The sequence below is a fragment of the Pseudonocardia sp. Ae717_Ps2 genome (genome assembly GCF_001932475.1).
GTDB lineage: Bacteria > Actinomycetota > Actinomycetes > Mycobacteriales > Pseudonocardiaceae > Pseudonocardia.
This window is the reverse complement of sequence record NZ_MCIS01000009.1, coordinates 1-57,671: the sequence shown is the minus strand read 5'-3', so window position 1 is coordinate 57,671 and position 57,671 is coordinate 1. Positions and strand designations below refer to the sequence as shown.

The window sequence follows — 57,671 nt, the reverse complement described above, 5'->3', positions numbered from 1 at the left end:
GCCGGAGCTGATGCTGGGGACTGGGCGGGTGAGATCGCCGGCAGAGTCATCTGCGGGACCGGTGTCATCTGCGGGACCGGTGCCGCCGCGGGCTCCAGGGCCTCACCGGTGACCGGGCTGTCGACCGCTGCGGTTCCGCCGCGCCCGGCGCGGCCGTGCTGGATCGCCCGGGCCCGTCGGCGGGTAGGGCGGAGCACAATCGCGATCAATTCCAAACTGACCGCGAACGCGACCGGCGGGAACAACGCCACCATCCACGCCGCCACCGCCGCCAACACCGACCCCGGCCGCACCCATTCACTCTCCGGGACAACAGAAGCGGCGTTCGCCAACAACGTGACGATCATGCCGAACGCGAACGCCGCCCACGGCCCGAACCCGACACGCTCACCCCGGGTGCGCCGTGACCACACCACCACCAGTGCGGCGGCGAGGAGCCCGTCCACCGACAACGGCAGCCAATACGCCAGAGCAGATCCGGGGTTGAACCGGGCCGCGACTTCCTGCAAATGCCAATACGACGCCACCGCCGCGGGCAGCCCCACAGAAGCAACCACGAGAACCGCGAGAACACGCGGCCACACCGACGCCCACAAACCTTGTGGCCCACCATCCGCAATATCGGCGAGCTCCGCGGCGTCCTCCGGACCAGACTGTTCCCGCCAGCCCCACAGTTCATCGCCAGAACCAGACAAGGTGCTGTCGGGCGAAGGACCGCCAGGCGTGGTGGCGTCAGATCCGGCGACACCACCGGTGGGCCTGAGTTCGTGAACAGTCATCCCCGCTCCCTCGTCCCGACTGCACGCGCAGTGGCCGCACTGACATTACACGACCCCATCCAGACGAGAATGCGCGACGACCCACGAGTAGGCGTATCGCTGCCGCAGCCGAAAGAAAAACCAGCCACAGGAGATCAGCTCCGGAAAGGTTCACCCCCCGGCGGCGCGGAGGGGGTGCGCGGAGGGGGTGCGCGGAGGGGGTGCGCGGAGGGGGTGCGCGGAGGGGGTGCGCGGAGGGGGTGCGCGGAGGGGGTGCGCGGAGGGGGTGCGCGGAGGGGGTGCGCGGAGGGGGTGCGCGGAGGGGGTGCGCGGGGGGGCGCGGAGGGGGTGCGCGGAGGGGGTGCGCGGAGGGGGTGCGCGGAGGGGGTGCGCGGAGGGGGTGCGCGGAGGGGGTGCGCGGAGGGGGTGCGCGGAGGGGGTGCGCGGAGGGGGTGCGCGGAGGGGGTGCGCGGAGGGGGTGCGCGGAGGGGGTGCGCGGAGGGGGTGCGCGGAGGGGGTGCGCGGAGGGGGGGGGGGGGGGGGGGGGGGGGGGGTGCGCGGAGGGGGTGCGCGGAGGGGGTGCGCGGAGGGGGTGCGCGGAGGGGGTGCGCGGAGGGGGTGCGCGGAGGGGGTGCGCGGAGGGGGTGCGCGGAGGGGGTGCGCGGAGGGGGTGCGCGGAGGGGGTGCGCGGAGGGGGTGCGCGGAGGGGGTGCGCGGAGGGGGTGCGCGGAGGGGGTGCGCGGAGGGGGTGCGCGGAGGGGGTGCGCGGAGGGGGTGCGCGGAGGGGGTGCGCGGAGGGGGTGCGCGGAGGGGGTGCGCGGGGGGGGGGGGGGTGCGCGGAGGGGGTGCGCGGAGGGGGTGCGCGGAGGGGGTGCGCGGAGGGGGTGCGCGGAGGGGGTGCGCGGAGGGGGTGCGCGGAGGGGGTGCGCGGAGGGGGTGCGCGGAGGGGGTGCGCGGAGGGGGTGCGCGGAGGGGGTGCGCGGAGGGGGTGCGCGGAGGGGGTGCGCGGAGGGGGTGCGCGGAGGGGGTGCGCGGAGGGGGTGCGCGGAGGGGGTGCGCGGAGGGGGTGCGCGGAGGGGGTGCGCGGAGGGGGTGCGCGGAGGGGGTGCGCGGAGGGGGTGCGCGGAGGGGGTGCGCGGAGGGGGTGCGCGGAGGGGGTGCGCGGAGGGGGTGCGCGGAGGGGGTGCGCGGAGGGGGTGCGCGGAGGGGGTGCGCGGGGGGGGGGGGGGGTGCGCGGAGGGGGTGCGCGGAGGGGGTGCGCGGAGGGGGTGCGCGGAGGGGGTGCGCGTCACGCTCTGTGCTTGTCCAGGAGGTAGACAAACCACTGGACAAAGACCCGACAAGCGGAAGGACCCTGCCGTCCTACGCGCGTGCGGGCCCGCACGCGCGTAGGACGCACGCCAGCACGCCCGGCCCGTTGTCCAGTTGGACAACGGGACAATCACGCACCGTCATGCCCACCGTCGCCGCCGGTGTCGCCCGACTCGCCGCGGCTCATCTCCCGAGCGAGGCTCTCGACGAACTCGACCGCCTGATCCCCACGCCAGCTGTGGCGCTGATAGGCGCGGAACCGGTCGATGTGCCGCTGAGTGCTCTCGGGGCCACTCTCAGGCGACTCCTTGAGCTCTGTATGTACGACCACGTCTTCCATTCCGCTCTGAGGGGCGAGGTGAATCGCAACGCTGGGTGCATCGTTAATGGAGAGTGGCCCACCGATCGGATAAACGTCAAGAGTTAGCCGATCTTGCTTGGCGAGAGAGCCGATCCAGATCAGTTGATCCACGAGGACTCTCTGATTTCCAGAAAGCCCCCTTAGGGCGCGCTCTGTCAATATCACTTCCAATCGTGATGACTGCTCATAGATGACTCGCTGGCGAGACACTTTTGCGAACATGCGGGCTGCAGTGCTCTGTTTTGAGTACTGCGACTCAATCTGAACCCCTTGGAGCATGTAGGAGGAGGACTGGAGCAGATCGGGAATTCCCGATCGGTGCCATACGAGGATTCTTTGGGCCTCGGATTCCAGGGCAGAGAGGTCTCCCTGGCGAGCGCCCCAGCCGCCAATTGGCGCTCCGCGCCATGAGATCTGCAAGGGGGCAGCCTTGCAGACTAAGGCGGAAATTTCTGCGCGGTCCTCGGTGGAGGCACCAGTTTCCCTCGCCCATCGCTGCGCCTCAGGGTCAGATATTTTTGTTTGGCCTGATTCAATTCTGCTTATCCGCGATTGATCGCACCCTAAAATTGCAGCAAGAGATCGCCCTGAAAGATTCGCAGACAGCCGGAGTTTCTGAAGTATCTCGCCAAGGTGGCGCTGAACATCGGCGCGGTCACCAGTCAAGCGTGCCGCCTCCTTGGTTGTTGGACGAGCAGTCACGGCCGGCGCCGGCACTTGCCTCTTGACGCCTCGCTGGCGCCGCCGCATACTCTGATGCTTAATGTTGGTATGTGCCACGTTAGACGTGGTGCTGGTGGTCGGGCCCCGGCGGACTGTTCCTCCGCCGAGGCCCTTTGTAGGCCACCCCGAGCATGAAGAGGTGACCCACGTGGTCGAGCGTAGTCCTGTCTTTGACGATGATCCGGGACCTGGGATCCCGGTCCCGGTGGTGTTGTCGTCGCATCCGGGTCGGCGCTGTGTCGGTGTTGATCCGGAGGTGTTCTTTCCGGTGTCAGAGCTGGGTGTGTTGCAGGCCCGGCTGGTGTGCACCGGCTGCCCGGTGCGTGTCGCGTGTCGTGAGTGGGCGACCGCGACGGGCCAGGACGGCATCTGGGGCGGCACTACCGATGCCGAGCGCGCGAGCCAGCGGCATGCGGATATCGCCGCCGCGGCTGGTGTTGGGGCGGTGGCGGCGTGATACCAGCAGCGGTGACTGCTCAGCCAGAGCGCGGGGGCCCGCGTGCTCGGCGTGCGTATGCGCTGTTGCGGCGCGGTAAGGCCCGGAAGGAAGTGTTCGTGTCGGCCTACGGTCAGGCGTCCACACCGGCCGAACGGCTGGTCGTAGCGTTCGCCGCGGTGCGTGCGACGTTGCCGAAGCCCGAGGCGGTAGCACCGGAGACCGCGCGCCGCGTCGACCGTATCGCCGATGACCTCGCGGACCTGTTCGCCGAACTCCACGCCGGGCAGGAACGTGCGGCGGCGTCCGCGATCCGGGCGAAGCAGCGCACCGCCGCTCGCAGCCAGGCCCGCCGCGAGCAGCGCCCCGCCACCGCCGCAGGTGGTGAGTCGTGATGGATGTCCGCGCCCGTTGTGTGTTCTGTGGTCGGTCATTCGAGATGCCACGTGATGGTGGCACGCCGCCGCGGGCCTGCGGCCGGTGCCGTCACCGGCACCCCCGGAAGGGAGGTGGTCGTCGTGTCGCAGCCGATCTCTGACCACCAGCAGCAGGAAGAGTCGGCGGTGGAGAGCGCGGGCCGACCGGGTCTCTACGTCGTCGACCCGGCCGCTCCCGGCGGGTCGAACCCGGCCAGTCCTGGGGCCGCCGCCGAGCCGGCCGCCGCGGTGGTGACGCCGTTGGCGCCGTGGGACCAGCGCCTCATCGACGTAGTCCGCGACCTGATCGAGGCCCGGCCCCGGTGGAACCAGACTCCGCCGTCATACGCCCAGACCTGGGCGTACTCGCGGTCCGGGGACTGGACCACATCGCAGAACCCGCTGGTGAGAGCCGTGCACTCGGTCCTGACGCTGGCCGCCCTGGCCGTGGTGTTCCCGCTGGACTGGCTGTGCAACGTGATCCGGGACAAACCGTCCGGGTTCATGATCACCGTTGTCGTTATCGCACTGCTCGTGCTGTCGCTGTCGGGCGGTGGGTGATGTCGTGGTCGATGTTCATCCCGTCCTCCATGCCTGCCCTCGGCGCCCTCGCACTCGTCCTCGCGGTACTGCTGGTCTTCCTGGATGTTCCCGGTAAAGGCGTGGACTGGGAGAAAGTCGCCGCCGTGTTGGCGGTGGTCGGCGGGTTCGGCGTCGGCGGCGCGTCCGCGGGCTGGTTCGGCGTCCTGTTCCAGAATCTGTCGGGTGGGGCCCTGTCCGGTGCTGGGCAGGTCACCGCCCAGCTCGTCGGAGTCAGCGCGGTGGGTGCGGTCGCGGCCGCCGCGGCCCTGTGGGCTTACTCGCGGCTGCGTGGGTCGGGGATCACCGCAGCGACGAGGTCGAAGTCGCTGCTGGTGGTCGCCGCCCTGGCCCTGGTCGGGACCGTCCTGGCCGGTGTCCCGCGTCTGTACCCGGCCGCGGATGCGTTCATCGCCGCCCTCGCCGCATCCCTCACCTGATGACACCGCAAGTTCTAGCTGTGTGCCGATACAGCGCTAGAAAAGGAAGGAGTGGCTGGTGGAAGCGTTCTTCCTGACCTGTGTCGTCGTCGCGTTCTTCGTGACGAAAGGCCGTACCGACACCGCCGCCTACAGCAACGGCAAAGAACCACCCGGCCTCGCGCGGGCGCGGATGCGCCACGAGAACGCCGGCGGGGCCCGCACCAGCTCGGGGCGCCCGACCGGGCGGGGCGCGTTCGGACTACTCGTCGCCTCCCGCTGGGCGAACGCCTGCCAGGCCGCTCAGCAGCGCGGCGAACACCGCGCCGCCCGTCGGCGGGCGTGGTACGACGCGACCGCCCCGGGTCGGGATGAGCGCTGGCGTGCCGCCCAGCAGCGGCGCCTGGAGCGGGCGGACCGGGCGCGGGCTCGGTGGGCGCACGCCCGTGGCCTCACCGCAACCAGCACCGACAGCCCTGGCACTGGTGCCGGCGCTGGTGGCGGTGTGTTGGAGCTGTGGGGCCGCCGCCGCGACACCCGCACCAGCGCCGGCCCCGTGACGGGGTCGGCGGGGGGTGCGGTCGTGGCGACCGATGATCCCGGCCTGCCCAGCCGCGTACCGGCCGCTGACGGGCAGGTTCCCGCGGCCCGCCCGACCCCGGACGGGAACGGGGACGGGGAAGCCGTGGATCCGGACGTGCCCGCGCCGGCGACGGAGTCCCCGCCGTCCACCAGCACGACCACGTCTACTACGTCTACTTCTTGTGGAGGTCCAGGAATGTATGAGGCCGCTGTCACCCGACTGGCCGCCGCGGCGGACGCGTGTGGCGTCTACCGCACCCAGCTGTCCGGGTTCACCGACCGGCTCGCCGGGCAAGGCTGGGGTGAGCAGGTCACCGGCCCACTGTCGGATTCGCTGACGGTGCTGGCCGACGCCGAGAGCGCCTACCGGGACCTCGCCAGTCAGATGCGCGCTCAGGGCGACCAGGGCCGGGACGCCTACGAGGCGGCGCCCTATGTGCCGGGCCCACACGCCGTCCTCTAACCCGCTGACAAGCGCACACGCCAGAAGGAACGGAGCAGAAGCCCATGACGGCAGTACTGGATGGTGACGGGAACCACGAATACATCGCGGCGGCGTTGCGGGACGCCGCCACCGATCTGGAACAACTCATCGCCGGCCACCGGGTGATCGCCGACGAGTTCGAATCCCACGGTTGGGTCGGCCTGGACGCCCTCGACGGCGTGGGGGGTCAGCTGGGCGGGGTGATCGACTCGTTGTCGCTGGTCGCGGAGCGGGTCGGGGTGGGTGGGCAGATCGTCGCCGACGCCCACACCTCCCACCACATGATCGGCCGCGCGTCGAAGGCGTCCCTGGGCCACGCCTGACCTGGTGGGTTCGGAGTCCCGCCCACACCCGAGTGGTGTGGGCGGGTGCTCCGACTCCATCACCACAGCACAGCGCCGACCACGCCGCTGACCAGGAGAAAAAGGAGGGAGAACAGTCATGACTCGGGTGAGGTCTGCATCGACGATCACGCGCAGGACGCGGTTCGAGCACGCCGCCCGGCTCGCCGCCGAGCGGGCAGCAGCCCGGGAGAAGGACCGCGGTGACGGCGCTAGTGAGACGGCGCCATCAGGTGCCCATGCGGCGGCGTTCTGGTCGCGGGTGAAGGCCGCCGTCGTCCCGACCGGTGACCGGGGCGCCCCGCTGGAGGTCGGTGGTGATGATCGGTGCGAGAACGCGCGGCGGGTGTTGGTCGCGGATCGGAACAGTCGTCGGCGCTGGCCCTGGATCCCGGCCGCCGCTGGTGGTGGTGTCGGGATGGGCGGGCACTGGATCGGCGCCGCCGCCGCCGCGCTCGGCGCCACGACAGACCCGGGAGTGTTCGCCGGCCCGGCTGCCGCGCTCCCGGTCGCTGCGGCCGTGCTGGGCGCAGCCCGTTACCGATCCCATGTCGGCCGGTGGTGGCCTGAGTTGTGTGTGAGTGGTGCGGGTGCATCAGTTCTGGCCCACGCACTCGCCACGACGGGCCCGTCGCCGCTACTCGGCGCCGCCGCAGTCCTCGGCACGACCGTGCTGGGCACCCGTTGGTGGCGGGCCCATCCGCTCGGCCCACAGGTCGCGCCGTTGACGTCATCCGAGCTGCCGGCGCTCGCCCCGCCGGACCCCGAACACGACCGGTACTGCCTGGCGTGGGCGCAGACCAACGGCTCCACGACCGGGAAGGTCCCCGGCTCCCGGCTGACGAACCGTGTCGACGGGCCCTACACGACGACGTTCGACGTCGTCCTGGCTCGTGGTGTGCACACCATCGCCGATCTGCTCACCCACCGGGTCCGCCTCGCCGGCGGGCTCGGAGAGCCCGCCGACCGAATCCTGTTCGCCCCAGCCGGGGCGGGACAGAGCGCGGCGCGGGCGCGGTTGACGGTCATCCACACCGACCCGGTCGCGCAGGTCCGCTATTTCACCGCGCCACGCGTGCACGACGGAACGATCCAGGGTGTGGGGCGGGCGGTCGACGGAACCGGCGAGGTCGACGTCGTCATGTGGAACGACTCCGGGACCGTGCCGACGATGATCGTCGGCTCCACCGGCGGCGGGAAGTCCGGCGCCACGAACATCCTGACCACCGCCGCACTGTCCACCGGCGTCCTCAACCTGCTCTATGCCGACCCGAAAGGAAACTCCTCCACCGCCCTCGCCGCCCGCGCCCGGATCGCGGTCATCGGCAAACACAACGTCCTCGCCCTGCCGAGGCTGATCGGCGCGATCCTGGAAGCACGCGCCCAGATCGCCGCGCAGGCCGGCTCGGACCTGATCTTCCCCAGTGTCGAGATGCCGGGGTGGATGTTCCTGCACGACGAGTACTCCTTCGTCGCCCACGACCCGACCACCGCCGCGTTGTGGACCGAGACCGTGAACACCGTCCGCGCGCTCGGCGTGTGGGTGGTCGGCTGCAACCAGTCCCAAGGACAAGCCGCCTGGGGCGGTGACCACGCCCGGTCGGCGTTCGCCTCCCAGGTCATCGCGTTCCGCACCAACTCCAAATCGTCCTCGGACCTCGTACCCGGGCTGGTGTGCGACCCGAACGAGCTCCCCCTCGACGACGCCCGGCCACGACGCCCGATCCCCGGGATGGCCGTCCACGCCCACCTGGACGCACCCGTCCGCTGGGACTGGCTACCCAGCGACGCTGACGCCACCCGGATGACCGCGACGGGCCGGCCGGCACCCGAGCTGACGGTGTCGACCGCGTTCGACCGGCACTTCGCCCAGCCCGAGCTGCATCCACTCGACGACGCCGCGATCACCACCGTCCTCGGACCCGCCATCAACGGGCGGTGGCAGATCGGCGGCCTCGGCGGCACCCACCACCTCACCGACGGCGGCGCTGCCGGAGCCGGAGCCGGGGCTGGGAGCGGGCGGGGCGGGCTTCGGCGCAGCCCGCAGCCGTCCTGGGGAACCCGCACCGCCACCGCCGACACCCCACCTACACCTGCATCTGCACTTGCGCCGGCGGGTGTGGTGTCGCCGGTGCAGGCCGAGGTCCTCGCCCTCATCGAGGGCGGCACGGTCGCGACCGGGGATCTGGTCGCGGCGGCGGCGGCGTCGAAGGCTGCGGTGCACGACGCCCTGGACACACTCATCGGGCAGGGGCGGATCGCCCGGGTCGCCCGCGGCCGCTACCAAACCGTCGCGACCGCCGCCCCGACTGCACCCGCCGAGACGGGCTCGACATCATGAACCGGATGAACCCGACACACGGACGACAACCGGGACGCCACCCGGGGCTGCGGTCGGGGCGGTGGGCGGTCGGGGACCGCCGCGCGGCGACGCTGCTGATGACCGTGGCCGCGGTGGGCGTGTTCGTGCTGGTCGAGATCTGGGCACTCCAGCACGACACCGGCAACTCCGGCGACAACTCTGCCGCTGCCGGGTCAGCGGTAGCGGCTGGTCCGAACGGGGCCGGCCCGGTGGATGTGTCCGGGCTGCGGATCGCCCCGGACCGGCACGGTCGTGACTACCGCCGTGAGGCGTTCGGACCCGGATGGGCGCCCGCGGTCGGGCCGGGCTGCGACATCCGGGACTACGTCCTGGCCCGGGACCTGACCGACACCACCACCCGCAACACCTGCGATGTGACATCGGGCACACTTCAGGATCCGTACAGCGGGCAGACGGTCACCGGGCCGGCGAGACAGATCGACATCGACCATGTCATCCCGCTCGCTCTGGCCCACCGGTCCGGCGCGCACGCCTGGACCGACCGGCAGCGGGAGGTGTTCGCGAATGATCCGGACAACCTGCTCGCCGTGTCCGCGCAGGTCAACCGGTCGAAGTCCGACAAGGGACCGGAGCAGTGGATGCCGCCGGTCGATGCGTGTGTCTACGCCCACGACTTCGTCCGGGTCGCCACCCGCTACCAACTCACCGTCACCGCAGACCGGGCCGATGCGCTGCGTCGGGCCTGCACGTGAACACCACCGCGGGCCGGGCCGGTGGAACCTGCCGGTGCCGCAGATGAACCAGTCGACTACGGTCTGTCCCCAGACAACGACAAACGGCCCCCCCTGGCAAGGAAAAGGGCCGCGAGTCGTTCGACAAAAAAACCCAGCCGTGAGGCTGGAAAACCAGCCGTGAGGCTGAGATGGGAGAAGTCTAACCATGACCGGCCAGCCCCACCACCCCGGCCACCCCGACCACCCCGGCCGTGGGCCGTCTATGCCTGTCGACCTGGGCGTTGATGCCTCCGGCCGGGCGGATGACCGGTTCGTCTCGGTGGCCGGTGACTCCCCGGTCGATGCGGCGGTGCCGTTCTGGATCGCCGCGTGCGTGCGGCTTGCACCGCCGTGTCGTAGCGACGGGCGGGCCATCAGCACGGCCGCGGACAAGGTCCTGACCGCCGCGCAGGTGCTGCTGGCCGACCGGGTCCGCTCGACTGATCCGGAGCGGGTCGAGCTGGACCGCGCGAAACTCGCCCGCTGGTGCGGCTACGAGTCGGCGAACAAAGCCGGCTGGCTGTTCGACTACCTCTCCCAGATCGGGTTCCTGCGGATCGACCGGCACTACGTGCCCGGGCAGCGCGGCCGGGCGGCCGACACGTTCACGGTCTTCACCCAACCACCCATCGGGTATGTCGGACCGCGGACCTACTCCGAGCTCGACCGCGCCCTCTCCGATCCGACAACACCCACTCGCTTATTCGTCGCCCCGCCCCGCCCGCACCCACCCGGCCCCGGTGCCCAGATGGGCACGAAGATGGTGTCGGCCGCTATTTCCGCAGGTCAGGGTCTTGATGCCCATCTGGGCATCTTCTCTAGATCGATCGACTCCTCTCCGAGGAGTCGGAGAGGAGAGGAGTCGATGGAGCCCGTGCCGGGCGGTGCGGCGGAGCCGCCCGCCACGGGCCACCGCGAACCGGCCGGTTCGGCCGGTTCGGCCGGTGCTGTCGGCGCGGGGGCCTCCGCGGAGGCCGGTTCGGAGGTCGGCGCGGAGGTCGGGGCTCTGGTCGCGCGGTTGCCGTGGGTGGAGTGGGCGCAGACGGCCAAGCGGGCGTCGTCGTCGTGGCGGCCGACGGTCGACGATGTCGAGCGGGTCGGGTCGGCGATCCAGTCCGGTCTCGACGCTGGCATCACCCTCGTAGAGGCCTCTGAGATCGCCTGTGCGGCGATGAGAGACGCCACGGGTACTCAGCCGGTCACCTACGTGTCTCAGGCGTTCACGCGGCATCTGAGCCGGTGGTTGCGGATCATTCAAGTCGCGTCTCTCGACGAGAACCCGCTCCCGCTGGCACCCGCCTCGTCACCGTCTCGTGACGCCACCTGTGACACCACTCGTGACGTCAGCTGTGACACCTCACCTATCGCCGTCGGCTGCGAGACTGGTGCTGAGACCAGCCCTGACCAGCACGCGAACCCCGACCACGCCGATCGCGGCGATCGTGGCGGCCAGGATCGTGGCGGCCAGGATCGTGGCGGCGCCCTCTGCGACTCGGCTCTTGCCGACCCGGCACCCGGGCCCGCGACCCGCGCCGGCCGTGAGGCGGCGATGGCGATGATCCGTGCTCACCTCGAGACCACCACGGCCGGTCGCCGTCGGGCGGCCCGCCACCGGGGTGCGGTCGGCCTCGACCGGCCAGGGCTCGACCGAGCAGTGGCGGTGCCGGTGTGAACCTGCCGGAGTTGCTGACAGGTGCTGCCGCGCCGCTTCCGGTCCTCGCCGCCTGGGGGCGGCTGCGGTCCGGGTCGGCTTGCCCACGACCCGGTGGGCAGTGGTGTCGCGAGTGTCTGGGTGACCGACCCGGTGAGCGTTGATGGGTGCGGTGCCGGTCAGGATGGCGCGGTGAGCGACCCGTCAGGCACCTCCCCGTATCCGGGGGAAGCGGCGATGCCGGAGGTGGGGGTGGTGCCGTTGCCTCCGGAACCGGTCGCCGACGATCAGGTCCCTCCCGATCCTGTTGATCCTGCCGGTTCGGGTGCTGCCGGGCCGCTGCGCGCGGTGGATCCCTCCTCCCCGCGGCGGGCGACGACCCGGGCCTGGGGACGGTCAACATCGGGGGCTGCGGAGTCGTCGGGATTCGATCGTCAGCCGCCGCAGGACCTCACCGCCGAGCAGTCGGTGCTCGGCGGGATGCTGCTGAGCAAGGACGCGATCGCCGACGTGGTCGAGGTGCTGCGCCCGCCCGATTTCTACCGGCCGGCGCACCAGACGGTCTACGAGACGATCCTGGACCTCTACGGCCGCGGTGACCCCGCGGACGCGGTGACGGTGTCCGCGGAGCTGCAACGCCGCGGGGAGCTCGTGCGCCTCGGTGGCGCCCCGTACCTGCACACCCTCATCGCGACCGTGCCCACCGCGGCGAACGCCGCCTACTACGCCGAGATCGTCGGCGAGAAAGCGATCCTGCGGCGCCTGGTCGAGGCCGGCACCCGGATCGTGCAACTGGGCTACCACGGCAACGAGTCCGGCGAGGTCGAAGAGGTCGTCGACCGGGCCCAAGCCGCGGTCTACGAGGTCACCGACCGCACCACCACCGAGGACTACACCGTCCTCGAAGAGCTTCTCCAGCCCACGATGGACGCCATCGACGCGATCGGCTCCCAGGGCGGAGCGGCAGCGGGTGTCCCGACCGGGTTCACCGACCTCGACCGGGTCACCAACGGTCTGCACCCGGGGCAGATGGTCGTCGTCGCGGCCCGGCCGGGTCTGGGCAAATCGACCCTCGGTCTGGACTTCGCCCGCTCCTGCTCCATCGGCCACGGCATGACCAGCGCGTTCTTCTCGCTGGAGATGAGCAAGTCCGAGATCGTCATGCGTCTGCTGTCCGCGGAGGCGCGGATCCGGCTGGCCGACATGCGCGCCGGCCGGATGTCCGAGGACGACTGGACCCGCATGGCCTGCCGCATGTCGGAGATCTCCGAAGCGCCGCTGTTCATCGACGACTCCCCGAACCTGACGCTGATGGAGATCCGCGCCAAAGCCCGCCGGCTCAAGCAACGCCACGACCTGAAGCTGATCATCCTGGACTACCTGCAGCTGATGACCTCGGGCCGCAAGGTCGAGTCCCGCCAGCAGGAGGTCTCGGAGTTCTCCCGCCAGATCAAGCTCCTCGCGAAGGAACTCGAAGTCCCGGTGGTCGCGATGAGCCAGCTCAACCGGGGCCCCGAGCAGCGCACCGACAAACGCCCGATGCTGTCGGACCTGCGCGAGTCCGGCTCGATCGAGCAGGACGCCGACATGGTCATCCTGCTGCACCGACCCGACGCGTTCGAAAACGACGACCCCCGCGCCGGTGAGGCCGACCTGATCCTGGCCAAACACCGCAACGGCCCCACCGTCACCGTCACCGTCGCCCACCAACTGCACTACAGCCGCTTCGTCTCGCTGGGCGCCGAAGACCCCTTTCAGCAGCGCCCACCAGCGGCCTCGATCCGCCCCGCCGGGCCCCGCACCCTCCGCTCCCACCTATGAGCCTTTTCCAACCTGTTGTCCGTAGTTCAGCCCGGGCCCGGGCGCACCCGCTCCGCTGGTATTCGTCCACCTGACCTGCACAAGCAGGTCAGCGAAGGCTCATACACAATCATGTGAAATAGGTGATCGATAATGGCTGAGTCCGATTATGTTCGGAAGCTTGTAGGAAAGCATGGTGAGGTGTTCTCCTGGATCGTTGAGATGTCGGCGATGCCGAAATCTATGGTGTGGAACATGTGCGGCGGGCTGACCGGTGTGGAAATGGAGCAGCTGCTGCGCCGGTGGGAGAGAGCCGGGCTGGTCAAAACTGCCACGGTCGGTACCGTGCGGTGGGTGTGGTGTACCACGTACGGAAACGAGATCGCCGGTGCGGCTCCCTACCGGAACGAAATACCACCGACGGAAACCACGTGGCGGCACCTTCGAGCGGTCTGTCTGGTCCGTGCCGCGATCGAATCCATGGGCGGTGAATGGATGTCCGGCCGCTATCTACGCTGGGAATCCGAACACCGCGCTCCCGCCCCGACCCGACCGCGGACACCCACTCAGAAAACAGGTAGGACTCCCAACGGGGCGCCGCCCGGCCCGCTGACCTATCCCGATGGTCTGGCCTGGCTGGTTCCCCGCTCGACCGGCACGGGATGGCCGTGGCTGGTCCGCGTCAACCTGAACGCCAACCTGAACGCCAACCTGAACGCCAACCTGAACGCCAACCTGAACTCGTCCTCGTCGTCGGACCCGTCGTCGGACCCGTCATCGCATTCGGAGGCGACCCCGGGGTGGGATGAGGACTGGACAGCGCTGATTGCCACCGGTACAGCGCTGACCTCCAGCGAAAAGTTCTGTGTGCTCTACGTCGTCAGCGACAACTCCTACGGCCTCGCTGAGGCGGCGCTGGAAACACGCCCCGACCGAGACCGATTCCAACTCCAACGCCTGAGCGAGCTCGCTCCACTCGGCAAACAATGGTTCAGAACCCGAACATCCAGCACCAACTGGAATCCCCGAACCGGGACACGCCAACCAGATCGGTGAACGCGATGCTCGTCGCATGAAAACGAGAACGGATCACGATTTCACGTTGCTGGGGAAGGTGTGATTCGGTTACCAGCGGGAGGCGAGGCCGGTCATGACCCGGGCCCAGCGGCGGGCCTCAGCGGGGATGGTGGGGTCGGTGGGGTGGCGGGTGGCGGTGCAGGTGCGGTGGGCGGCGAGGATCTCTCCGATGCGTTGCGGGTCGCGGTCGTGGTGCAGGTCCTGGCTGTCGGCGGGGTCGTGGCCGGCCGCCTGATAGCGGCGAGCACCGCCGATACCGCCGCCGCCGCTGTCGGTGTCGATGGTGCCGATGCGTAGCCCGGTGTGGTGCTGGGTGCTGTGTGTTGGGTGCCGGGTGCGGAGGGCGGCGGGTGGGTGGTGGATCCAGTCGAGGCTGCCGGGGTCGAGGTGGTGTTGGGCGCGGGTGACCGCGACGTAGGCGAGGCGGGCGTAGTCGGGGTCGAGCTCGATGATCTTCTCCCCGGGGGTGTCGGGGTCGGGTTGGAGCGGGGGTGGGGGGAAGTCGCCGGCGATCCGCACGACGGGCCATTCACGGCCTTTGGCTTTGTGTGCGGTGGAGACCACGACCTCGGCGTCGGGTTCGGCCGACAGTTGCTCGAGGGTGGTGAGGACGGCGGGGACCCCACGCCGGTCGATGATGTCGACCAGGGGTTTGAGGTCGTGTCCGGCGGGGTCGTGCTCGGCGTAGTCACCGACGGCGTCCCAGCTGGTGAACAGCTGCAGTTCGGGGTGGTTGGTGGGACGCCCGGCTTGTAGGTCCCGCGCGGCCAGGGCCAAGGCGCGTAGTGGGCCGCAGCCGCCGCAGAGCGCGACCCGGCGGCCGGCGGCGAGCAGGGCCATGACCTCGCCCATCGCGCCGCCGTTGGTGCGGCACAACACCGCATCCGGCACATCCCCACCGGCCTCGTCGAGGGGGCCGATGGTGCTGGCGAGGTCGGGGTTACCGGTCAACCGGAGGGTTTGCCCGGTGTAGGGGAGCCAGCGGTTGGCTTCGTCGGCGATGGCGGCACCGAAGCGGAACGACCGCGACAGGGTCAATCCGACACCGTCGAAGTCGGTCATGACATCGCGGGCGCCGCGCCAGCCGTAGATCGCTTGGGCGGAGTCACCGACCATGACCAGCTGCGCGTGCCCGCGCTGGTCGCGGAAGATTTTCTCCAGGGCGGGGTTGGTGTCCTGGGCCTCGTCGAGGAGCAGGAACGCGCAGTCCAGACGGGGTCCGGTCAGCGCCCACATCTTGAAGTAGTGATCGTGGCTGAACGGGAACACGCCGGTGCCGCCATCGCCGTCGCCGGTGCCGTCGGGATGCTGGAGGTCGTTCCAGATGCGGCGGGCGTAGTCCACGACGATCCCGGCGAAGATCCGGTGGGCGCGACGGTCGGGCATCCCGGTCAGGTAGGGGACGTGCCGGCGGCTGATGGTGTCGTCGGCGGAGTGGCAGAAGTTCAGGACGGTCTTCTGCGCCGCAGCGCACTGCCCGGTCGGGGTCACCCTCCGTTCACCGAAGGTCAACGGGGTGTCGATCCCGAGAACAGGGGCGAGGTCGGTGCTCGGGATCCGGGGTGCGTTCAGGCGGGCCTGGTAGCGGTGCCCGAGGGCGGCGTAGGCGAGGGAATGGGAGGTCACCGCCTGCACCGACGGGGGGAACGAGGCCCCGGCTTCGGTGGCGATGGACTTGTTGAACGCCAGATACAGACCCCGCGCGGTCGTGGTCGCGGCCAGGGCACGCAGGGTGGAGGTCTTCCCGGCCCCGGCCCCGGCCTGGATGGTCAGGTCGTAGCCGGCGGTGAACGCCTCGACCGCGGCCCGCTGCTCACCGGTCAACGGCTTTCCCGGCGTCTTTTTCCTCGTCGTCTTCCCTGCTGCCCGGGGTCGCGGCGCCGCGGCGCGTTGCCGGGGCACCGACGGGGACCCGGTCGTGTCCGGTGCGGGCGTTGTCGGTGCGGGGGTGTCGCGGGCGAGGGTCGTGTCGGCGATCTGCGCCCGTTCCTGTGCTCGGGGTGGGTGTCGCAGGCCGATCCCGGCGGCGGTGAGGATCCCCAGGTCCAGCTCCCACGTCCGAGCCGAGCGCTGTTCCCAGGTCCGGATGGCCTCAGCGATATGCGCGACGGCCTGCTCCTCGGTCCAGCTGTTCACCGTGCACAGGTGTGTCAGGGCTTCCTCGGTGCGGCCCTGGACGTTCGCGTATCCGAAGTGGGTCACCAGGTGACAGCCTGAGCACAGGCACACCAGACGGCGCAACGTTTGCACCCCGGTCGCGTCGTCATAGGTCCAGCGTTCGTGGACATCGAGATAACGGGCGATGTCGGGCCGGCGGTCCTCGCCGCGGCCGCAGGCCTCGCAGCGATACCTGGTCCGTCTCAGGACCGGGCGGCGTAGCCGCTCCCAGTCGGCAGGGTCGACACACGAGCGGACGTTGGTGAACCAGCACGAGGACGGGACCAGATCCACGAACAGCCCGTCCCCGACCGTGCGGTCCTCCCCCGGCAGCACCTGGGGCACCTCCGGGCGGGCCGCCCACCGGGCCAGCGCCGCGGTCGGCGGGGCCGGATCGAACCACCGCCGTGCCCGAGCGTCCCAACGGGCCCCCGCCGCTTTCGCGACGTCCTTCTCCACGAACGGAACATCCAGCCAGCACCGGTCGGGGCTGCGATCGGGTCGGGCCACCATCACCTCTCCGAAGGTCCTCACACACCCAGTGCGTCGACCCAGCGTGTCGATGAACACTGTGAACACCGTCCAGGATCGCACATATCGGCCCTATCGGGTTCCTTCTCCGGGACAGCTCAGGAGAACAGTTCGGCGCGTAACCGGAGTTCGTCGCGGTCGGCCCAGGACACGCTCATCGCGTCCCCGGCGACGGAGGCGAGTAGTTCCGCGGCCTGCGCGGGGTCGAACTGGTCGGGTAGCGCGGCGATCGCTGCGCTGATCCCGGCACGGAGTGCCGCGATCCCGCCCTGCAGGCCCGGGTTGATGCTGGTGGCGATGACCTCGACCCGCACGACGAGGACGTCCCCACCCGTCTCGCCCGGGTCGAGGGGGCGCCCGGTGACTCGGTCGTGGTCGGGCCCGGCGTAGCTGTCGACGATCTGGCCGCGGCGACGGGCCCGTTCGAGATGGTTCCCCACGACCCGTGAGATCGCGACGAGGTTCTTCCCCGGCAACGGGAACTTCTGCGATACCGCGACCACCACATCACCCGGCCCCATCCGCGCCGCGATCCGTTTCTCGGCACTCACAGCCCGCTCCCGCCCCGAAGAACACGAACACGAACCAGGGTGGGTGTATCTGCGTCGCCGATCATTCCGGACGCACCGGTGAACCTCATTCGACCCAGGATAGTGCCGCCGGCCGCGCGCCGTTCGAGATGTCGAGCACCGGGCCGTAAGACGTGTGACCGCTGCGCTCAGTCGAGCGAGCCCGGCACCGGTCTGTCGCCTCCGCCGCCGGTGTCGAGGTCGAACAGGGTGGTCTGGAACGGCGGCGCCCGCCGCGCTGCGGCCCGGCTGCCGGCGAGGGCGCATTTACGGCAGTTCGCGGGATCGTCGGTGGCTGTCAGGTCATCGGCGGCGGCGAGCCCCGCCCACCCTACGCCCATGACTTCGTCCGGGGCGCTACCCGCTACCAACTCACCGTCACCACCGAGCGTGCCGATGCGCTGCGGCGGGCCTGCACGTGAACATCACCGCGGGTCGGGTCGGTGGAGCCTGCCGGTGCCGCAGGGCCAGTCGCGTCACCGGCCGCTTTTTTCACTCCGGAAAGAATCTGCTAAACGAGTCGCGCCTTCGACGAGATCGAGCATCTCCAGCAACAATCGTGCGTCATTCGAGTCGTGGGCGCGTGACACCACCACGCCCGCCGCTCGCGCCGCAGTAACGGGGTCATGATCCGCGCTGCTACCGGACCAGCGAGTCGAATACATGTAGCTCGGATCGCTCCCTCCTGGCATCGATTCGTCCCCTATTCCAGGAAATCTGTCGACGGTAGGGGCTCAACGAGACCCGCTGTCGGATCAGAATAATCCCCCACCTGCAGGCGACGCACCTGTGCTCGTTATTCGTTTCTCGGTGGTTTTCTTTTTAGCGGCCCGTCGTGCAGCGTTACGCGCAGCGATGACTTTCTGGAGTGAAACATACATGCCGCCGACATCGCCATACGGTTTAGCGGTTGGCGGTAACTCCCGGGCCAGCCGGTACTGCGTCCACGACCTGTATACCCCCGGAGCTAGCTGCTGTAACGACAAGGCCACTTCCCGGGACAACACCCGTCGCCGGCCCGCCATCACCACTGCCACATCAGCCAGTAATTCCCGAGGCTCCCCCGCCGCTGTGTCGTCAGTCTCGGGTTCCCTCGCCGCTCCAAGACTGTGAGTGGGAAAATCGGTCCCCGCCGTAATCGCGGGAACGGATGCAGAAACAGTGGAGGCAGAAGCGGGGACGTCAGGAGCAGTAAGAATGGCGGGGATGGAGGCTTCGATCCGGCCTGCGTCGATGAATGGCTTTAACGCCGTGAGGAGTCGTTCGTATTCGGTGTCGACCAGGTCGATCTCCACCCGCATCTGATCGATTTGCAACTCATGGTGGGCGACATCGTCGGACTCGACACCGGTGATGTCGCAGAACCGGACCGTGCGAACGCCCACGACCGGGTCAGCTGCCTGTCACGGCGGCATCAGCACCGGCAGCTGCGGGGTCTGCGGGGTCGTCTGCTGTGGTGGCTGCTTCGGCGGCGGCGCGCTGCACCGCTGCTAGTGTTGCGCCAGACAACGCTTTCGACGCGATGGAGTCGCCCACTTGTCGCGGTGTCATGAATCCTGACCCGCTGGGGGCGAGGTACTGCTGCCCGTCGGTGCCGACCCGGTACTCCAACGTTGAGGCGACGCGGCGGAACCGGGTCCGGCCCCCGGCCTGGGTGCCTTCCCACTTCTCCACTTTCACCGCCAATCGGCAACACCCGCACCGCAACCTGCGCAGCAACAGCCCGGTCTCGTCCACGCCGGTGAAGTGGATCCCTGCCTGCCGGATCGTCGGGAACAGGTGCCGGCCCCGTTCCCGGCAGGCCAACACCTCATCCGACACCCCATCGACATAGGCATCAACATCATCATCGGAGGCCCGCGGCCGCGCCCCACCGGTGTGGTCGGTCTGCTCACCCTGGATCGACCGCACCGCGCCCGCTGGCTGCGTTCCCGCCGCCGCGAAGTCCGGGAACGCAGCCATCTGTTCCATCGCCGTCATCCGTTCACCATGAATACGTCGTACTCGTCGTCACCGAATCCGACCCGTCGATCATCGGCGTCCACCCCAGCATCAGTAGCGTCGAAGTCGGCGTCGAAGTCGGTGGCGGTGTCCTCGATGCTCATCACAGCTCTCCCTGCTGCGCCTGGCCGAGTCAGTGGTTCTGGGCGTAGGCCTGCGCGACCTCTGCGGGGATCCGGCCGCGTTCTGACACCGCATACCCGTTGTTCCGCGCCCACGCCCGGACCCGCTGGTTCTGCGCCCGCACCTCATCGGTCGCTGCTCGTGCCGAGCGGCGCGCCGCCCGGGGCCCCACACCGACATCCCGGCGTGCCGCAGCCACGAAATCAGCGACCGCCGCCCGGAACAAGTCCACGTTCTCCGACTTCAGGTCGATCACATACGACTTGCCCTCCACCTGGAACCGGATCGTCTCATCCGCCGGGCCCCCCTCCAGGTCGTCCACCAACTCCACCCGAGTCACCTGAGCCATAGCTTCAACCCTACTTCTTCGACGCGCCCGATATCGGGCCTGTTCCACGATCGGTGTTCCCGGCCCGCCCCGCCGGGCTGCGTTCTGGCGGGATGGGCACTGTGAATGATGACATCGTATCTTGCGCGTCCGCGCAAGGGGCGCCGGCGGGAGAGCTTTTTCCGGAGGAGGCCGCGGCGGCGTCGCTGGCGACCGAGGAGAAGGCCCGTGGTCGAGCATCGAGGTGCTCTCGCTGGGCCTTTTTGACCTGTTTTCCTGGGTCAGGGCTTGGCGGTTCGTGGATCTGCGCCGTGACGGCAGCTCAGGAGACGGTGGGCGCGGCGGCGCCTCATTCACATGACCGCGCTCGGTGCTCGTTATATGCGGACGAAGGACCTCTCTCCTCACGGCGACCTGAAAGGGTGTCGTTGTGCGCGTTGAAGAGCGGAGAGCTGCTCACTGATAGTGAGGTGGAGGGGGCATGGCTTGGTTTCGTTTGTTCTCGGTCGGGGTTGTGGTGTGGTTTTAGGGGTTGCTTTATCGGTGGCGCTGTTGGGGCTGGTGTGTCTTTGTTGATCTTGCTGTTGGGGTGGTGTGGGTCGACTTGGGTCGGGGCTTGTGAGGGTGAGGTCTGGGAGCGTCGGTGGTGTAGCCGAGGGGGTGATCGGCTTTGATGTGGCTGTGAAGCGGCTGGAAGCGCCTGGGAAGCGGCGTTGGTGTTTTTCTGTGGTTGGGTGGGCCTGTTTTTAGGCTGTGGCCTGCTGGTCTAGGGTGTCGGGCTGGGGGTCCGCCGCCCGACACCACCCCCAGCCTGCTTCGCTGACGGCCGGGGGTGGTGTCGGGCGGCGGCCCCCCAGCCCGACCGGGTCACGGAGGGACCCGATGTCACAGAATGTAATTCAATGCCTTTTTAAAAGCAAGGTCAAGGTCAACGGACTGTGGCTTCGGTGGTGGTCGGGTTGGTTTGGGTGTAGCTGTTTGTAGGTGGGGTTTGTTCGTCTCGCTACGCATCGGCGTAGTCAGTCCTTGATTTAGTTTGTCGAGGTGGTCGAGGGGGGGGTGATCTTTGTGTGGTGGTCGGGGTTGTTCGTCTCGCTATCGCTTCGGTGTAGTCCGGGGTTGTTGTTGGTGGAATGTGCTGGATGAGTGGCTGGGGAGGGTGGTTGTGGTGTTAGGGGAAGTTGGAGGTCGGGTGCGTGCGCGGCGTCGGGATGCGGGTTCGGTGGTGTTGACGGCTCGGGATGCGGCGTTATTGGAGATTGCTGCGCATCAGTATGGGTTTCCTTTGGATTTGTTGTCGGATGTGTTGGGGGTGTCGGCGCAGGCGGTGCATGCGGTGGTGGGTCGGTGGCGGCGTGCGGGGTGGGTGCGTACGGGGAAGGTGGATGCGGGGGCGATGTGGGTGTGGCCGTCTCGGACTTTGGCGCGGGAGTTGTTGGGGTGGGATGTTCCGGGGTGGATGCCGCGGCAGACGGTGTCGGGGCATGTGCGTGCGGTGGCTGCGGTGCGGTTTCATCGGGTTGGTTTGGATGTGGGTCGGTGGGTGTCGGAGCGGGAGTTGCAGCATCGGACGGGGTGGCGTCCTCGGGGTGCGCCGGTGCCGCATATGCCGGATGGGGTGGAGGTTTTCCCGGATGGGCGGCGGGTGTTGGTGGAGGTGGAGTTGTCGCGGAAGACGCGGTCGCGGTATTTGGAGCCGCTGCCGGGAGATGGGGGGGCGGATATGGTGAAGGGTTTGTTGTCGGTGGTGGTGGATCGTGCTCGGGAGTTGGATTGTGTGGGGGTGATGTATTGGTGTGCCCCGAATGTGTTGAAGCAGGTTCAGGATGTTGCGGGGGAGTTCGTGGATCGGGATCGCGCGCGGCGGGCTCGGGCTCGGGACCCGGAGGCGTGGGGTGCGGAGGTGCGGTGGGCGATCCGGGATATCAGCGAGGTTCCGTGTTGGGAGCCGGGGCCGCATCGGTCGGCGCGGTGAGAATCGATAGCGCGCCCTGAATCGGACCTATCCTGTACCGATGTTTCCCGAGGCTGTTCATCAAGCGTTCGCGGCGTGGCGGTCGCAGACCGCTCTTGACCTTGGGTGTGGTGTGGTGAGTGAGCCTTTTTCAACCTGACCGAGGACCCGCCGCGAAGCGGCGGCAGGGGCCCCGTCGGCAGCGGCCAGATCCCCGATGATGCAGGTCAGGCCGCCGCGCGGTCGCGGGTCGGGGAGGCCCACTCGACGGCTTGACCAGCACAAACGCCAGGTTGAAAAAGGCTCATTGTCGCTGGTGGCGGTCGCGAGCAGCATGGTTCTGCGGCCGGAGGTGGACGTGGTGGGCGACTGTTGCCGTGGCGATCAACGCGGTCATGGCGGCCGCGGCCGGTGCGGCGATCATGGCGACACCGGCGGTGAGGACACCAGCGGCGACCAGCAGACCGAGGACCCGTAGAACCAGGAGCCCGCCGGCGCCCGGGCCCGTGATGTCGGTGCGCCCCGCGGCCGGGCCCGGCGTGTCCGGGTGCGGCGTAGGTGGTGTCGCTTGGGCTGGTGTCGAGGCGGGTGGTGTGGTGAGTAGTTCGTAGGCGCTGGTCAGAGCGATGAAGCGGTCGGGGGTGCCGCCCTGGTCGGGGTGGGCGTGGCGGGCGGCGGCCCGCCACGCGGTGCGTAGTAGCTCAGGTGAGGCATCAACGGGGACGCCGAGTAGAGCTGCAGCTGCGGCTGCAGCCCGGGCCTGCTCATGGTGAGTGGGCGGGCTCATCGTGGGTCCTCATCGGTGGTGTCGTGGGTCCAGTCGTCCCCGCTCCAGTCCGGGGCCGGGGCGCCGTCGGCTTGGTCGTCGGCGCCGGTGTCGGGGCCGGTGTCGGGGCTGCGGCGGCGCCGGTTCACTGCGGCGGCTTGTCCGGCGGTGAGCTGGCGTCGGGTCAGGGCTGGTCCGTGGGTGGGTGCGGTGCGGCGGGTGGAGCCGGTGACCGCGGGCGAAGGTACGAGTGGGGCGACGACGCCGTAGATGACCTGGTCGGTGGTGGCGTAGGCGAGGTGATGGGGCGGGAGTTGGCGGAGCCGGTTCGGGTCGAGCAGGTAGGTGTGTTGACGCCGGATGGTGCCGACGCCGGTGGGTCGGCCGGCGTCGAGTTGGTAGCCGACTTCGTCGACCATCCGGGTCCCGAAACGCTCGGCGAGGGCTTCGGCGTTTGTTGTGCGGCCGAGTAGGGCGCCGCCGCCCATGGCGCCGAGGAGGCGTCGTCGTTCGTCGTCGGTGTCGGCGAGGCCTTCGTAGGACTGGGCGGAGACGATGACCGACCCGCCGAGAGATCGGAGGCGTTCGACGAGGTTGATGACGGTGCCGGCGGTGTCACCGGAGACGGCGGAGAACTCGTCGATGACGAACAGCACTTGACGGCGGCCGCCGTGGTGGGCGACGCCGAGTTCGTAGGTGAGTAGTTCGATGAGCACGGCGGTCTTCGTGGCGGCCACGACCTGGTCGGTGGCGCCGGGTACGGACACGTACAGGGCGTCGAAGTCCGACAGTGGTTGCCCGGCGTCGAAGTCGCCGCCGATGCTGCGGAACAGGTCGGCGAACAGCAGCAGATCGGTATCGAGCGACGAGGATCCCGCCCCGGCGGTCTTGGTCAGGGCGGTGATCGCGCGTTGTTCGACCGGGTGGTTCTTCCAGGCGGTGGTGAGCCAGGCGGGGTCGAGGCGTTGCAGGAACTGCGCTGAGGATGTCGGTGGGTGTTCGGTGGGTGCGTCGATGACCAGGTGCAGCAGGCCGCGTTGGAGGACGTCGTAGAAGCGGTGATCGGTCTTCGCGAGTTTGTGCAGGGCCGCGCGGAGCTGCGGGGCGGGCATGCGCCACATGTTCAGGCGGGTCTCGAACGGGAAGACCCCGACCCGGTCGGGGTGGAGGCCGATCTGGGTCATGGTCTCGGCCCACTCGCGGGCGTCGTCGTAGGCGTCGGGGCCGCCTTTCGCGGCGAGGAAGATCACCAACGGCCGTGCCCCGCCAGCCCCGCCGGACACGCCAGTCCTGCCGGCCGTGTTGTGGTGCTGGTTGTAGGCGGTCCAGGTGATCTCCATCCAGCATGCCGTGCAGCGTGTCAGCATCGTGGTTTTCCCGGCGCCGGTCTCGGCGACACAGGCCATGTGCAGCGCGATCCGCGGCATGGGGAGTTCCAGCCAGGGCGCCGGGCGGCGGGTCAGGGTGTCGGTGAGCAGGTCCGGGTGGGCTCGGACGGTGTCGTAGCGGGGCCCGAGGACCACCGAGGGTGTGCCGTCCCGGCTGTGGTGGGCCAGCGGGGTGTGTTCGCGGCGTGCGCGGCGGGTCGCGGTCGCGGCGCGGATGCGTAGTTGGCGCCGCACGTGGCGTTCCCCGGCGGCTTGGGTGACACCGGAACGCATCCGTTTGGTGTAGACGTGCCACCACCACCACGCCAGCACTGCGATCAGGGGGGCCGTCGCGGCGGCGGAGTCGATCCCCGCAGCCAGGTAGTGCCCGTCCCAGGTCTGACGCACCGCGTCGCCGACGATCTCGACACCCCACCAGGGGACCGCGCCGGTCAGCGGTCCTGCCAGCAGCGCAGCGGCCACGACCACGAGGGCGATGGTGCGGAGCCGGTGCGGTTCCCAGCCGCGGGCCCACGCCGAGAGCACCAGCACGTGCCCGACCACGGTCGCGGGAACCGCGACCGTCGTGGCCGCGAGGAACACCTGCCCGACCGTGACACCACCGAACAACGGGATGTCGGGAAGGTCCGGGGCGCGTGCGGCGGGGAGCTGGTCGGTCATCGCCGCTCCGGTGTCGTGGTGGTGAGGAATCGGTCGATGACGGTGCGCACTGTGTAGGGGTGTGTGATGGTCGGGGAATGTCCGGCTCCGGCGATGATGTGCACGTCACGTGCGCCGGGGAGGGTGTCGCGCATGTGTTGTTGCCGTTCGGGCGGAATGGACTGGTCGTGCTCGCCGCGTAGTACCAGCGCGGGGGCGGTGATCTGTGGTAGCTGGTCGGTGATGTCGTCGCGATGCAGGAGGCAGTCCACCGGCGGACCGAGAGGGATACCGCGGGTCTGCCAGGTGCGCGCCCATCGGCGCGCTGCGGGATGATCTCCAATGATTTGAGACGCTAGGGCGTTGGTTAGTTCCGCGGTCGGCCCGGATTCGAAGAATTCGGCGAACATGCGTTGATACGCGGAGAGTTCGACCGGGTCCAGTGCGGCGGCCTCGGTGTCGATCAGGATCAACGCGGTCACACGGTCCGGGGCCAACAACGCGGTCCGTAACGCGATGAAACCGCCTTGTGAGCACCCGCCGACGACTGCCTGGTCGATACCGAGCGCGTCCATGATGGCCAGCTGGTCCCGAGCGAGGTCCCAGAAGGAAAACGGGGCATCTCCGAGTGGGCTGTTCCCGTGACCAGGAGCGTCCCAGGTGATGAACCGGCATTGTGGAGGCAATGGCAGCGCACCATCGAACATCGAATGGTCCAGCGCGAAACCATGCGACAACATGACTGCGGGTCCGCGGCCACCGCTGTCGGCGACACCGACGGTCCGAGACCCGATGCTGACACTTCCAGTTTTCACTACCGAATCCTTCGGGAACGTTGACGATGATGGGGTCATCTCTGTGCTGTGCGCGGCGTGTCAGGTGGTCGAGGGAAAGAAGACCCCATCATGATCAAGTGGGGGGGGCGTTCATGTCGACGGCGAGGTAGAGCTGGAGCGGACTGGATGCTTCGGGCCATTTCAGTACTTGCGCACGGAGGTTCAGCACTGTGTGTGAATCGAGGTCGCGGACCAGCATTTCGGCTTTGTGGCGGCCGAGTGCGAGGTCACCGCTGTTCCACATCTCTCGGAACTCTGGTGACTGCGACAGTCGGTCGAGCAGGGTCTTGAACTGGTCACCTCCCAAGTGGTTGCGCACCATGAGTGCTCGTGTCCAGGCGACTGTCAGTAGTGCTTCTTGTTCCCATTCGACCATGATGCGGCGGCTGTCGGGGACGAAGAAGAACCAGAGTAGTACGTTCGCGATGTCGGGGTCGGTGATGTGTCGGTACACGCGTCGGTATTCGGCGTTCGCGTACAGCACGTTCCAGGCGTCGTCGACGAACCCGGCGAGCGCCGAGGTGAGGGTGTCGACATAGGCTCGGTTCTCGGTCGTGATCACGTGCGGGGGCACGACTCGGTCGCCTGCGCCGGGCTGGTACTCGCGTAGGTCGTGCAGGTGTTGGCGCTGGCACGGGGAGCATCCGAGCGCGTCGGCGAGGGCGTCGACCGCGGCCGTTGAGGGGGCCACCCGGTCGCCCTGTTCGAGCTTCGCGATGTAGCCGGCGCCGTGACCGGTCAGCGTGGCCAGTTCCATGCGGCTCATCCCGCCGCCGCGGCGGCACCCGTTCACCGACCGTTCCCGCAGCTGACGCAGGAATCTGCCCAGGGCCGGCAGTTCCACCGGCTGCTGCTCCGCGTGGGGTGCGCGGTCGTTGTCCGATCCGGCCACCGTGAGTAGGCCCCTCCGTCGTCGTCGACCACATGAGGCACATCGGATACCCGAATTGTTCCCGTGTGGGTGCGTGTGATGACACAACGTAGTGGAAGGGTGTTGTGTCGGGTGACTCCCGATACGCACCCAGGGCTGAAGCGTCTCCAGCAGCAGCGGAGCTGCCGGTCAGGTCAGGGAGGTGGTCTCAGTAGCGCCAGGGGAAGCCGGTCCAGTCCGGGTCGCGCTTCTGCAGGAACGCGTCGCGGCCTTCGATGGCTTCGTCGGTCATGTAGGCCAGCCGGGTCGCCTCGCCGGCGAAGAGCTGCTGTCCGACTAGGCCGTCGTCGGCGAGGTTGAAGGCGTACTTGAGCATCCGCTGGGCCTGCGGGGACTTGCCGTTGATCTCCGCGGCCCACAGCAGCGCTTCGGTTTCGATGTCGTCGTGGTCGATGACGGCGTTGACCGCGCCCATGTGGTGCATCTGCTCGGCGGTGTAGGTGCGGCCGAGGAAGAAGATCTCCCGGGCGAACTTCTGGCCGACCTGCCGCGCCAGGTAGGCCGAGCCGTAGCCGCCGTCGAAGGAGCCGACGTCGGCGTCGGTCTGCTTGAAGCGGGCGTGCTCGCGAGAGGCGATCGTGAGGTCGGCGACGGCGTGCAGCGAGTGCCCGCCCCCGGCGGCCCAGCCGTTGACCACGGCGATGACGACCTTCGGCATGAAGCGGATCAGCCGCTGGCACTCCAGGACGTGCAGCCGCCCGGCCCGGCCCTGCTCGACGGTGTCGGCGGTGTCGCCAGAGGCGTACTGGTAGCCGGTGCGGCCACGGATGCGCTGGTCGCCGCCGGAGCAGAAGGCGCGCTTGCCGTCCTTCGGGGAGGGGCCGTTCCCGGTCAGCAGTACCGCGCCCACGTCGGCGCTGGTCCGGGCGTGCTCCAGGGCGCGGTACAGCTCGTCGACAGTGCCCGGCCGGAACGCGTTGAGGACCTCGGGACGGTCGAACGCGATCCGCACCGCCCCCGTGGCGCGGGCCCGGTGATAGGTGATGTCACGGAAATCGAACCCGTCGACCAGCGTCCACGCATCCGGATCGAACGTCTCGGAAACAGAAGAAGTCACGACAACACCGTAACCCGAGTCAAACCCTCAACGTCAACCACGAAGGGGATCCCGCCCCGCCCGCACCTTTACCCGCGAACCCCGAGGCACCTGATGGCCGAGAGAGGCAGCGCAGACGATTCTCTGGGCGGCCCCTCTTCGTCTCCACGTGACTGCCGCCGCCACAGATTTTTGGTCACGATCAGGTCACACGGTTCGTCACTGAGAGTAGTCGATCGCAGAAGGGGCGATGAGTGCAATGGGGGGGGGCGACCTAGATCCGCTGGCCGCGGCACCCTTACCGAGGAGTAACGCAGAGTAGATGCTCAGATACGGAGAGCGAAAGTACCCCTGGCAGGGGTACCCCTGGCAGGGGTACCCCTGGCAGGGGTACTTGCGGAGCGGGGTCGGGTCAGGGTGAATGTTGCCGCGCCGGCGGCTCGTGACGGTGCGTTGTCCGTGCTGGATCACGACGATTCCGCAGGGATCGCTCCCCGGGACGTATTGACGCGGCCATGCGCCCCGCAGGGATCGCGCACTGTTCTGTGCACTGTTCATGGTTCCAGCTGAAAGGGTGAGGGTGATTGTGCGGCACTGGCTGATCTCGAACCCCTTTTTCCGTGACGATTCTCTGGGGTGGGGAAAGTGATGGCGCGGGTGAATTCCCCGAGCCTCGATGAGTCGATCTGGAGGTCCGCGCCCGGTCTCGGCGAGGCCTCCCCGCCGGACACCGTCACCGTTGCTGCCACGGTCACCGCGCTGCGGGCTCGGTCGGAGCGCTGCGGGCCGTCTGGGTCGCCTGTGGCAGCGGAGTCGGTGGGCGAGCCCGTGGCCGGCGTAGAGCTGGCGACGCCGCCGATCGACGTCAGCGCCGACGTCAGCGTCGACTCCAGTGCTGGCTCCAGTGCCGACGTCAGCGAGGAACCCGCGTGGCCGGTACCGCAGCTACAGCAGTCGCGGCCACTCGCCAGGCGTCGCCTGGAGTCGTCGTTTACGAGGTCGGTGCGGTCGTGGGAGCCGATCTCGGATGTGGAGGCGTCGTCGTTCGCCAGCCGGTTCGCGTGTGACTTCCAGTCCTTCGACGAGGACGTCCCGTGGCGGCGGGCGGAGGTGTTGCGTGAGGTCCTTGCGGATGCGCAGGCGTGTACGTGGGGCTGGTCGGGGGAGGGTCGGCAGCGGGCGGATTCCCCGTTGCCGGGGCGGATCTACCGACGGTCGGACACGGTGGTGTTCGTCGAGGTCGTGGTCCGTGTGACTCCGTATGTCCGCATTGGTGCTGCTGGGCCTGAGGTCCGTCCCGAGGTGGTGGATCCGCCGGGGATGATCGGCCGGTCCTGCGCGCCACCGGAGGCGGCCGCGGCATGGGCGGCGACCGAGGCACGTTGGGTGCGGATGACGGTGCCGGTCACCCGCGCCGGCGAGGACGGCCGACTGGTCGTCGACCCCGCTTTGCTGACCGGGCCCGCCGAGAAACAGGCGGGTGATCGTTGATGTCGTCGAGTGATCACGTGCCGTCGGCTGGAGCGCCGCTGGAGGCCGTGGAGAAAGCGCCGCCGTCGTGGTTGACCGGTGCTGCGGCGGCGTGGGCCGCTCCTGGTGCACCGGCGACGGCTGAGTCGGCGAGGTCCGGGTCGTCGGGGCCTGCTGCAGTCGCGCCCGAGGTGCCGGGCGGGCGACCGGTGTCGGGCGAGTCCCCGGAACAGCTGCTGTCCACCGGCCCGGCGCCGGCGCGGCCCGGTATCGAGCCGATCGAACCGGCGGCGCCTGCGGCCGCGTTCCGGCACCCCGACACCAGCACCGACACCAGCACCGCCGCCGGCGCCGGCGCCGACACAGGCGACGACGGTGGTCGGGATGTTCTGGACGCGGGTTTCTCTGATGGTGGTGTGTTCGCTGATGTGGTGCGGCCGAAGCTGGCGGCGCCGGCACACGGCTGGCGCGCCGCGGTCCACGCGCTGTCGGGCGGCCGCTGGAATCCGGGTTTGTCCGCTACCGAGCTGCGCCTGAAAGACCAGGTCCGGCGGGTCACGACACCACTGTCGGGGCCGTTCAGCGTCGCGGTCGGGTCGATCAAGGGTGGTGTCGGGAAGACGACGGTGACCTCGCTGCTCGGGTTGGCGATGGCCGAGTACCGCGGTGACCGCGTCATCGCCCTCGACGCCAACCCCGATGCCGGCACGCTCGGGGACCGCCTGGTCGGGGAGGCGCAGGCAGGGCGGCGGACGGTGCGGGACCTGCTCCACGATCTGGATCGGGTCCAGTCTTCGACGCAGTTGTCGGGTTACACCCACCTCGCCGGTCGCCTGCGTGTGCTGACCTCGGAGCAGGAGCCGGCGTTGTCGGAGATGTTCTCCGCCCGCGACTACGAGGCCGTACTGCGACTGTTGTCGGTCTATCACGAGTTGCTGCTCACCGACTGTGGCACCGGCCTGGTGCATTCGGCGATGCAAGGAACGCTGCGGCACGCTGATGCGCTGGTCGTGGTGGGCGCGCCGACCAAGGACGGGGCGTCACGCGCGGCGCGGACACTGCAGTGGCTGGCCACCTACCAGGACTCTTCCGGCGGGTTTCCGTATCGGGACCTGGTCGCTGACGCTGTCGTGGTCCTGTCCTGTGACCGGGCGTCGCGGTATGTCGATGACAGCGTCATCGTCGACTACTTCGCCTCGCGGGTGCGGGCGGTGGTGGAGCTTCCCGCCGACCCGCACTTGGCGACCGGGGACATCATCGACCTGGCCGCCCTCGCCCCGGCCACCCGCGATGCGGTTCTTGAACTGGCTGCGGTGGTCGCCGACGGCTTCCAGGCCCGGACCTCGGGTTTGGCGGCGCACGGCTTCCGCGACACCCACCCCCGCGACATCCACACCGGTCACGCCGATCCTCAGGCCGGTCTGCGGTGATCGGGCCCGGCCCGACCAGCGCCGCTGTCGCGGCGGTGACATCACTGGGCGTCGCGTTCGCTCCAGCCGCTCCCACACCGGCGGAGGCGCGGGTCGAGTGCGGATGGCGGATCACCGCGACCCATGTCCTGGCCGAACTCGACGGTGATGAGTCCGAGCGGGCGCAGGCGTGGCGGGCCGCGCTCACCGAGATCGGCGCCGGACGCCCCGGGTTCGTCCCCACCACCTGCTACACCACCCCGAGCCCCCGCGACACCCGCGACCGCAGCGACAGCGGCGACAGCGGGGCGTCCGGCGCCGCCGGTAACACCGGGAACCGGTCAAACGATCATGAAAACGGATCCAGTGCCGCCCCCGACACTGGATCGCCCGGACCGCCGACCGGGCCGACGTCCGGGACACCCGCATCAGGTGACACTGCTGGTGAGGTGTTCGGGTGGGGTGTCCCGGACGTCGTCGACGACTTCACCGGCACTACCCTGGGTGCGGGGTGGAATGCCTATGACGGCCCGGGTCATGCCGGGAACGGCACCCGCTCCCCCGCCGCGGCGACCATCGCCGACGGTGTGCTCACCATCGACGGCTCGGGGGACGGCACGACCGCCGGGCTGGCGTGGACCTCGCATGCGCAGAAGTACGGGCGCTGGGAAGTCCGGATGCGCGCCCCGACCGGCTCCCCGTCCTACAACGCCCTCGCACTGCTGTGGCCGACGCAGGAGAACTTCCCCGTCGGTGGGGAGATCGACTTCGCCGAGATCATGAACCCGGCCCGCGACACGATCGAACTCTTTCTGCACTACGGCGCGGACAACTCCCAGGTCCACGGCGAACTGACCATCGACGCCACCGCGTGGCACAACTACGCCCTCGAGTGGACCCCGCACGGTGTGACCGCGTTCGTGGACGGCCGCGAATGGTGGAAGACCACCGACACCTCCATCCTGCCGCCGGGTCCGATGCATCTGTGTCTGCAGCTGGACTGGTTCCCCCGCGGCGATGACGAGACCGGGCGGATGCAGGTCGACTGGGTCAAACAGTGGGGCCTCGCCGCCGGCGAGGGCCCATCGACCGACACCGCCGGCAGCGAAGGGTCGACCGACGCCGACTCCTCCACCACGGTCACCGACGAGATCAACAACAACACCGGTCGGTCCTAGACGCCGTTCCGCCGCCCGACCGACACCCGCGCTTGTTCTCGTCTGCTCCCTTGCTGACCTGGAGGTTTCCCCGCATGTCTCCGCTCCCCCGCCGCGGCGGTCGGCGTGCTGTGCGGCCGTCGTGGGCCGACCACGTCCCGCGCCGCCCTCTCCTGCCGGGCCGTCTGCCGGACGGGTCACCCGCCCGCCGCTCAGCGGTCGCGGTGCTGACCGCGACCGCGCTACTGGGCGTCGGGACCTGGACCACCGTCACCACAGCTGCCCGGGCCCCGGAGGCGCAGCCGGTGACGGTGCTCGGGCTGACCGCCGCCGGAACTTGCGATAATCGCACAGCCGCACGTCAACACGCCGCCGCGACCGAAACCCGCACCCAGGCACGCGCGCTGCTCACCGACCTCACGCTCTCCGACAACCCAGCCGACCACGCCCTCGCCGACCAGATCACCGAGCTCGGGTTCCGCCCCGCAACCCAGCCGCCCGGGTGGCGCCAGCACGCCGTGGACATCTCCGACCACCTCCACCACCTGGACAGTGCCGACCCACACAGTGCCGACCCACACAGTGCTGACCCGCAGCTCAGCGAGGTCGGGGTGCGCCTAGCCGCGGCCGGGCTCGGCCCCACACCCGCCGACCTGATCGACCCACCACCCGCAGCCGACCTCATCAACGACACCGCAGCCGGAGCCGATGCGGCTCTCGGTGCTGTCGACCAGGCCCTAGCCGCAGCCACAACTCCACCACCAGCAGCAGCAACGCCGCCGGTAGCCCGGCCGCGGTCTGCGGCGCCGCCGATCCCGGCGGCCTGCACCGACCACCACCCGGCCACGCCTACGGCGTCGCCGGAACAACCACCCGCGGAGGAAAAGACCGCGCCGGACTCCGGGCCGGCCGATGCCCCAGCGGACGCGACTTCTCCTGCTGCAGCACCCACCGCGACACCACCGCCGACCAGCACCACTCCGGAACCCAGCGGCGACAACAGCCAGACCACGACCGCGCCGACCCCGGCGGCCGGGCCCCGCACCGCGACACCACCCGCGCCCTCGGCATCGGAGCCCGCGGTGTCGGTGGACAACGTCGACGCCGACACCCAGACCGGCCCAAGCCGGGCGCCCTCGACCGCCGACGACGAGAAAGCGCGGGCGGCGATCGGCATGGTCACCGACCTGCTGTCCGCGCTCACCGCAGACGGAGACACCGACGCCACCCAGATCGGCACGACCCTCCTCGACACCCTCGGCCGTGACCGTCTCGCCGCGCTCGGCGCCGACCCCGACGACCTGGACACCCTCGACCACCTCCGCAGCCTCGGCAGCGGTCGGAGCGACGAGACCAGGACAGGCCCGAGGCTCACGGGCGGCGACCAGTCCTCGGCGGCGGGCACAGGATCGACACCGCCCCCGACACCGGCGCTGGAGCAGTTGTCGTCCGGCGAGTCCGAGGTCCGACCCGGCGAGGTGATCACCCGCACCCAGTCCACCCAACCCAGCCGAGCCACCACCGACACCGCATCCGGCGCCGCGAGCAGCGCTGGTCAGCACACCAGCACGAGCGCAACGCCCGAGACCTCGACCAGTAGGGCAGGTTCGGTGGCGGCGGGCATCGAGAAGCTGAGAGCGCAGGCCCGCGCCGCGGCCGAGGTCGACCCACTCGCTCAAGACCTGCTCGACGCCCTCGACCGCACCACCAGCACCGGTGTGGAGGACCGGACGGTCAGCGCCGGCGAGCGGCCCGGTCGACCTACCAGCGACAACGACCCGAACAAGGACAGCGACCCGGACAAGGACAGCGACACCGTCAGCGCCGACCTGACCGGCGGTGCCGGTGACCGAGCCGGGCACCAGCCCGACACACCGCGCCCCGCCACACTCACTTCGGGGTCCGCGGCGAAGAAGCCGGCGACCGGGTCGGGGGCCGAGCCGCCGCCGGCGACCGGAGATGCGGAAACGGGTCCGGCGGCGGACTCGACTTTCGACAACCTAGCTCAGTGCGAGTCCGGCGGGGACTGGGCGAGCGACACCGGTAACGGCTACCACGGTGGCCTGCAGTTCAGCCCGTCCACATGGCGGGCGTTCGGCGGGGAAGGCGCAGCACACGAGGCCAGTCGGGCTGAGCAGATCGAGGTCGCGAAACGCGTTCAGGCCGTGCAGGGCTGGGCGGCGTGGCCGGCCTGCTCACAGCGACTCGGGCTCCGATGATGGCCACCGCAGCAGAGTCCGTCGACGCGTCGCAGGCGGCCACACCCGGGTGGGTGGAGCGGCCGCGGTCGTTGCCGGGGATGTATCAGCTGCTCGGTACCGCCGCCCGCCGCGGCAGCGACACGGGCCTGGATGTCGGGGACGTGGAGATGATCGTGGACCTCGCCGCCGCTCATGCTGCCCGCGCGACGGTCACCGGTAGTCCTACCGATGCGGTCGAGATCGCCGAGCAGGCCGGTGCCGCCGTCACCGCAGTGGCCGACCGCGGTCGGCAGGTGTGGCCCACCCATGTCGGGGCCGCGGACTGGTCTGGCCACGGCGCGGTCATCCCGGTCTTGGCCGGCTCCCCCGGCGCGGGAGCGTCCACGGTGGCGGCGGCGATCGCTGATGTCGCTCACCAGGGGAAACGGTGTTGTCTGCTCGTCGATGCCGACGCCCCGGCTCGGTCCGGGCTGGCGCAGGCCGCCGGGGTTGAGGGGCCGTGGACCCGCCCGATCAGCGAGCAGGTCCAGGTCCGCTACTCCTGGCGCGGGCGGACCGGGAACGGTGTGCTGCTCGCCCGCCTCGACACCACCCTGCCCGGGATCACGCCGGGGATGGTCCCGGTCCCGCCGGACTGGCTGCCCGACCCGCCCCCGGCGCCGTTGCATGTCACCGTGGTCGATCTCGGGCACGGTGGATGGCGCGCCGCGGCGGCCCCGATCGCGGGGCCCGGTGGGTGGCTGCGCGCCGGGGCGCCGGCGCCGCGACCGGTGCTGGTGGTGCGGGCCACGCGGCCGTCGCTGCGCCGCGCCGAACAACTCCTGGCCCGCCACGAGAGCTGGGTGCAGGCCGGGGTCGCCGCGCCGGTGGCCCAGCTGGTCGTGAACGCCGCCAAACGCTGGCCGGGCGGGATCGACGGCACAGCAGGGCCGCACCTGGCCGGGTTGCTAGACGATGCGGTGTTCCTCCCGGCGGTGGGCGCGGTCGAGCTGGCCGGGGTCACCGCTGCGGTGTTGCCGTCCAAGATGCTCGACGCGCTACGCCCGCTGCTCGCCTCGTGGGGCGTCATCGACGTGTTGGCCGGATCCGCCGCGGCGCGACAGCCGCCGCGGCCGAACCGAGGACCGGTCCTGTGACCGGCACCGTTGGTGTCGGACCTGTCGTGGTGTCTGTGTTCGTCCTGCGAGGAGTTCCCCCGTGTTGAGAACTATTTCCGATGATGCTGTGTGGGTCCGTGTCGGTCACCCTGCCCAGCCGGCGCCGCCGGCGCCGCCGGGTGGGCAGGGCGGTCAGGAGTTGCCGCAGTTGCCGACGGTGGTGCCCAGGCCGTTGCCCGGCCGGTTCGGGGAGACCACCGAGTACATCGGGGGCGTGGTGATGTCTCTGGCGGGCTGGTCGGTGCCGCTGCTGTTGTTCCTGGGCGTGTTCACTATCGGCGCGGGCCGGTTCTGGAACAACCGGATGGCCGCGACCATCGGCGCCGGGATGGTCGGTACGGCGTTCCTGGCCGGGATCCTCTGGGCGTCGGGGCAGAACCTGATCAAGATGATCGCGACCGGTGAACTCGGATGAGCGCGTCCTCGTCCTCGTCGGCGGGGCGGGAGCCGAACCGGCGGCGCGGCTACGTGATCGCCGCCGGAGTCGGCGCGCTCGCGGTCCTGCTGGCCGCCGGCCTGGTCTACACGATCGCGGGCTGGCTCGGCGGCCGGGACGACGAGCCAGCGCCAGTCCCGGCGCCCCCGCCTGTAGCGGCGGGCGTGGAGACACGGGAGTGGGCCTCGGAACAGGAGCTGGCTGACGCGCCGATGCTGGCGTTACCTGACGCGGCCGGTCAGCCGCACACGTTGACCACCGAGACGGCCGGGCCGCCGATCACGCTCCCCGCACCGGGGCGGGTGGTGGGTGTGCCGTTTCCCGACAGCTTCCCGGCGACTCCGGAGGGCGCGATCGCGCAGCTCGTGGCGATGTCTGCGGCCGGGATGCTCGGTGGGGACCCGGCCGACTACGCCCGGGCGCACGACTCGATCACTGAGGCCGCTGACGCTCCGCGCGGCAACCGGGCGCTGTTCTCGGTGGTACTGACGAACTTCCGTAAGAACGCCGGGCTGCCGGCGCACGGCCCGAAGCCGGGCCTGTCGGTGAGCTGGGTCCCTCGTGCCGCGCAGATCAAGGGCACGGTCGGGGACCGGTTCGTGGTGGCCTGTGTCCTGGGGGAATTCGTCGCCGACTACTACGGGCGGGTCGCCTCTGCAGGGATGGGTGACTGTCAGTCCATGCGCCGAGTCCAGGTCGCAGATGGCAGCGAGCAGTGGCGGATCGCCCGCGCCATGCGTCCCGAACAAGCACCTTCACCATGGCCGGGCACTGCGGAAGCGGTCGCTGCCGGATACCGGGACCTGGCCCGATGAACACCGACATGATCGGGTCGGACCGGTGGGTGACGCAGCCGCCCGAACCGGGCCCTCCGCCGCCCGAGCCGGGCTTCTGGGAGCGTGCGCTGGGCATCGCCGCCGATCCGAGTGGTGCTGTCTCCACCGCGATCAGCGAGTATGTCAAGGCCGGTGTGGTGGGTGTGTTGGAGTCGGTGTGGGCGGCCGGGCTGGCGATGTTGCGTGACACGCTGGCCCTGGTCGATCACCTGACCCGGTTCGATCTGGTCGCGATCTTCTCCCCGGGCAGCGGGCTGGGGCAGGTGTGGCCGGCGTTGTGGTGGCTGGCGATCCTGGTCGCGACGTGTGTGTTCTTCTCCCAGATCGTGGCGGTCGTGGTCCGCGGCGGCTGGGGGGTGTCGCGGCTGCTGCTGGGGCCGCTGCATTTCGGGATCGCGTTGGCGTTCATCCTGTCGCTGTCGGCGGGCCTGGTCGCGGCGGCGGACGGGATCGCCCGGGGCCTGCTGGATCTGGGCCTCGGGTCGCCGGAGTTCGCCCGCGTGTTGGACCCGCCGCCGGCTGATCCGGGCGCGCCGGTGGATGCGCCGGTGACCGGGGTCGGGGCGGTCTTCGTCGACAACCCGGACCTCGGTACCGGGCTGACGGAGATGAGCCGGGCGATCATCATGGCGGTCGCCGGGGCGCTCGGCTCGGTCGCGGCGGTCGGGTTCGCGTTCGAGATGGTCGTGCGGCAGGCGATCATCGTCGTGTTGATCGCGGTGTCCCCGATCGCGGCGGCGGGTTTGTTGTCGGGGGCGACGTCGGCGTGGTGGTGGCGGAGCGTGCGGTGGCTGGCCGCGGCGATCCTCCTCGAACCGGCGTTGGCGTTGGTGCTGGTCATCGGGGTCGGGATGCTCGCGTCCGCGTCGGGTGTGTCGGGGCTGTTGGCGGGTGCGGCGGTGTTGCTGGCGGCGGTGTTCTGCCCGTGGGCGGTCTACAAACTCCTCGCGTTCGTTGATCCGGCGACCGGTGCGGGGATGGATGTGCGGGCGATCACCGCGCGCCGACCGGCCCCGGCGGGGGCGGCCCGGCCGGGTGCGGTCGCGGTGGAGGAGGCGCACGCGGTGCGGTTCGCCGATACCGCCCGCGCCCAAACCCGGGCAGGCGGGAGTGCTGCGGCGGCGGGGGTCCGGGCTGGGCGCTCGGTCGGTGGGGTGCTCGCGGCGGGCTATCACGGTGTGGCGGCGGTCGGGGAGTACGCGGCCGGTCGGCTCAACCAGCAGGCCGGGCAGACCGGTGTCGGGCACGGCGGCGGGTTCGTGCTGAACCGCACTCCGAGCCTCCGCCCGCCACCCGCACCGGCACCGTCTCGGGCGGCGCCGGCGGCCGGGGACGACCCACCTCCCGCCGTCCCGCCCGCTCCCGCTCCCGCCCGCACGACGGAGCGGGACGGGGTCGCCACCCGGGATCGCGCAGGAGACCCGCCACCGGCCCCCCGGAGCCTCACCGGGCAGGACACCACCACCCGCGACCAGCAGCAGCGGCAGGGGGAGCAGCGGGGTCGGGTGCCGCGCCCGGCACCGGAGACCGATCGCCGGCCGCCGAAGCCCCCGCCCAGCAGCGCAGCACCCAACACGGCACCGCCCAGCACGGCACCGCCGAGGCCGCGGCCGGGGCGTGAGACATGACCGCTGGTGGGCGGATGTATCGGGATCTGGGTCACCGTGAGGGCGCGGGCTGGCTGGCGGGGATGTCGACCGGGCAGGCGGTGACGGTCGGGGCGGGTTGTGTCCCGCCGGTCGTGGCGGTCGCGGCCGGGCGGTGGTCGACCGCGTTCGGGTGGGCGCTGGTCGCGGGCGTGGTGTGGGTGTTGACCACGGTCCCGATCCGGGGCCGGCCCGCGGTGTATTGGCTGGTCGACCTGGGCATGTTCACCACAGGAGTCCTCATGAACTGGTCCCGCTGGCAGTCGAGGGCCGCGGCCGGTCAGGCCGCCGACCCGGCGGTCGCTGATCTGCCCGGGGTGTTGTCGCGGTTCCGGTTCCACGACGGGCCACCCCTGGCCAACCACCGCCTGTGTGTGATCCAGGACACCGTTGATGGTCGGTGGGCGATCACCGGGCGGCTCACCCATTCCGGGGTGGCGATGGCCTCGCCCGCGGAGCGCGACGGGTTGGCCGAGCAGCTGGGGACGATGCTGATCGGTGTCGCGCACCGGGAGGTGATCGACCGGGTGTCGTTGCTGGTGCGCACGGTGCCTGATGACGGGACCGACTACCTGGTGTGGCGCGAACAGCACCAGGTCGACACCGCGCCGGAGTTGACGCGGCGGATCGCGGCGGAGATCGACCGTGATGTCGCCGCCGCGAGTGTGCGCACCGAGCTGTTCGTGACTGTGGCCGGGACGGAGCATTCGTTGCGGCGGGCGGCGAAAGCCGCCGGTGGCGGCGTCGCCGGGCGCTCCTACGCCCTCTACCGGGTGTTGGATGGTGTCGCCGACGCCCTGCGCGGGCTCGGGGTCACCGAGGTGACATGGTTGACCTCCGCCGCGGTCGCTGAAGCTGTGCGCACCGGTTTCAACCCGGCCGCGGCGGCCCATCTGCGCCACCAGCAGCTCACCCGCCCCGACCGGGCTGGTCGTCTGCCGTGGTCGATGGCCGGGCCGGTGCTGGCCCCGGCGCCGGCGGCACGTTCGTATGCCCATGACGGGTTCGCCACCGTCGCTTATGCGGTGCAGCCGCCGGTCGGTGGCACCGAGTTCGGGTCGTTGGGGCCGTTGCTGGCGGTGCGCCGTGCGGGGGAGCGGCGGTCGTTGCAGATCCACTACGAGGTCCTCGACCCGTCCCACGCCCGCCGGCACGTGTCACGCACGAGGTTCCGCGACACCCTGATCGCGGATCTGAAAGCGACCCGCGGGTTCGGTACGACCGTCGCCGACCAGCAGCGCCGTGCGGGTGGGCACGCCCACGAAGCCGCGGTCGCGGCCGGGCACGCCCTGGTCCGTTACACCATCGCCGCGGCGACGACGGTGCCGGCGGACTGGGCGGACTGGGGCGTCGAGGACGCCGCGGCCGGGATCGAGAACGACGCCTCGGGCCGTTTCGGGCTGCTGCGCCTGGAACTGGCCCAGGACGCCGCGTTCGTCGCGGCGTGTCTGCCGGTCGGCTACGGCCTGCCCGGCCTGCCCCAACGCAGGTGGCAACGATGACGATGTTCAGCAGGCGAGGCGGCGGGCGGGCAGCTCCGGTGTCGCGGAGCGCTGGCGAGTTGTTGACCGCGTTCACCGACCTCACGCCCGAACAGCTCACGGTGGCGGCGCCGCCGGAGGCCATCGGTGTCGACGCCGGCGTCGTCTGGAACGCCGACCCGCGGCGCGGGCACCGCGCCGGCGGGCGCGGCTGGGCCCCGGTCGACGCCGCCCGCCGGCTGCCGGTCTATCGGGCCACGACCGACCAGATCGGTGGGCTGTTCCCGCTGTTGGCTGCGCACGGGGTCCCGCCGGTCGGGGCGCGGATGGGCTTCGACGCCTCGACCGGCGGTTCCTTCTACGCCCATCCCAGCGAGTGGGTCGCCCCCGAGGCGGGTGGGGCGAAGCTGGTCACGAACCCGAACATGATCTTCTTCGGGGAACCCGGCCGGGGGAAGTCCTCCACGGTGTGTGCGTTCTGCCTGCGGATGATGCCGTTCGGGTTCAAGACGTTGATCTCCGGTGACCGCAAAGGCGAGTACACGCCGGTCCTGCGCGCGCTCGGTGTCGAACCGATCGTGCTCGGCGCCGGGTCGCCGCGGCGTTTGAACGCGCTGGACCTCGGGCCGGTCCGGACCCGGTGGGCGGCCTGGCCGCCCGAGCGCCGACGCCGGGAACTCGCGGTGATCCTGACCCGCTGGAACCGGCTGCTCGCCGCGCTGGCCGCCGCCCAGGGCTATGCACCGACCGTCACCGACGAACACGTCCTGCAGCTGGTGCTACGTCGTCTCGTCGGTGCCGACGACACCACCGATGACCTGCGCCCGGTCACGATCCCGCAGGTCACCGGGCTACTCACCGACCCCGACCAGCAGCTGTGGAACGACACCCGGTTCGCCTCCCGGCGGGCGTTCCTCGACACGATGCGCCCACTGACCGACGCGTTGTCCAACCTCGTGGTCGGCCCACTGGCCGGGCTGTTCGACACCGACACGAACTTCGACCTCGACTGGGACGCCCCCATCCAGTCCATGGACCTCTCACGCCTGGAACCGCTCGGCGAACAAGCCGTCAACGTCGCGTTGACCTGTCTGGGGGCGTGGTCGGCGATGCTCACCGATCTCCACGACACCGGCGCACCCCGGATCGTGATCCGTGACGAGGTCTGGCGACAACTCGGCCTGGGCCTGCCCGCGGTGAAAGCGATCAACGCCGACCTACGCCTGTCCCGCAGCGACCGCACCATCCAAATGCTGATCATGCACAAGCCGTCGGACCTGCGGGCGGTCGGCGCCGCGGGCTCCCACGAAGCCGCGATCGCCGCGGACCTGCTCGCCCTGTGCTCGACGAAAGTCCTCCTCGGCCAGTCCGAGGCGATCTCGACCGAACTCGCCGGGCTCCTCGGACTCTCCGAGGCCGAACAGGCCGCCGTCACCGGCTGGGCCATGCAAGCTCCCGGACGGGCGCTGTGGAAACTCGACAACCGGCCCGGCATGAGGATCCAAACCGTCCTGTCCACGACCGAAAAGTCGATCTTCGACACCGACGCCGGCATGCGCACCCGCCACCCCGCACCCGCCGACCCGGACGACGACACCAGTCACACACAGGACACCGGAGACCCACCCGGATCCGCTGGCGTCAACGGAACATTGACCGATGGCGCAGTGCCCGATGATGCGTTGACGGAGGAGAGGTAGATGGGCCGGCCGGTGCTGATCGCCGGAGCCCTCGGCGGGTCTGTGGTGCTGCTGGTGACCGCTGTGATCGGTGGTCTCGCCGTGGTTGCGGCGCTGGGGATCGCCGGGGGCCGGTTCGGGTGCGGGCCCGACGGCGGGCTCGGTGGTGGCGCGCAGACCGTGGACGGTGTCGAGTGGTCGGCCGAGCAGACCGATAACGCCGCCACGATCATCGCGCGGGTCGTGGAACGGGGGCTGCCGCGGCGGGCGGCGGTGATCGCCCTGTCGACGGTGATCGTCGAATCCGGGATCCGCAACATCGCCTACGGCGACCGCGACAGCCTCGGGCTCTACCAACAACGCCCGTCCCAGGGCTGGGGCCCACCCGCGACGGTGTTGAACCCGGTCGCAGCCACCGACACCTTCCTCAACCGCCTCGTCGCGCTACCCGGATGGCACACCATGGCGCCCGGCACCGCGGCCCAAGCGGTGCAACGCTCGGCGTTCCCCGACCGCTACGCACCACAAGAAGCACCGGCCGCAGCCCTGGTCGAACAACTCTGGCGCGGCCCCGACAACACCCCGGCCGTCGACAACCCAGCCGACAACCCTGTAGCGGTATCACCGGGCGCCGACAGTTCCCGCGCCGAGAACACCGCACCCGCCACGCAACTCGCCGCGAGCGTGTACGCGTGCCCGGACTCCGGCGGCGCCGGAGTCCCGGTCTCACCGGGGAACATTGACCCGAAGAAGCTCCCCGCCGGGTTCACCCCGCCCGCCGACCCCGTCGCCCGGGCCGCGGTCACGTTCGCCCTGGCCCAGCTGGGGAAACCGTACGTGTGGGGCGGGCAAGGCCCGGACGGGTTCGACTGCTCCGGACTCATGCTCGCCTCCTGGGCCACCGCCGGCGTCGCCCTGCCCGCCGGGACGGTCAGCCAGAAACACGCCGGACAGCCGGTACCCATCCACGACATCGCACCCGGAGACCTCGTCTTCATCCCCGGCTCACTCGGCAGCACCGACAACCCACGCCACAACGGCATGTACGTCGGGCACGGCATGATCGTCAACGCCTACGACACCACCCGAGGCGTCATCCTCCAACCACTCACCGACTGGGCCAATGACATCACCCACATCCGCCGGGTTCATGCGGCACCACCCGCGGGTGCGGTCGCTCCGGCCGGTGTACCGGCCTCTGCGGCAGGCACGTCATGATCCATGACATGCGCGGAGGCGACCGGCGGAAGGATGTGCGGCGGCCCTCAGTCGGTGAGGCCAGGCAGCAGCCATGCAGTCACGGTCGCGACGTCTTGGGCGTATGCGCCGGTGCCGCAGTGTGTGGCCAGCACCAGCTCGCTGGTGTCGTCATCGGGGAAGGTCATCTCCACGATCACCGCGGAACCGTCGGGAAGCCCGAGGCCGACGTGGTAGCCGCGGCAACAATCCCGGGTCAACCAGTAGGTCTGGGTGATCGAGCAGCGCTGCATCGTCAACGCCGTCCACACCACCCGCGCCACACCCGCACGCCCCGACAGATGCTCGACAGCGTCCTCAGCGGCCTGGCGCCCGCTCAGCCGGACTCGGTCGATCTGCTTGCTGCGTCGCTTCGCCAGCCGCGCCACCTTCCGTCGCTGCGACCGACTCTCCACGACTCCTCCACCCCTCCGAGACGAACCCGGAGCCACAGCGACACCCGCCGCGACACCCGCACCGCCGACCGTGTCATCGCTGGCGCTCTCACCAGAGGGGTCGTGGTAGCGGTAGTGATCGGCGCCGGCGCCAGCTACAGCATCACCGGCGACGACGTGCTCTGGACCGACACGATCGCCACGACCGCGGCAGCCACGTTCAGTACGGAACTGGAGACTACCGGTGACCTGGGCCTACCGGGAATCCCGGACAGCGCCACCCAGACCGACAGGTCAGCACCTTCGGTCTCGGTCAACGAACGGAGACTTGTTCACATGGTGACCGCCAGCAACACGATCGCTCAGGACGGACCGCTCTGGGTCGGCGGCAGCTATCGGTGCCCGACCTGCATCCGTGACCCGCGGGCGTTGATGTTCGGGGCGGTCGAGGCGGTCGTCTGTCATGACTGCGCGGCCTACTGGCTCACACCCACCAGTGACAAGGCCGACGCGGCGGCGGGGTGGGGCGGGGTAAATGCTGGTGGACCAGCGAGTTCCTGGGGCAGACGGTAGCGGGCGAACCCATCGGGACCCGACCCGCTACCGTCTGCATCCAAGTAATGACTGCGCCGCCGACTCCTCGGCAGGAAAAGCGGCGCGGTCACCCATCGAGTAGTCAGTTCCGGATCGACGTGGTCACTCGGACCGCGTATCGACCAGGCCGACTGCCCTGACCAAGCACTTCATGTGCTGGAAGGACTGTAGCGGTGACCTACAGAACCGTCGAGGCCCCCCTCGACCTCGATCTCGACCTCGACCTCGACCTCGACCTCGACCAGCTGTACTCGCGGGGGTCGGTGGCCGCCCCGTTTGTGCTCATTGACCTGGCCGCCTTCGTCTTGTTCGGGGGTGTGCGGTGAGCGTCGCGGTGATGGATGCGGTGTTCAAGTCTGATGTGGCGATGGCGTCGCGGCGGGCGGTGTTGCTGGCGATCGCTGACCACGCCAACGAGCGTGGGTTGTGTTTCCCGGCGGTGATGTCGGTGGCGCGGAAGACCGGGTTGTCGCGGGCGACGGTGTTCCGGTCGCTGAACGATCTGGAGCGTGAGGGTGTGCTGCGGCGTGCCCGGCGGCACCGTAGGAACGGGGCGTGGACCTCGAATGGTTACTGGATCCAGGTCGAGGTGCTCCAGGAGCGGAACCGGGCGAGGCTCCGGGCCCGGGTGGAGCTCGACACCCTCGAGGTGTTGTTCGGCATCACACCAGCCGCCGACACAGACGCCGAGCCGGACACCGGCTCGGCCCCCGGTTCGGTCCTCGACACGGGCGCCGGAATGGTCGACGGAGCGGTCGGTGCGGCGGTCGGCGCGGGGGCGGATCCGGCGGGTCTGAGGGGTCTGTCCGAGGCTCCTGGGGCGGGTCTCGGCGAGCACGTCGCCGGCCTGCCCGAACCGGTGTTTCCGCAGCTCCCCCCCCCGTCTCACGGTGAGACCCCCCCCGTCTCACCGTGCGACCCCACGGGGGTCTCACCGCGGGTTGCCTGGAACCGTCAGGTGACCGTCACGGGGGAGGCCACGCGCGCGAGCGCGCCCGCGACCGGCGCCGACCCGGTCCGGTCGGGCGGCGCTCGTCCGGACCCCGAGCGGGACACCCCGAGCAACGCCCCCCAGGAGTCCTCGACCCGAACACCCCGCCCGGAGGAAGCGGGACCGGCGGCGGCCGATCCGCTGGAGCAGCCCGCCCTGGCCGAGACCTCGGCGGCACTCGACGCGCTACGCCCGGAACCCGCCGCCGCACCGCCGGCCACCGTCCTGGCCGCCCTGGCCGACCAGGGCCCACCGGCCGCCGCTACTTCGGTCGTGTCTGACCTGGTCACCACCGCCGCGGCGCAAGCCCACACCCCGCCCACACCGGCAGCACCGGCGGTGCTGGTGCCGGACCCGGCGCGGCGGGAGACCTGGCGTTGCTCACGTCACCTCGCCCACCCCGACCCCCACGACCGGCCCTGTGGCGGCTGCGGAACGGTCCGCAAGCGGATGCAAGCCCAAGAGGCCCAGCAGGCCGCTACGGCCGCTCAGCGGCGCTCTGAGGCCGCGCAACAGGCACGGCAGCGCATCGCCGGCTGCGCCGAATGCGACGAGTACGGACAGGTCGTCGATCCCGCCACCGGTGACTACCCGCCCCTCGCGCTCAAATGCGACCACGTCACACCCGCTGCCGACCGGATCGCCCGACAGGCCCGCCACCTCGCCGCACAAGCCGCCACCGACGCCCAGGCCCGCCAGATCAGCCCCGACACCCGAGCACTGATCGAGTCCACCCGCGCCCGCCTGATCGCCCGCACCAGCACCAACGCCACGACCGGACGCCGACGCCTCAACCCGAAAACCTGGAGATAACCAGACAAACCGAACATGCCCGGATAAACCCGGCCCGGCCCGGCCCGGCCCGGCGTGGGCTCGTGAGCGCACGAGTCGGTGACAACCAGCGCCACCGCTGGTGCGCCTGCCTACCGGGCGCGCACAGTGCACCGGTGAACACGCCCCGCGACACCGACACCCCGGCCAGACCGGACAGCCAGAGTGATCGGCTGGCATGGCCGACCTGGACGTCGGGACCCGACCGCGCGGCCTCCCGGGCAGCGGCCGAAGCCGACACCGCCGTACTCAACCGCGCTGACCTGGTCGAGGCCCTCGCACGCGACCACCCGGCCAGGGACCACGCGCCAGCTCACCGCCGCACGCGCACCCAGGCCCCGACAGCGCCGGAGGGGCCCCGGCCGGCTACCGGGCCGTGGCTCGCCCTGGTGATCTTCGGCTTGGTCATCGTCGCCGCCATGCTCGTCATCACGATGACCTGGACCTGACGTTGTCTTCAGCAGCCAGGGCCCGGCCGCGGTCAAGGAAAAGTGCTCGTCAGGAGGTGGCGGGGACAGCGACCGCACGGGAAGGCGCGCTCACCTGGCCCACCGATGCGTCGACAGCGGCGATCCCGAAGTACTCGTTGACCAGAAACGGTGCGACCGCCGCGACCGGAGTGCGGTCAGCGCCGGTTCGGGCGTCGAGGACGGTCGGAACACCGTCACGGGTGTAGCCGTAGATCGCGCCGTGCCAGACCGTCGAGACCGCAGGTGGGACTCGGGTCCCACCGGTCTGATTGACGATGCGCCACAGCTCGGCGCCGGAATCGTCGAGCCCGAGCAGGACCTCGACCGACCGTCCACCACCACGCTGGCAGACGGTGACCGAGCGCTGGTCGCCGAAGCAGCTCCACCCGCGCCGATCTCCGTGCAACGGGACCGACGGCACCGGCCGCCCGGACGTGGCGTTGATGACCACCGAAGTGCTGGAGCCGTCGAGCAGGACCATGTCCCGCCCGACGGGGAACGCCGACCCGGCCGAGGTGCTGACCCAGCGTTGACGACCGTCGGCAACCGACAACCCACGCGTGTCCCGCGTGCCGGCGCCCCAGTCGGAGACGGTGACGATCACGGTGTCGCCGACGACCAGCTGGCCGGCTTTCCCCGGCGCGGTCCAGAGGACCTGCCCGGAGGCCAGGTCGACCGCAGCGGTGAACTCGTACTCGTTGGTACGGACATCGACGACCGCAGTCGCCCCGTGAACGCCGACTACGTTGACGTACTCGAACCACGGCCGGGAACCGGGCACCTCGCTTCCCGGAAGCGGGATCAGCGTGCTCTGGGCCTTCTGCCCGGTCGCCGAGTCCGCGGCGACGACCTCGACTCCGATCCCACCCGGGACCGTGCCCCGATCGGGGATCTTGACCGGGAACACGGCCAGCACCAGCCGCCCGACCGGGGTGTCGGCGACGACCGGCGGGCCGGCCGGATCCACGGTGCTGGTGCCGGTGTTGACCAGGTCGAGATCGACCTCCGGGTGCGGAGCATTATCGGGAAACAGACCGTCGGCCACCTCACCGGTCGTGAGATCAACCCGGACCAGGCCTTTCGCGCCGAGCAGCCACCCGTGCACACCGTCGAGGACCTCGACGATCGGGATGTCACCAGCGCCGCGCCCCATCTCACCCACCGGCGGACCGAAATCAGCGGGCGGATCGAACGCCTCCCGCACAGCAGCCGGAGGAGACACCACCTCGGCCACAGGCCCATCGTCGGTCCTGGCCGGCCCGGCTCCGCAACCGGCCAGGACCAGCAGAACCGCGACTGCAGACAGAAGAACACGAACGCCGCGACTGCACCGCGCACGCCTACCGATCATGGCTCCCAGTATCGCCGGTGATCATCACCGGTTGCGCCGTCACCGTGTCCGCGCCGACCGGTCCGTCGGTGCCCGGGGCGGTATGGCCTGGTCAGGCAGGAGTGAGCTGGGTACTCGCCCGGCCTGCGCCGGCCCGCGGCGCGGGCCGGAGATGCTCGGCCGGCGGCAGAAGACCGCGATCACGCAGGCTGCGCTTGGCCTTCGCCGCGGTCCGGTTCCCGCCGATCCTCCGGTCGACCTCAGCCAGCGACAGATCCTCACCCCGGTCCCAGGCCGCCATGAACAACGCTTCGGCCCGGCCCTGCTTCGTCTGACCCGCCACCCCGGACCCACTACCGACGTTGGCGTCAGCCGGTGCCACCGCAGGCAACGGGACCGTGTCGCCCGGGTCGCGGCCGGGCTCGACAACCGCCCCAACCAGCCCCGCCGCAGCCGGAGCTGATGCTGGGGACTGGGCGGGTGAGATCGCCGGCAGAGTCATCTGCGGGACCGGTGTCATCTGCGGGACCGGTGCCGCCGCGGGCTCCAGGGCCTCACCGGTGACCGGGCTGTCGACCGCTGCGGTTCCGCCGCGCCCGGCGCGGCCGTGCTGGATCGCCCGGGCCCGTCGGCGGGTAGGGCGGAGCACAATCGCGATCAATTCCAAACTGACCGCGAACGCGACCGGCGGGAACAACGCCACCATCCACGCCGCCACCGCCGCCAACACCGACCCCGGCCGCACCCATTCACTCTCCGGGACAACAGAAGCGGCGTTCGCCAACAACGTGACGATCATGCCGAACGCGAACGCCGCCCACGGCCCGAACCCGACACGCTCACCCCGGGTGCGCCGTGACCACACCACCACCAGTGCGGCGGCGAGGAGCCCGTCCACCGACAACGGCAGCCAATACGCCAGAGCAGATCCGGGGTTGAACCGGGCCGCGACTTCCTGCAAATGCCAATACGACGCCACCGCCGCGGGCAGCCCCACAGAAGCAACCACGAGAACCGCGAGAACACGCGGCCACACCGACGCCCACAAACCTTGTGGCCCACCATCCGCAATATCGGCGAGCTCCGCGGCGTCCTCCGGACCAGACTGTTCCCGCCAGCCCCACAGTTCATCGCCAGAACCAGACAAGGTGCTGTCGGGCGAAGGACCGCCAGGCGTGGTGGCGTCAGATCCGGCGACACCACCGGTGGGCCTGAGTTCGTGAACAGTCATCCCCGCTCCCTCGTCCCGACTGCACGCGCAGTGGCCGCACTGACATTACACGACCCCATCCAGACGAGAATGCGCGACGACCCACGAGTAGGCGTATCGCTGCCGCAGCCGAAAGAAAAACCAGCCACAGGAGATCAGCTCCGGAAAGGTTCACCCCCCGGCGGCGCGGAGGGGGTGCGCGGAGGGGGTGCGCGGAGGGGGGCGGGGGGTGCGCGGAGGGGGTGCGCGGAGGGGGTGCGCGGAGGGGGTGCGCGGAGGGGGTGCGCGGAGGGGGTGCGCGGAGGGGGTGCGCGGAGGGGGTGCGCGGAGGGGGTGCGCGGAGGGGGTGCGCGGAGGGGGTGCGCGGAGGGGGTGCGCGGAGGGGGTGCGCGGAGGGGGTGCGCGGAGGGGGTGCGCGGAGGGGGTGCGCGGAGGGGGTGCGCGGAGGGGGTGCGCGGAGGGGGTGCGCGGAGGGGGTGCGCGGAGGGGTGCGCGGAGGGGGTGCGCGGAGGGGGTGCGCGGAGGGGGTGCGCGGAGGGGGTGCGCGGAGGGGGTGCGCGGAGGGGGTGCGCGGAGGGGGTGCGCGGAGGGGGTGCGCGGAGGGGGTGCGCGGAGGGGGTGCGCGGAGGGGGTGCGCGGAGGGGGTGCGCGGAGGGGGTGCGCGGAGGGGGTGCGCGGAGGGGGTGCGCGGAGGGGGTGCGCGGAGGGGGTGCGCGGAGGGGGTGCGCGGAGGGGGTGCGCGGAGGGGGTGCGCGGAGGGGGTGCGCGGAGGGGGTGCGCGGAGGGGGTGCGCGGAGGGGGTGCGCGGAGGGGGTGCGCGGAGGGGGTGCGCGGAGGGGGTGCGCGGAGGGGGTGCGCGGAGGGGGTGCGCGGAGGGGGTGCGCGGAGGGGGTGCGCGGAGGGGGTGCGCGGAGGGGGTGCGCGGAGGGGGTGCGCGGAGGGGGTGCGCGGAGGGGGTGCGCGGAGGGGGTGCGCGGAGGGGGTGCGCGGAGGGGGTGCGCGGAGGGGGTGCGCGGAGGGGGTGCGCGGAGGGGGTGCGCGGAGGGGGTGCGCGGAGGGGGTGCGCGGAGGGGGTGCGCGGAGGGGGTGCGCGGAGGGGGTGCGCGGAGGGGGTGCGCGGAGGGGGTGCGCGGAGGGGGTGCGCGGAGGGGGTGCGCGGAGGGGGTGCGCGGAGGGGGTGCGCGGAGGGGGTGCGCGGAGGGGGTGCGCGTCACGCTCTGTGCTTGTCCAGGAGGTAGACAAACCACTGGACAAAGACCCGACAAGCGGAAGGACCCTGCCGTCCTACGCGCGTGCGGGCCCGCACGCGCGTAGGACGCACGCCAGCACGCCCGGCCCGTTGTCCAGTTGGACAACGGGACAATCACGCACCGTCATGCCCACCGTCGCCGCCGGTGTCGCCCGACTCGCCGCGGCTCATCTCCCGAGCGAGGCTCTCGACGAACTCGACCGCCTGATCCCCACGCCAGCTGTGGCGCTGATAGGCGCGGAACCGGTCGATGTGCCGCTGAGTGCTCTCGGGGCCACTCTCAGGCGACTCCTTGAGCTCTGTATGTACGACCACGTCTTCCATTCCGCTCTGAGGGGCGAGGTGAATCGCAACGCTGGGTGCATCGTTAATGGAGAGTGGCCCACCGATCGGATAAACGTCAAGAGTTAGCCGATCTTGCTTGGCGAGAGAGCCGATCCAGATCAGTTGATCCACGAGGACTCTCTGATTTCCAGAAAGCCCCCTTAGGGCGCGCTCTGTCAATATCACTTCCAATCGTGATGACTGCTCATAGATGACTCGCTGGCGAGACACTTTTGCGAACATGCGGGCTGCAGTGCTCTGTTTTGAGTACTGCGACTCAATCTGAACCCCTTGGAGCATGTAGGAGGAGGACTGGAGCAGATCGGGAATTCCCGATCGGTGCCATACGAGGATTCTTTGGGCCTCGGATTCCAGGGCAGAGAGGTCTCCCTGGCGAGCGCCCCAGCCGCCAATTGGCGCTCCGCGCCATGAGATCTGCAAGGGGGCAGCCTTGCAGACTAAGGCGGAAATTTCTGCGCGGTCCTCGGTGGAGGCACCAGTTTCCCTCGCCCATCGCTGCGCCTCAGGGTCAGATATTTTTGTTTGGCCTGATTCAATTCTGCTTATCCGCGATTGATCGCACCCTAAAATTGCAGCAAGAGATCGCCCTGAAAGATTCGCAGACAGCCGGAGTTTCTGAAGTATCTCGCCAAGGTGGCGCTGAACATCGGCGCGGTCACCAGTCAAGCGTGCCGCCTCCTTGGTTGTTGGACGAGCAGTCACGGCCGGCGCCGGCACTTGCCTCTTGACGCCTCGCTGGCGCCGCCGCATACTCTGATGCTTAATGTTGGTATGTGCCACGTTAGACGTGGTGCTGGTGGTCGGGCCCCGGCGGACTGTTCCTCCGCCGAGGCCCTTTGTAGGCCACCCCGAGCATGAAGAGGTGACCCACGTGGTCGAGCGTAGTCCTGTCTTTGACGATGATCCGGGACCTGGGATCCCGGTCCCGGTGGTGTTGTCGTCGCATCCGGGTCGGCGCTGTGTCGGTGTTGATCCGGAGGTGTTCTTTCCGGTGTCAGAGCTGGGTGTGTTGCAGGCCCGGCTGGTGTGCACCGGCTGCCCGGTGCGTGTCGCGTGTCGTGAGTGGGCGACCGCGACGGGCCAGGACGGCATCTGGGGCGGCACTACCGATGCCGAGCGCGCGAGCCAGCGGCATGCGGATATCGCCGCCGCGGCTGGTGTTGGGGCGGTGGCGGCGTGATACCAGCAGCGGTGACTGCTCAGCCAGAGCGCGGGGGCCCGCGTGCTCGGCGTGCGTATGCGCTGTTGCGGCGCGGTAAGGCCCGGAAGGAAGTGTTCGTGTCGGCCTACGGTCAGGCGTCCACACCGGCCGAACGGCTGGTCGTAGCGTTCGCCGCGGTGCGTGCGACGTTGCCGAAGCCCGAGGCGGTAGCACCGGAGACCGCGCGCCGCGTCGACCGTATCGCCGATGACCTCGCGGACCTGTTCGCCGAACTCCACGCCGGGCAGGAACGTGCGGCGGCGTCCGCGATCCGGGCGAAGCAGCGCACCGCCGCTCGCAGCCAGGCCCGCCGCGAGCAGCGCCCCGCCACCGCCGCAGGTGGTGAGTCGTGATGGATGTCCGCGCCCGTTGTGTGTTCTGTGGTCGGTCATTCGAGATGCCACGTGATGGTGGCACGCCGCCGCGGGCCTGCGGCCGGTGCCGTCACCGGCACCCCCGGAAGGGAGGTGGTCGTCGTGTCGCAGCCGATCTCTGACCACCAGCAGCAGGAAGAGTCGGCGGTGGAGAGCGCGGGCCGACCGGGTCTCTACGTCGTCGACCCGGCCGCTCCCGGCGGGTCGAACCCGGCCAGTCCTGGGGCCGCCGCCGAGCCGGCCGCCGCGGTGGTGACGCCGTTGGCGCCGTGGGACCAGCGCCTCATCGACGTAGTCCGCGACCTGATCGAGGCCCGGCCCCGGTGGAACCAGACTCCGCCGTCATACGCCCAGACCTGGGCGTACTCGCGGTCCGGGGACTGGACCACATCGCAGAACCCGCTGGTGAGAGCCGTGCACTCGGTCCTGACGCTGGCCGCCCTGGCCGTGGTGTTCCCGCTGGACTGGCTGTGCAACGTGATCCGGGACAAACCGTCCGGGTTCATGATCACCGTTGTCGTTATCGCACTGCTCGTGCTGTCGCTGTCGGGCGGTGGGTGATGTCGTGGTCGATGTTCATCCCGTCCTCCATGCCTGCCCTCGGCGCCCTCGCACTCGTCCTCGCGGTACTGCTGGTCTTCCTGGATGTTCCCGGTAAAGGCGTGGACTGGGAGAAAGTCGCCGCCGTGTTGGCGGTGGTCGGCGGGTTCGGCGTCGGCGGCGCGTCCGCGGGCTGGTTCGGCGTCCTGTTCCAGAATCTGTCGGGTGGGGCCCTGTCCGGTGCTGGGCAGGTCACCGCCCAGCTCGTCGGAGTCAGCGCGGTGGGTGCGGTCGCGGCCGCCGCGGCCCTGTGGGCTTACTCGCGGCTGCGTGGGTCGGGGATCACCGCAGCGACGAGGTCGAAGTCGCTGCTGGTGGTCGCCGCCCTGGCCCTGGTCGGGACCGTCCTGGCCGGTGTCCCGCGTCTGTACCCGGCCGCGGATGCGTTCATCGCCGCCCTCGCCGCATCCCTCACCTGATGACACCGCAAGTTCTAGCTGTGTGCCGATACAGCGCTAGAAAAGGAAGGAGTGGCTGGTGGAAGCGTTCTTCCTGACCTGTGTCGTCGTCGCGTTCTTCGTGACGAAAGGCCGTACCGACACCGCCGCCTACAGCAACGGCAAAGAACCACCCGGCCTCGCGCGGGCGCGGATGCGCCACGAGAACGCCGGCGGGGCCCGCACCAGCTCGGGGCGCCCGACCGGGCGGGGCGCGTTCGGACTACTCGTCGCCTCCCGCTGGGCGAACGCCTGCCAGGCCGCTCAGCAGCGCGGCGAACACCGCGCCGCCCGTCGGCGGGCGTGGTACGACGCGACCGCCCCGGGTCGGGATGAGCGCTGGCGTGCCGCCCAGCAGCGGCGCCTGGAGCGGGCGGACCGGGCGCGGGCTCGGTGGGCGCACGCCCGTGGCCTCACCGCAACCAGCACCGACAGCCCTGGCACTGGTGCCGGCGCTGGTGGCGGTGTGTTGGAGCTGTGGGGCCGCCGCCGCGACACCCGCACCAGCGCCGGCCCCGTGACGGGGTCGGCGGGGGGTGCGGTCGTGGCGACCGATGATCCCGGCCTGCCCAGCCGCGTACCGGCCGCTGACGGGCAGGTTCCCGCGGCCCGCCCGACCCCGGACGGGAACGGGGACGGGGAAGCCGTGGATCCGGACGTGCCCGCGCCGGCGACGGAGTCCCCGCCGTCCACCAGCACGACCACGTCTACTACGTCTACTTCTTGTGGAGGTCCAGGAATGTATGAGGCCGCTGTCACCCGACTGGCCGCCGCGGCGGACGCGTGTGGCGTCTACCGCACCCAGCTGTCCGGGTTCACCGACCGGCTCGCCGGGCAAGGCTGGGGTGAGCAGGTCACCGGCCCACTGTCGGATTCGCTGACGGTGCTGGCCGACGCCGAGAGCGCCTACCGGGACCTCGCCAGTCAGATGCGCGCTCAGGGCGACCAGGGCCGGGACGCCTACGAGGCGGCGCCCTATGTGCCGGGCCCACACGCCGTCCTCTAACCCGCTGACAAGCGCACACGCCAGAAGGAACGGAGCAGAAGCCCATGACGGCAGTACTGGATGGTGACGGGAACCACGAATACATCGCGGCGGCGTTGCGGGACGCCGCCACCGATCTGGAACAACTCATCGCCGGCCACCGGGTGATCGCCGACGAGTTCGAATCCCACGGTTGGGTCGGCCTGGACGCCCTCGACGGCGTGGGGGGTCAGCTGGGCGGGGTGATCGACTCGTTGTCGCTGGTCGCGGAGCGGGTCGGGGTGGGTGGGCAGATCGTCGCCGACGCCCACACCTCCCACCACATGATCGGCCGCGCGTCGAAGGCGTCCCTGGGCCACGCCTGACCTGGTGGGTTCGGAGTCCCGCCCACACCCGAGTGGTGTGGGCGGGTGCTCCGACTCCATCACCACAGCACAGCGCCGACCACGCCGCTGACCAGGAGAAAAAGGAGGGAGAACAGTCATGACTCGGGTGAGGTCTGCATCGACGATCACGCGCAGGACGCGGTTCGAGCACGCCGCCCGGCTCGCCGCCGAGCGGGCAGCAGCCCGGGAGAAGGACCGCGGTGACGGCGCTAGTGAGACGGCGCCATCAGGTGCCCATGCGGCGGCGTTCTGGTCGCGGGTGAAGGCCGCCGTCGTCCCGACCGGTGACCGGGGCGCCCCGCTGGAGGTCGGTGGTGATGATCGGTGCGAGAACGCGCGGCGGGTGTTGGTCGCGGATCGGAACAGTCGTCGGCGCTGGCCCTGGATCCCGGCCGCCGCTGGTGGTGGTGTCGGGATGGGCGGGCACTGGATCGGCGCCGCCGCCGCCGCGCTCGGCGCCACGACAGACCCGGGAGTGTTCGCCGGCCCGGCTGCCGCGCTCCCGGTCGCTGCGGCCGTGCTGGGCGCAGCCCGTTACCGATCCCATGTCGGCCGGTGGTGGCCTGAGTTGTGTGTGAGTGGTGCGGGTGCATCAGTTCTGGCCCACGCACTCGCCACGACGGGCCCGTCGCCGCTACTCGGCGCCGCCGCAGTCCTCGGCACGACCGTGCTGGGCACCCGTTGGTGGCGGGCCCATCCGCTCGGCCCACAGGTCGCGCCGTTGACGTCATCCGAGCTGCCGGCGCTCGCCCCGCCGGACCCCGAACACGACCGGTACTGCCTGGCGTGGGCGCAGACCAACGGCTCCACGACCGGGAAGGTCCCCGGCTCCCGGCTGACGAACCGTGTCGACGGGCCCTACACGACGACGTTCGACGTCGTCCTGGCTCGTGGTGTGCACACCATCGCCGATCTGCTCACCCACCGGGTCCGCCTCGCCGGCGGGCTCGGAGAGCCCGCCGACCGAATCCTGTTCGCCCCAGCCGGGGCGGGACAGAGCGCGGCGCGGGCGCGGTTGACGGTCATCCACACCGACCCGGTCGCGCAGGTCCGCTATTTCACCGCGCCACGCGTGCACGACGGAACGATCCAGGGTGTGGGGCGGGCGGTCGACGGAACCGGCGAGGTCGACGTCGTCATGTGGAACGACTCCGGGACCGTGCCGACGATGATCGTCGGCTCCACCGGCGGCGGGAAGTCCGGCGCCACGAACATCCTGACCACCGCCGCACTGTCCACCGGCGTCCTCAACCTGCTCTATGCCGACCCGAAAGGAAACTCCTCCACCGCCCTCGCCGCCCGCGCCCGGATCGCGGTCATCGGCAAACACAACGTCCTCGCCCTGCCGAGGCTGATCGGCGCGATCCTGGAAGCACGCGCCCAGATCGCCGCGCAGGCCGGCTCGGACCTGATCTTCCCCAGTGTCGAGATGCCGGGGTGGATGTTCCTGCACGACGAGTACTCCTTCGTCGCCCACGACCCGACCACCGCCGCGTTGTGGACCGAGACCGTGAACACCGTCCGCGCGCTCGGCGTGTGGGTGGTCGGCTGCAACCAGTCCCAAGGACAAGCCGCCTGGGGCGGTGACCACGCCCGGTCGGCGTTCGCCTCCCAGGTCATCGCGTTCCGCACCAACTCCAAATCGTCCTCGGACCTCGTACCCGGGCTGGTGTGCGACCCGAACGAGCTCCCCCTCGACGACGCCCGGCCACGACGCCCGATCCCCGGGATGGCCGTCCACGCCCACCTGGACGCACCCGTCCGCTGGGACTGGCTACCCAGCGACGCTGACGCCACCCGGATGACCGCGACGGGCCGGCCGGCACCCGAGCTGACGGTGTCGACCGCGTTCGACCGGCACTTCGCCCAGCCCGAGCTGCATCCACTCGACGACGCCGCGATCACCACCGTCCTCGGACCCGCCATCAACGGGCGGTGGCAGATCGGCGGCCTCGGCGGCACCCACCACCTCACCGACGGCGGCGCTGCCGGAGCCGGAGCCGGGGCTGGGAGCGGGCGGGGCGGGCTTCGGCGCAGCCCGCAGCCGTCCTGGGGAACCCGCACCGCCACCGCCGACACCCCACCTACACCTGCATCTGCACTTGCGCCGGCGGGTGTGGTGTCGCCGGTGCAGGCCGAGGTCCTCGCCCTCATCGAGGGCGGCACGGTCGCGACCGGGGATCTGGTCGCGGCGGCGGCGGCGTCGAAGGCTGCGGTGCACGACGCCCTGGACACACTCATCGGGCAGGGGCGGATCGCCCGGGTCGCCCGCGGCCGCTACCAAACCGTCGCGACCGCCGCCCCGACTGCACCCGCCGAGACGGGCTCGACATCATGAACCGGATGAACCCGACACACGGACGACAACCGGGACGCCACCCGGGGCTGCGGTCGGGCGGTGGGCGGTCGGGGACCGCCGCGCGGCGACGCTGCTGATGACCGTGGCCGCGGTGGGCGTGTTCGTGCTGGTCGAGATCTGGGCACTCCAGCACGACACCGGCAACTCCGGCGACAACTCTGCCGCTGCCGGGTCAGCGGTAGCGGCTGGTCCGAACGGGGCCGGCCCGGTGGATGTGTCCGGGCTGCGGATCGCCCCGGACCGGCACGGTCGTGACTACCGCCGTGAGGCGTTCGGACCCGGATGGGCGCCCGCGGTCGGGCCGGGCTGCGACATCCGGGACTACGTCCTGGCCCGGGACCTGACCGACACCACCACCCGCAACACCTGCGATGTGACATCGGGCACACTTCAGGATCCGTACAGCGGGCAGACGGTCACCGGGCCGGCGAGACAGATCGACATCGACCATGTCATCCCGCTCGCTCTGGCCCACCGGTCCGGCGCGCACGCCTGGACCGACCGGCAGCGGGAGGTGTTCGCGAATGATCCGGACAACCTGCTCGCCGTGTCCGCGCAGGTCAACCGGTCGAAGTCCGACAAGGGACCGGAGCAGTGGATGCCGCCGGTCGATGCGTGTGTCTACGCCCACGACTTCGTCCGGGTCGCCACCCGCTACCAACTCACCGTCACCGCAGACCGGGCCGATGCGCTGCGTCGGGCCTGCACGTGAACACCACCGCGGGCCGGGCCGGTGGAACCTGCCGGTGCCGCAGATGAACCAGTCGACTACGGTCTGTCCCCAGACAACGACAAACGGCCCCCCCTGGCAAGGAAAAGGGCCGCGAGTCGTTCGACAAAAAAACCCAGCCGTGAGGCTGGAAAACCAGCCGTGAGGCTGAGATGGGAGAAGTCTAACCATGACCGGCCAGCCCCACCACCCCGGCCACCCCGACCACCCCGGCCGTGGGCCGTCTATGCCTGTCGACCTGGGCGTTGATGCCTCCGGCCGGGCGGATGACCGGTTCGTCTCGGTGGCCGGTGACTCCCCGGTCGATGCGGCGGTGCCGTTCTGGATCGCCGCGTGCGTGCGGCTTGCACCGCCGTGTCGTAGCGACGGGCGGCCATCAGCACGGCCGCGGACAAGGTCCTGACCGCCGCGCAGGTGCTGCTGGCCGACCGGGTCCGCTCGACTGATCCGGAGCGGGTCGAGCTGGACCGCCGCGAAACTCGCCCGCTGGTGCGGCTACGAGTCGGCGAACAAAGCCGGCTGGCTGTTCGACTACCTCTCCCAGATCGGGTTCCTGCGGATCGACCGGCACTACGTGCCCGGGCAGCGCGGCCGGGCGGCCGACACGTTCACGGTCTTCACCCAACCACCCATCGGGTATGTCGGACCGCGGACCTACTCCGAGCTCGACCGCGCCCTCTCCGATCCGACAACACCCACTCGCTTATTCGTCGCCCCGCCCCGCCCGCACCCACCCGGCCCCGGTGCCCAGATGGGCACGAAGATGGTGTCGGCCGCTATTTCCGCAGGTCAGGGTCTTGATGCCCATCTGGGCATCTTCTCTAGATCGATCGACTCCTCTCCGAGGAGTCGGAGAGGAGAGGAGTCGATGGAGCCCGTGCCGGGCGGTGCGGCGGAGCCGCCCGCCACGGGCCACCGCGAACCGGCCGGTTCGGCCGGTTCGGCCGGTGCTGTCGGCGCGGGGGCCTCCGCGGAGGCCGGTTCGGAGGTCGGCGCGGAGGTCGGGGCTCTGGTCGCGCGTTGCCGTGGGTGGAGTGGGCGCAGACGGCCAAGCGGGCGTCGTCGTCGTGGCGGCCGACGGTCGACGATGTCGAGCGGGTCGGGTCGGCGATCCAGTCCGGTCTCGACGCTGGCATCACCCTCGTAGAGGCCTCTGAGATCGCCTGTGCGGCGATGAGAGACG

50 protein-coding genes and 1 pseudogene (1 of these 51 running past the window's edge) are annotated in these 57,671 nt (G+C 70.4%); 34 read left to right on the top strand and 17 right to left on the bottom strand.

Features of this window, described 5'->3' with window-relative positions:
• Both Ae717Ps2_RS31980 and Ae717Ps2_RS31975 read right to left on the bottom strand, forming a co-directional pair.
• Positions 1-779: the 5' portion of a DUF2637 domain-containing protein gene (locus tag Ae717Ps2_RS31980; RefSeq protein WP_083702692.1), read on the bottom strand. The gene continues 340 nt to the left of window position 1, outside the view; the window shows 779 of its 1,119 coding nt (coding positions 1-779); its start codon is at positions 777-779; the stop codon falls past the left edge of the window.
• Between the two features lie 1,420 nt (positions 780-2,199).
• Positions 2,200-3,180, bottom strand: coding sequence for a Scr1 family TA system antitoxin-like transcriptional regulator (locus Ae717Ps2_RS31975; protein ID WP_083702691.1), 981 nt, complete (start codon positions 3,178-3,180; stop codon positions 2,200-2,202).
• Between the two features lie 112 nt (positions 3,181-3,292).
• Here Ae717Ps2_RS31975 and Ae717Ps2_RS39940 point away from each other — a divergent pair, with 112 nt between their 5' ends.
• The 11 genes and pseudogenes from Ae717Ps2_RS39940 to Ae717Ps2_RS36830 all read left to right on the top strand — a co-directional run bounded on the left by Ae717Ps2_RS39940 (position 3,293) and on the right by Ae717Ps2_RS36830 (position 14,013).
• Positions 3,293-3,610 carry a WhiB family transcriptional regulator gene (locus tag Ae717Ps2_RS39940; protein WP_304442465.1) on the top strand — a complete coding sequence of 106 codons (318 nt, stop codon included), beginning with the start codon at positions 3,293-3,295 and terminating at the stop codon, positions 3,608-3,610.
• Between the two features lie 98 nt (positions 3,611-3,708).
• On the top strand, positions 3,709-3,984 hold the full coding sequence (locus tag Ae717Ps2_RS31965; protein ID WP_143510787.1) for a hypothetical protein: 276 nt from the start codon (positions 3,709-3,711) through the stop codon (positions 3,982-3,984).
• Between the two features lie 123 nt (positions 3,985-4,107).
• Positions 4,108-4,566: a hypothetical protein gene (locus tag Ae717Ps2_RS31960; RefSeq protein WP_143510785.1), complete on the top strand. Its 459-nt coding sequence runs from the start codon at positions 4,108-4,110 to the stop codon at positions 4,564-4,566.
• Complete coding sequence (locus Ae717Ps2_RS31955) at positions 4,566-5,024, top strand: hypothetical protein (protein WP_075334691.1); 459 nt, start codon at positions 4,566-4,568, stop codon at positions 5,022-5,024. The genes Ae717Ps2_RS31960 and Ae717Ps2_RS31955 overlap by 1 nt, the downstream gene beginning before the upstream one ends.
• A 58-nt stretch (positions 5,025-5,082) precedes the next feature.
• A complete protein-coding gene (locus tag Ae717Ps2_RS31950) occupies positions 5,083-6,048 on the top strand; it encodes a hypothetical protein (RefSeq protein ID WP_075334690.1) in 966 nt (321 codons plus the stop codon).
• Between the two features lie 44 nt (positions 6,049-6,092).
• Complete coding sequence (locus tag Ae717Ps2_RS37630) at positions 6,093-6,392, top strand: hypothetical protein (RefSeq protein ID WP_075334689.1); 300 nt, start codon at positions 6,093-6,095, stop codon at positions 6,390-6,392.
• A 118-nt stretch (positions 6,393-6,510) separates the two neighbouring features.
• Positions 6,511-8,751 carry a hypothetical protein gene (locus Ae717Ps2_RS31940; RefSeq protein ID WP_143510781.1) on the top strand — a complete coding sequence of 747 codons (2,241 nt, stop codon included), beginning with the start codon at positions 6,511-6,513 and terminating at the stop codon, positions 8,749-8,751.
• Between the two features lie 5 nt (positions 8,752-8,756).
• Entirely contained in the window at positions 8,757-9,485 is a 729-nt protein-coding gene (locus Ae717Ps2_RS31935) for an HNH endonuclease family protein (RefSeq protein WP_158071601.1), read from the top strand.
• Between the two features lie 769 nt (positions 9,486-10,254).
• Complete coding sequence (locus Ae717Ps2_RS31930) at positions 10,255-11,178, top strand: hypothetical protein (protein WP_158071600.1); 924 nt, start codon at positions 10,255-10,257, stop codon at positions 11,176-11,178.
• 171 nt (positions 11,179-11,349) lie between these two features.
• Positions 11,350-12,903 (top strand): annotated as a pseudogene (gene dnaB, locus Ae717Ps2_RS31925) (replicative DNA helicase); the annotation flags it as partial.
• A gap of 207 nt (positions 12,904-13,110) precedes the next feature.
• A complete protein-coding gene (locus tag Ae717Ps2_RS36830) occupies positions 13,111-14,013 on the top strand; it encodes a hypothetical protein (RefSeq protein WP_158071599.1) in 903 nt (300 codons plus the stop codon).
• 69 nt (positions 14,014-14,082) lie between these two features.
• On the opposite strand, the gene Ae717Ps2_RS31915 is transcribed toward Ae717Ps2_RS36830, so the two are convergent.
• From Ae717Ps2_RS31915 to Ae717Ps2_RS31870, 11 genes are all read right to left on the bottom strand, one after another.
• The gene (locus tag Ae717Ps2_RS31915) at positions 14,083-16,704 is read right to left on the bottom strand and encodes a UvrD-helicase domain-containing protein (RefSeq protein WP_075334717.1); all 2,622 of its coding nucleotides are present in this window, start codon (positions 16,702-16,704) and stop codon (positions 14,083-14,085) included.
• Between the two features lie 116 nt (positions 16,705-16,820).
• The gene (locus tag Ae717Ps2_RS31910) at positions 16,821-17,273 is read right to left on the bottom strand and encodes a hypothetical protein (RefSeq protein WP_143510809.1); all 453 of its coding nucleotides are present in this window, start codon (positions 17,271-17,273) and stop codon (positions 16,821-16,823) included.
• Positions 17,274-18,046: 773 nt separating this feature from the next.
• Positions 18,047-18,676 carry a hypothetical protein gene (locus Ae717Ps2_RS36825; protein WP_143510807.1) on the bottom strand — a complete coding sequence of 210 codons (630 nt, stop codon included), beginning with the start codon at positions 18,674-18,676 and terminating at the stop codon, positions 18,047-18,049.
• Between the two features lie 7 nt (positions 18,677-18,683).
• The gene (locus Ae717Ps2_RS31900; RefSeq protein ID WP_075334714.1) at positions 18,684-19,271 is read right to left on the bottom strand and encodes a hypothetical protein; all 588 of its coding nucleotides are present in this window, start codon (positions 19,269-19,271) and stop codon (positions 18,684-18,686) included.
• Entirely contained in the window at positions 19,268-19,396 is a 129-nt protein-coding gene (locus tag Ae717Ps2_RS39935; protein WP_255407983.1) for a hypothetical protein, read from the bottom strand. The genes Ae717Ps2_RS31900 and Ae717Ps2_RS39935 overlap by 4 nt, the downstream gene beginning before the upstream one ends.
• Positions 19,397-19,425: 29 nt before the next feature.
• On the bottom strand, positions 19,426-19,764 hold the full coding sequence (locus Ae717Ps2_RS31895; RefSeq protein WP_075334713.1) for an Lsr2 family protein: 339 nt from the start codon (positions 19,762-19,764) through the stop codon (positions 19,426-19,428).
• Between the two features lie 2,237 nt (positions 19,765-22,001).
• Complete coding sequence (locus tag Ae717Ps2_RS36820) at positions 22,002-22,484, bottom strand: hypothetical protein (protein WP_143510804.1); 483 nt, start codon at positions 22,482-22,484, stop codon at positions 22,002-22,004.
• Positions 22,481-24,511: a hypothetical protein gene (locus Ae717Ps2_RS31885; RefSeq protein WP_075334711.1), complete on the bottom strand. Its 2,031-nt coding sequence runs from the start codon at positions 24,509-24,511 to the stop codon at positions 22,481-22,483. Before Ae717Ps2_RS31885 ends, Ae717Ps2_RS36820 begins: the two co-directional genes overlap by 4 nt.
• Positions 24,508-25,230 (bottom strand): alpha/beta fold hydrolase, encoded by a 723-nt coding sequence (locus tag Ae717Ps2_RS31880; RefSeq protein WP_233147869.1) that lies wholly within the window; start codon positions 25,228-25,230, stop codon positions 24,508-24,510. The genes Ae717Ps2_RS31885 and Ae717Ps2_RS31880 overlap by 4 nt, the downstream gene beginning before the upstream one ends.
• A gap of 169 nt (positions 25,231-25,399) precedes the next feature.
• Positions 25,400-26,218 (bottom strand): helix-turn-helix domain-containing protein, encoded by an 819-nt coding sequence (locus Ae717Ps2_RS31875; protein WP_198932379.1) that lies wholly within the window; start codon positions 26,216-26,218, stop codon positions 25,400-25,402.
• Positions 26,219-26,405: 187 nt separating this feature from the next.
• Positions 26,406-27,314, bottom strand: a complete 909-nt coding sequence (locus Ae717Ps2_RS31870) for a 1,4-dihydroxy-2-naphthoyl-CoA synthase (RefSeq protein ID WP_075334709.1) — start codon at positions 27,312-27,314, stop codon at positions 26,406-26,408.
• Positions 27,315-28,109: 795 nt separating this feature from the next.
• Here Ae717Ps2_RS31870 and Ae717Ps2_RS31865 point away from each other — a divergent pair.
• The 11 genes from Ae717Ps2_RS31865 to Ae717Ps2_RS31815 all read left to right on the top strand — a co-directional run bounded on the left by Ae717Ps2_RS31865 (position 28,110) and on the right by Ae717Ps2_RS31815 (position 41,983).
• The gene (locus tag Ae717Ps2_RS31865) at positions 28,110-28,784 is read left to right on the top strand and encodes a hypothetical protein (protein WP_143510802.1); all 675 of its coding nucleotides are present in this window, start codon (positions 28,110-28,112) and stop codon (positions 28,782-28,784) included.
• Between the two features lie 188 nt (positions 28,785-28,972).
• A complete protein-coding gene (locus Ae717Ps2_RS31860) occupies positions 28,973-30,193 on the top strand; it encodes a MinD/ParA family protein (protein ID WP_233147868.1) in 1,221 nt (406 codons plus the stop codon).
• A 35-nt stretch (positions 30,194-30,228) separates the two neighbouring features.
• Positions 30,229-31,350 carry a glycoside hydrolase family 16 protein gene (locus Ae717Ps2_RS31855; protein WP_143510800.1) on the top strand — a complete coding sequence of 374 codons (1,122 nt, stop codon included), beginning with the start codon at positions 30,229-30,231 and terminating at the stop codon, positions 31,348-31,350.
• A gap of 74 nt (positions 31,351-31,424) precedes the next feature.
• Entirely contained in the window at positions 31,425-33,548 is a 2,124-nt protein-coding gene (locus Ae717Ps2_RS40130) for a transglycosylase family protein (protein ID WP_304442466.1), read from the top strand.
• Positions 33,548-34,666, top strand: a complete 1,119-nt coding sequence (locus Ae717Ps2_RS31845; RefSeq protein ID WP_233147867.1) for a hypothetical protein — start codon at positions 33,548-33,550, stop codon at positions 34,664-34,666. Before Ae717Ps2_RS40130 ends, Ae717Ps2_RS31845 begins: the two co-directional genes overlap by 1 nt.
• Positions 34,667-34,847: 181 nt before the next feature.
• Entirely contained in the window at positions 34,848-35,102 is a 255-nt protein-coding gene (locus Ae717Ps2_RS31840; RefSeq protein ID WP_143510798.1) for a hypothetical protein, read from the top strand.
• On the top strand, positions 35,099-35,938 hold the full coding sequence (locus tag Ae717Ps2_RS31835) for a hypothetical protein (protein ID WP_083702696.1): 840 nt from the start codon (positions 35,099-35,101) through the stop codon (positions 35,936-35,938). Before Ae717Ps2_RS31840 ends, Ae717Ps2_RS31835 begins: the two co-directional genes overlap by 4 nt.
• Positions 35,935-37,587, top strand: coding sequence for a hypothetical protein (locus Ae717Ps2_RS36810; protein WP_075334704.1), 1,653 nt, complete (start codon positions 35,935-35,937; stop codon positions 37,585-37,587). The genes Ae717Ps2_RS31835 and Ae717Ps2_RS36810 overlap by 4 nt, the downstream gene beginning before the upstream one ends.
• A gap of 14 nt (positions 37,588-37,601) precedes the next feature.
• Positions 37,602-39,107 carry an SCO6880 family protein gene (locus Ae717Ps2_RS31825; protein WP_233147866.1) on the top strand — a complete coding sequence of 502 codons (1,506 nt, stop codon included), beginning with the start codon at positions 37,602-37,604 and terminating at the stop codon, positions 39,105-39,107.
• On the top strand, positions 39,104-40,786 hold the full coding sequence (locus tag Ae717Ps2_RS31820) for an ATP-binding protein (RefSeq protein ID WP_198932378.1): 1,683 nt from the start codon (positions 39,104-39,106) through the stop codon (positions 40,784-40,786). The genes Ae717Ps2_RS31825 and Ae717Ps2_RS31820 overlap by 4 nt, the downstream gene beginning before the upstream one ends.
• Positions 40,787-41,983: a C40 family peptidase gene (locus Ae717Ps2_RS31815; RefSeq protein ID WP_075334701.1), complete on the top strand. Its 1,197-nt coding sequence runs from the start codon at positions 40,787-40,789 to the stop codon at positions 41,981-41,983. It begins immediately after the preceding gene.
• Between the two features lie 47 nt (positions 41,984-42,030).
• Here the strand turns inward: Ae717Ps2_RS31815 and Ae717Ps2_RS31810 are convergent, their stop codons facing one another.
• Positions 42,031-42,390, bottom strand: a complete 360-nt coding sequence (locus Ae717Ps2_RS31810; RefSeq protein WP_143510796.1) for a hypothetical protein — start codon at positions 42,388-42,390, stop codon at positions 42,031-42,033.
• Positions 42,391-42,531: 141 nt separating this feature from the next.
• Here Ae717Ps2_RS31810 and Ae717Ps2_RS31805 point away from each other — a divergent pair, with 141 nt between their 5' ends.
• The 4 genes from Ae717Ps2_RS31805 (at position 42,532) to Ae717Ps2_RS31795 (ending at position 45,261) form a co-directional block, all read left to right on the top strand.
• Positions 42,532-42,969, top strand: a complete 438-nt coding sequence (locus Ae717Ps2_RS31805; protein ID WP_143510794.1) for a hypothetical protein — start codon at positions 42,532-42,534, stop codon at positions 42,967-42,969.
• 194 nt (positions 42,970-43,163) lie between these two features.
• The gene (locus Ae717Ps2_RS37625) at positions 43,164-43,316 is read left to right on the top strand and encodes a hypothetical protein (protein ID WP_158071598.1); all 153 of its coding nucleotides are present in this window, start codon (positions 43,164-43,166) and stop codon (positions 43,314-43,316) included.
• Entirely contained in the window at positions 43,313-44,794 is a 1,482-nt protein-coding gene (locus tag Ae717Ps2_RS31800) for a helix-turn-helix domain-containing protein (RefSeq protein ID WP_083702693.1), read from the top strand. The genes Ae717Ps2_RS37625 and Ae717Ps2_RS31800 overlap by 4 nt, the downstream gene beginning before the upstream one ends.
• Positions 44,795-44,928: 134 nt before the next feature.
• Positions 44,929-45,261, top strand: a complete 333-nt coding sequence (locus Ae717Ps2_RS31795) for a hypothetical protein (protein WP_075334697.1) — start codon at positions 44,929-44,931, stop codon at positions 45,259-45,261.
• A 49-nt stretch (positions 45,262-45,310) separates the two neighbouring features.
• On the opposite strand, the gene Ae717Ps2_RS31790 is transcribed toward Ae717Ps2_RS31795, so the two are convergent.
• The 3 genes from Ae717Ps2_RS31790 to Ae717Ps2_RS31780 all read right to left on the bottom strand — a co-directional run bounded on the left by Ae717Ps2_RS31790 (position 45,311) and on the right by Ae717Ps2_RS31780 (position 50,166).
• Positions 45,311-46,444 (bottom strand): hypothetical protein, encoded by a 1,134-nt coding sequence (locus Ae717Ps2_RS31790; RefSeq protein WP_143510791.1) that lies wholly within the window; start codon positions 46,442-46,444, stop codon positions 45,311-45,313.
• A gap of 280 nt (positions 46,445-46,724) precedes the next feature.
• Complete coding sequence (locus tag Ae717Ps2_RS31785; RefSeq protein WP_083702692.1) at positions 46,725-47,843, bottom strand: DUF2637 domain-containing protein; 1,119 nt, start codon at positions 47,841-47,843, stop codon at positions 46,725-46,727.
• A gap of 1,342 nt (positions 47,844-49,185) precedes the next feature.
• Complete coding sequence (locus Ae717Ps2_RS31780) at positions 49,186-50,166, bottom strand: Scr1 family TA system antitoxin-like transcriptional regulator (RefSeq protein WP_083702691.1); 981 nt, start codon at positions 50,164-50,166, stop codon at positions 49,186-49,188.
• 112 nt (positions 50,167-50,278) lie between these two features.
• Between Ae717Ps2_RS31780 and Ae717Ps2_RS39930 the strand changes: the two genes are divergently transcribed.
• From Ae717Ps2_RS39930 to Ae717Ps2_RS31740, 8 genes are all read left to right on the top strand, one after another.
• On the top strand, positions 50,279-50,596 hold the full coding sequence (locus Ae717Ps2_RS39930; protein ID WP_304442465.1) for a WhiB family transcriptional regulator: 318 nt from the start codon (positions 50,279-50,281) through the stop codon (positions 50,594-50,596).
• 98 nt (positions 50,597-50,694) lie between these two features.
• Positions 50,695-50,970 carry a hypothetical protein gene (locus Ae717Ps2_RS31770; protein ID WP_143510787.1) on the top strand — a complete coding sequence of 92 codons (276 nt, stop codon included), beginning with the start codon at positions 50,695-50,697 and terminating at the stop codon, positions 50,968-50,970.
• 123 nt (positions 50,971-51,093) lie between these two features.
• Positions 51,094-51,552, top strand: a complete 459-nt coding sequence (locus tag Ae717Ps2_RS31765; protein ID WP_143510785.1) for a hypothetical protein — start codon at positions 51,094-51,096, stop codon at positions 51,550-51,552.
• On the top strand, positions 51,552-52,010 hold the full coding sequence (locus tag Ae717Ps2_RS31760; protein ID WP_075334691.1) for a hypothetical protein: 459 nt from the start codon (positions 51,552-51,554) through the stop codon (positions 52,008-52,010). The genes Ae717Ps2_RS31765 and Ae717Ps2_RS31760 overlap by 1 nt, the downstream gene beginning before the upstream one ends.
• Before the next feature lie 58 nt (positions 52,011-52,068).
• Complete coding sequence (locus Ae717Ps2_RS31755; protein WP_075334690.1) at positions 52,069-53,034, top strand: hypothetical protein; 966 nt, start codon at positions 52,069-52,071, stop codon at positions 53,032-53,034.
• 44 nt (positions 53,035-53,078) lie between these two features.
• Complete coding sequence (locus tag Ae717Ps2_RS37620) at positions 53,079-53,378, top strand: hypothetical protein (RefSeq protein WP_075334689.1); 300 nt, start codon at positions 53,079-53,081, stop codon at positions 53,376-53,378.
• A gap of 118 nt (positions 53,379-53,496) precedes the next feature.
• Positions 53,497-55,737, top strand: coding sequence for a hypothetical protein (locus Ae717Ps2_RS31745; RefSeq protein WP_143510781.1), 2,241 nt, complete (start codon positions 53,497-53,499; stop codon positions 55,735-55,737).
• A 112-nt stretch (positions 55,738-55,849) separates the two neighbouring features.
• Positions 55,850-56,470, top strand: coding sequence for an HNH endonuclease family protein (locus Ae717Ps2_RS31740; protein ID WP_158071597.1), 621 nt, complete (start codon positions 55,850-55,852; stop codon positions 56,468-56,470).
• Positions 56,471-57,671: the final 1,201 nt, after the last annotated feature.

What these genes read in the sequence shown, in the direction of transcription:
- Ae717Ps2_RS31975 (WP_083702691.1), bottom strand. Translation starts at nt 3,180, where the DNA reads ATGCGGCGGCGCCAGCGAGGCGTCAAGAGGCAAGTGCCGGCGCCGGCC.
- Ae717Ps2_RS31955 (WP_075334691.1), top strand. Translation starts at nt 4,566, where the DNA reads ATGTCGTGGTCGATGTTCATCCCGTCCTCCATGCCTGCCCTCGGCGCC.
- Ae717Ps2_RS37630 (WP_075334689.1), top strand. Translation starts at nt 6,093, where the DNA reads ATGACGGCAGTACTGGATGGTGACGGGAACCACGAATACATCGCGGCG.
- Ae717Ps2_RS31940 (WP_143510781.1), top strand. Translation starts at nt 6,511, where the DNA reads ATGACTCGGGTGAGGTCTGCATCGACGATCACGCGCAGGACGCGGTTC.
- Ae717Ps2_RS31935 (WP_158071601.1), top strand. Translation starts at nt 8,757, where the DNA reads ATGAACCCGACACACGGACGACAACCGGGACGCCACCCGGGGCTGCGG.
- Ae717Ps2_RS31930 (WP_158071600.1), top strand. Translation starts at nt 10,255, where the DNA reads ATGGGCACGAAGATGGTGTCGGCCGCTATTTCCGCAGGTCAGGGTCTT.
- Ae717Ps2_RS36830 (WP_158071599.1), top strand. Translation starts at nt 13,111, where the DNA reads ATGGCTGAGTCCGATTATGTTCGGAAGCTTGTAGGAAAGCATGGTGAG.
- Ae717Ps2_RS31915 (WP_075334717.1), bottom strand. Translation starts at nt 16,704, where the DNA reads ATGGTGGCCCGACCCGATCGCAGCCCCGACCGGTGCTGGCTGGATGTT.
- Ae717Ps2_RS31900 (WP_075334714.1), bottom strand. Translation starts at nt 19,271, where the DNA reads ATGACGGCGATGGAACAGATGGCTGCGTTCCCGGACTTCGCGGCGGCG.
- Ae717Ps2_RS39935 (WP_255407983.1), bottom strand. Translation starts at nt 19,396, where the DNA reads ATGAGCATCGAGGACACCGCCACCGACTTCGACGCCGACTTCGACGCT.
- Ae717Ps2_RS31895 (WP_075334713.1), bottom strand. Translation starts at nt 19,764, where the DNA reads ATGGCTCAGGTGACTCGGGTGGAGTTGGTGGACGACCTGGAGGGGGGC.
- Ae717Ps2_RS36820 (WP_143510804.1), bottom strand. Translation starts at nt 22,484, where the DNA reads ATGAGCCCGCCCACTCACCATGAGCAGGCCCGGGCTGCAGCCGCAGCT.
- Ae717Ps2_RS31885 (WP_075334711.1), bottom strand. Translation starts at nt 24,511, where the DNA reads ATGACCGACCAGCTCCCCGCCGCACGCGCCCCGGACCTTCCCGACATC.
- Ae717Ps2_RS31880 (WP_233147869.1), bottom strand. Translation starts at nt 25,230, where the DNA reads ATGTTGTCGCATGGTTTCGCGCTGGACCATTCGATGTTCGATGGTGCG.
- Ae717Ps2_RS40130 (WP_304442466.1), top strand. Translation starts at nt 31,425, where the DNA reads ATGTCTCCGCTCCCCCGCCGCGGCGGTCGGCGTGCTGTGCGGCCGTCG.
- Ae717Ps2_RS31845 (WP_233147867.1), top strand. Translation starts at nt 33,548, where the DNA reads ATGGCCACCGCAGCAGAGTCCGTCGACGCGTCGCAGGCGGCCACACCC.
- Ae717Ps2_RS31835 (WP_083702696.1), top strand. Translation starts at nt 35,099, where the DNA reads ATGAGCGCGTCCTCGTCCTCGTCGGCGGGGCGGGAGCCGAACCGGCGG.
- Ae717Ps2_RS36810 (WP_075334704.1), top strand. Translation starts at nt 35,935, where the DNA reads ATGAACACCGACATGATCGGGTCGGACCGGTGGGTGACGCAGCCGCCC.
- Ae717Ps2_RS31825 (WP_233147866.1), top strand. Translation starts at nt 37,602, where the DNA reads ATGTATCGGGATCTGGGTCACCGTGAGGGCGCGGGCTGGCTGGCGGGG.
- Ae717Ps2_RS31820 (WP_198932378.1), top strand. Translation starts at nt 39,104, where the DNA reads ATGACGATGTTCAGCAGGCGAGGCGGCGGGCGGGCAGCTCCGGTGTCG.
- Ae717Ps2_RS31815 (WP_075334701.1), top strand. Translation starts at nt 40,787, where the DNA reads ATGGGCCGGCCGGTGCTGATCGCCGGAGCCCTCGGCGGGTCTGTGGTG.
- Ae717Ps2_RS31785 (WP_083702692.1), bottom strand. Translation starts at nt 47,843, where the DNA reads ATGACTGTTCACGAACTCAGGCCCACCGGTGGTGTCGCCGGATCTGAC.
- Ae717Ps2_RS31780 (WP_083702691.1), bottom strand. Translation starts at nt 50,166, where the DNA reads ATGCGGCGGCGCCAGCGAGGCGTCAAGAGGCAAGTGCCGGCGCCGGCC.
- Ae717Ps2_RS31760 (WP_075334691.1), top strand. Translation starts at nt 51,552, where the DNA reads ATGTCGTGGTCGATGTTCATCCCGTCCTCCATGCCTGCCCTCGGCGCC.
- Ae717Ps2_RS37620 (WP_075334689.1), top strand. Translation starts at nt 53,079, where the DNA reads ATGACGGCAGTACTGGATGGTGACGGGAACCACGAATACATCGCGGCG.
- Ae717Ps2_RS31745 (WP_143510781.1), top strand. Translation starts at nt 53,497, where the DNA reads ATGACTCGGGTGAGGTCTGCATCGACGATCACGCGCAGGACGCGGTTC.